Raw genomic sequence first — 56,984 nt, forward strand, 5'->3', positions numbered from 1 at the left:
TCGCTTTATTGGTATCGATTTTAAGGACTAGGTGATAGTGATTATTCATCACCGCATAGGCGCATACATCGATACAAAATATGGCAGAAAGCGCTTTGACTTTATCGACAATCCAGCAGCGTCTATGCTCATAGCTTTTACCTGTGAGGTTATCCTCCCCGCAGAGGTAGGCTCTTCTTACACAACGATTTATTATGTGATAAAACGGCGTCGACTCAGCATCAATAAGGGTTCTTCGAGCAGAAGTCATAATAACCATCCTATACAACACTATGTTGAGATAACTAAAAGCCTAGTTAAGAAAATACTAAAGTACAAAAGATATGGCTGTCCTGTCTCTTTGTTTACCTACAACGGATGGTTGGAACTATCTTGTCCGCATGTATGAACCTCAATCTGAAATTATCAATGGAGAGTGGCGATTCCCAGAGCTAACTCAGAAATAACGGTCGTTATAGACTTTATCAAAGCCAACTGATTATTCAGTTGGCTTTTTTCATGGGCCGAACTCAGCATATTTGTTCCACATCATTACTACATAGCGTTCAATACAGCTACAATACAATGTCGATATTTCACTTATCAGGGAAGTTTAATGGACAAAGCACTGACCGAAATGGATTTGAACTTACTCAGAATGTTGAAAGTGCTGGTTGAAACTCGGAATACCTACAAAACTGCTGAAATATTGGGTATTTCACAAACCAGTGTGAGTCGTGGTGTGGCAAAGCTTAAAGAAACGTTTGGAGACCACCTATTTCTAAGAAAAGCGCACGGCATCGAACCCTCTGAATTAGCAATCCAGCTTTCCGAAGCTACCGTAGAAATGCTCAACCCTGTCGCAAAAGTTATTGATTCATTTAGTAACTTCGAACCATTTCAGTTTCGTGGCACCGTGTCGATCTCCGTTAATACTTACATATTAGAAGTGTTCGGAGAACGGTTAATAAAACTGCTTTTTTCTAAGCTTCCAAATGCGAAAGTCGAATTAGACTTTTGGCAGAATCAGTCTTTAAGAGATATGTTAAATGGAAAAATTGATTATGCTTTACAAATTTCAAACTTTCCATTCCCTCAAGATATTTACAGCCACCATGTAAAAACCGTGACTTCAGGAATTCTTGCTAGAAAGAATCATCCAGTTTTAAAAGAAGGGAATGAGTGGGAAAGAATTCATGAATTACCTATTGTTCAACTCTATTTAGCAGGTGTCAACTACGACAAAAGCGCGCTACACGACATCTACCAATTAAAAGGGTATCAAGCTAATGTAGTACTGAAAACACACAGTCTCAAAGCGGCGTTGCATACCGTAAAAACAACCGACGCGATTTGTTTTTCCAGCAGTTATGTAGCCGAATTGGGAGAAGATTTAGACGTTCATCCGCTACCACTAGTTGCGGATGAACATAAACGGTTTGATATTATTGGTGGGTATCTGCAAACACGTAGGAGCTATCCTTTAAATCAATACTTACATCAAACCCTGCAAGATTTTTTTAACTCTGTTGAACAGCCCTAACGCTAAACAACATTTTCTTTTATCGCTAAAAAACGCCCAGTCAGGGCGTTTTAAGTTTTACATGATCAAGCCAATATATTGTTCATTGTTACAAACGAGTGTCGGATACCCATTTAGGCGTTAGCCCTTCCGTGGGTTTTTCATCAAATGTCACTTCACCAGGCTCAGATGGTGCAGACCAACTCAACAAATCTGTTCGTGCCATTCTAGTGACAATTTGCTCTTTAGTTACATTAATAACCATAAGATCTTGAGCAATAGCAACTGGGCCACCATATGACTCGACAAGTCCTTTAAAGGCCCTATCAATCGTATCTTCATTAGTGAAGAAATGCGTTCCTACCCCTAAACCAGGCTTAGAAATTGTAAATATTTCTCCAAGCTCACTTGCTGAAGTATGTTTATGCACAATATTCTCAGCGACTTCTATAGGCATATTGTTTTTGTCTGAAAATGTTGGAGCATCAATAAACAGCTCGTGGATGAACACATCTACACCTTTCGCCATTTCAGCTTCATGTGTTGTAGGCTCACTATCGCCAGTAAATGCCATTGATAACCCATTCCACTCTAGTCGATAACCCACTGAACCAACCAGAATATGATCAACCGGGAACGCATATATTTTCACATCGTTTTCTGAATATACTAACTGTTTCGGCGTTTCGGGGCTAAATTTCGAGTAATCAAATTCATGGGCTTGGATTTGCATGCCTTCATTTGCGGCGATCCCGGTTTTACTAAGTACATGCCAAGCCGCCGCCTTTTCAACATGCTCGACAAAGCTTGCAACTCCCAGCTCAGGAGTATGACCAGAAGATCCATACACATTTAAAGGTGCATTGCGCCCCCAGCCCATTGAATCCCATAAATTAAATATTCCGCCAACGTGGTCTAAGTGTAAGTGAGTGACGAAGACTTTATCCAATGAATCGTGAGGTAAACCAAGACTCCAGAGATTTGGTACTGTTCCACCCCCTACATCAAAGATGAAATTATCACCATTTCCAAGTTCTACTAACCAACTTGTGGATGCTTGTCCCATACGTACAGGTGGGTTACCAGAGCCGATTGTCGTTATTCGCATTTCATCAAGCTCGATTGATTCTTGCCCTGCTATAAAGTGCTCTGAATATTGACGATGCTCGCCGTCAGTTTTTGAAATAACATTGTGTTTAGTTAATGGTTGTCCACATAAGGGGACTGGATACCCTGCCTCTGTTAATCGGCATTCTCGCGGGAATTGGAAATCTAGTGGTGATTCTGCCAACGCAGGAAGCGTGAAAGAAGTGCACAGCACGTAAGTTAATAATTTGGGGATCGATTTCATAGGTACTCCGATAAAAAACTAGGTACTGAATAAGTTAGTGCAAGCAGATTATCTATGATTGAATACGATAAGAATATGAATTACAGAGACCCGAATTTGGTTAAGACGGGGAAATTTTCAACAATCAAAGAATTCTTATGGCCGACGGTATAGTAGTCTGGTTGAGCACATGCATTATTTTTTTTTGGGGGGGGGAGGTGTAGTGGATTAGCTAATTTGGCCATAGAGTTAGAGCCCTGGGCATGAGGGAAAGTAAGTCAAACAGCAGATGTTTGAAACTAGGGTCAATCCCGTCCTGACACACTTTGGGGCATAACTGAGTCAGTATCATTCTACCAACTCGCGTTTATACCGATAAAAGTGACAATCTTATTGTCTGCCGACATGATTGATCTTGTAAGCACGCATTGGGAGTAAAAAAAGTTAACGAAGCTATTTGGATATAATTCATTGTGTCAGTAAGAGATCCTGGCACAATGATTAACTGAATCAAATAAGCTCGAAAAATCTAAGTAATGGGATAGTTTCGTTAGTTTGATTCTACTGTAACTTTGACTTCTGCCGGAGGCATTGCTTTCATCATTTCAAGATTGTTATCCATTGCTTTTTCCATGGCACGATTCATATTCATGATAAGGTCGCCATATTCGGTTACTTTTCCATCAACAACAACGACCATAACTCTATCGTCTGCCATCATTTCATTATCAAAAGTGCTAAATCCAATAGATTTTTCTGACCAATAAGACATTTCTTCAACTACTGAATCATTTCGCTTTCTTAATGAAGTTTTTTAGGCGTTCCAAGTAACGATATAACCGCTTGTTTAGTCATCCCTAACTCAATTTTTGATGCTTCTTGAGCATAATTAATCTTAGTCGATGCACATGCTGCTAATAGAGTAATGGTTAATATAATTATGAGATTTTTCATGGAATGAAAATGTCCTTATTTTTGGTTTTAAATCAAGCAACTATAGTCGTTTAACTAAAAATATACAATTATGACTCTATAATAATCAATGGCTTATTAAAAATCCCTGAAAATTATTATACCGAAAGCCTGTTAAGTATCACTTTGCGACTAAACCACGCTCTTAGAAGCCTTTTCCCTAAAGTTATTTGGATAACTTTTTCTATTGCACATTAAGCTGAGTTAGATATAGATTTGTTTTCGTAGAAAGTGATAATGGGGCAAAATGGCTTAGTTCGATCACGCTAAGCCATCAATACTTAGATACCAATGATAGCCGCAAGCATTAATCATCAGCTATTTGAGCGCTCGTACTAATGCTTGTGCACCATCTACTATCTGATCTAACGGATTTTTCTGGCAATAATTATCAATCCATACACTAAACGCATTTACATCACTTTTCTTTAATTCATTAGTCTCATAAAAACCCGAAGCGGTTATGTACCCAAGAATCCAATATTCCATGTCTTTATATCCGTTTTGTTCACGTTCCTTAATCCATGTTCCGCATGTGGCTGTACCTTGTCCGTAAACGGTATAGGCATTTGCTTGAGAGGCAACTCCTAACCAGAATAATGCTACTATAACTCCCGTATTTACGCTCTTCATCGTTTATCCTTGAAGCCTTAGTCAAGTGTGCTGTAGATGTCACCTTGCCCCTAAATAGCACTCAACTTATTTAGGGATACAATACTCACCATTTAGTGTCAGATATAGGTTATTTACCCTGAAGCAATAGTCGTTTGTTTGCTATTTTACTTAGGCTTCACTATCACTCTGTTGCAGTTTTCTATACTTCGAGCGCAAGTATGCTTTTAAAAAACCGCTAAGCACTAATCTAACAACAAAGCCAATAAAGATGTAAATTGCTATACCGCTAAATGCCTTGTTATCGAAAAGTAAACCATATAGCCCAGAAAGCAAAACCCCCATAAACAAAAAGTTAATTACTATTGATACTGGGTGTATTCGGCTTACCATATTCACAGTTAAATCTAATTGTTCATCGTCCATGTAATCCCCCACTTATAAATTCTGACCAGCTCCCCACGTTTGAGTCCATTGAAAAATGAGGAATTTTAATCAACCAGATACATATTGATACATCAGAAAAACTAGGTCAAATGGCAAACTTAAAAAGTGTTAAGAGCAATTACTCTAAGTGATTTTGGGGCAAAAGCGAGTTAGAAACTCGGCCTAAAGTTACTCACAAAACCTTAATCGAAGAGAAAAATGACCAAGTGTAGGTGCGGCTGCGAGCTTCGATGACACGGATGTCATCGTAGAGCCCACAGGGATGCGTTTACGGCGTTTCGCAGAAGCACCTGCACATAAGCTCACCGCAGGTGATAGATAACAATACAGCTATGCCATACAGTAGACTTTCCAGTTCAATTTTAACTAAATGAAGACACAAAAAAGCCACCCGTTAAAAGAGTGGCTATGATGCTGCCGAGCTACGAGCTACGAGCTACGAGCTACGAGCTACGAGCTACGAGCTACGAGCTACGAGCTACGAGCTACGAGCTACGAGCTACGAGCTACGAGCTACGAGCTACGAGCTACGAGCTACGAGCTACGAGCTACGAGCTACGAGCTACGAGCTACGTGCAAAGTAGCAATAAAACGGTCTACTTAACCGTTTTAACTCCCTCTGGGGTACCGACTAATAGCACATCTGCGCCGCGCTTAGCGAACAAGCCGTTTGTCACTACGCCAACGATCTGGTTGATCTGCTCTTCAAGCTCTTTTGGCTTCATGATCTTCATGTTGTACACATCTAAGATGATGTTACCGTTATCTGTGATGCAGCCTTCACGGTATACAGGATCTCCGCCAAGCTTAACCAGTTCGCGTGCAACATATGAACGCGCCATTGGGATGACTTCAACAGGCAGTGGAAACTCACCTAAGATATCTACCTGCTTAGTGTTATCTACGATACAGATAAACTTATCGGCAACAGCTGCGACAATTTTCTCGCGTGTCAGAGCGGCACCGCCGCCTTTGATCATGTCCATTTGGCCATTAATCTCATCGGCACCATCGACATAGACAGATAGCTCATTGACTGAGTTAAGATCATAAACTGGAATACCTAACGCTTTCATCTTTTCTGTTGAAGCTTCAGAGCTAGACACTGCACCATCGATATCGGCCTTCATTGTCGCTAGAGCGTCGATAAAATGGTTAACGGTAGAGCCTGTGCCCACACCTACAATGCTATCTTTTTCAACATATTGTAGAGCGGCCCAACCAGCGGCTTTTTTCATCTCATCTTGTGTCATGGTCGTTTCCTGTAAGGGGTATTTAAAATTCTGCCGCCATTATACCCAAGCCAGATAAAAATGCTCGATCTGCAGCGACCCACAAAGAGCGGAAGTTATCACTTTTCCTATTTTTATTTGGCGACTTTGCAGCCTATTTGGTTTAAGTCAGGCTCCAATCAAGTGTGTATCTAACGTATTAATTAAGACTCGTTAATCTCATATTACTAGCTTAAATCATGGGCTAAGAGTAAGTTTGCATTATGTAATTAAGTTTGGCTTAAGCTTTTGATACCGGTTTGATTAGCGCTTGGGGTCATCAAAGATATTGGTCAGTGCAATAAAAAAGTAAGGAAACACTATGGCTGGAGTTAGCCTATTAACATTATTAGATGATATTGCCGCTATCTTGGATGATGTGGCCTTGATGAGTAAAGTTGCCGCTAAAAAGACCGCGGGTGTTTTAGGCGATGATTTAGCACTCAATGCACAGCAGGTTTCAGGTGTGAATGCCGATAGAGAGCTTCCTGTGGTGTGGGCTGTGGCTATGGGCTCGTTTCGTAATAAGTGCATCTTGGTACCTGCAGCGCTGCTAATTAGTGCATTTATCCCTTGGGCTGTGACCCCTTTGTTGATGTTTGGTGGGCTTTTTCTCTGCTTCGAAGGTTTTGAGAAGTTGCATCACACCTATGAAAAGCGAAAAGCCAAACAAGCTCAACTCAATAATGGCAAAGAAGTTATTGCCGACGATGACGTGCCTGAAATTGATGACCTGCAAGCTTTTGAGTTGCAAAAAATCAAAGGCGCAATTCGCACTGATTTTGTACTTTCAGCTGAGATTATCGCGATAACGTTAGGCGTAGTTGCCGAGAGTAGCTTTTTAACTCAAGTTGTCACCCTCTCTGTTATCGCCTTGCTGATGACTATCGGTGTATACGGTTTAGTCGCAGGTATTGTTAAACTTGACGATGCTGGGCTTTATTTGAGTAAGCGGGAAGGTGAGGGACTCGTGACACGTTTCGGGCGTTGGTTCGGTGTCAAACTGGTTAATGCTGCACCTCACTTGATGCGCGGGCTCACCGTTGTCGGCACGATTGCCATGTTTATGGTCGGTGGGGGGATTTTGACCCATGGATTACATTGGATAAGCGCACAGTTTTCAGCTGTAGCACTTTGGCTTGAACCCATCGCAGTAATTGGCCCTTTGCTCTCATTCATTACGCCTAGCTTACTTAACACTATCTTTGGTGTAATTGCAGGAGCCGTTGCTTTGCTGTTACTGACTAGCGTGCAACAACTCAAAGCCGCTTAAATGTTTTAGTTTGTATCTAAGCTTGTTTATTTTGTTGTATCCGTTGCTACAAGTTTGTAACATCGCTTCGGTCTAAGCAGTCATTGTCCGGACTAAATACCCGACTAATACCCATACGTATTAAATATCAGGTATTAAATAATAGAGATCTAATAAAAATAACAAGCCGGCCAGCAGTCGATAGGGATATAAATGAAAAAATTTGCATTGAGTTTAGCGTCAAGTCTAGTTGTAGCCTCTTTACTAACAGCCTGTGGCGGTGGGAGCGATTCTGATGACTCAGGTGTGACTCCAACGCCGCCTCCAACGCCAACCCCTCCGCCAACGATGTCTCAGGATTACTGCTATACAATGAGCACGAGCATGGGAGAGATTAGTTTAGCGATTGATACGACGAACACACCTATTACTGGTGAGAACTTCAAACAGTATGTTGATTCAGGCTTTTATGATGGCTTGATATTTCACCGTGTGATCCATCAGTTTATGGTACAGACTGGCGGCTTTAAGCCTGGTTTGGTTGGAAAGGATGGTAATTCTTCTATCGAGAACGAAGCGAGTGTCGGCTTTAGTAATCTGCGTGGAACTTTAGCGATGGCTAGAACCAGTGATCCAGATTCAGCAACATCGCAATTTTTTATCAATTCAATTGATAATGAGTTTTTAGATAAAGCGAATGCATCAGACGGTCATGGTTATGCTGTTTTTGGTCAAGTTATCGAAGGCATAGAAGTTGTTGATCAAATGGATATCGTTGATACCGCAAATGCTGTTTCGAGCAGCGGGGGGATCTATCAAGATGTGCCTGTTGAAGATATTGTGATTAACTCAATTGCTGAAATGAGCTGCCCCTCAGCATAAGTTCCTGCTTTGCGTTAAGTATAAAAGCCCTGTCTTATATCGGCAGGGCTTTTTAGTTTGAGCGATTCTATTTGAACTACTGAGTGACTATAGCTTTAGTAGCTTGGCACAGAGTTTCACAAAGTCTGATGAGGTGACTATACCTTGTACGTGTCCAGAGGCGTCTATCACAGGCAAGCAGCCAAGCTTATTCTCGATAAAATACTCAACAACTATCGATAGTGGCTCATCAGCGGTGAGGTGCTGGTAGTCCTTATCCATAATGGTGGCAACAGTTTGGGCTCGCTCCTTTCTATCTAAGGCATCGCTACCGTACTTAGTGACTAAAGACATCACAGTCGAGACCATTTTTTTGTGGGTCAAGATGCCAACCAAGCGTGAGTCTTGCTCTGAGATAACGGGAAGGTGTCTGACATTTCTACTTTTCATAAGAGAGTGGGCATCTTTTAGATTCGCCTCATCGCTGATACACACCACTTGGGTTGTCATTATCTCTCGTACGTTCATTTTCTTCTCCCTTTACCTGTTTTTCTGATTGGCCAGTGGCTCTCGTAAATCAATAGGCTAAGCAATCAATATACCTCATTTAAAGCAAAAGCTCTTAAAATAGACATCTTGTAGCAAAAATGTAATGTTAAGGTTGCATGATACTTGTTAGACCTCTTACCACTTCATGTTTTACAAGGATAATAATAATGAAACGGAGCTTTACTCGACGGGACTTCCTAGAGATGTCTGCAAAAGGCGTTGGTGCAGCCGTGGTGTCATACGGCTTGATGGGTTGTAGTGACAGTGACAATAGCAGCACAACAGATGATGCAGGCACTGCTGAATTTTTACATGGCGTGGCCAGTGGTGACCCAAGTCACGATGCTGTCATTCTATGGACTCGAGTGACCCCCGAAACCGATGGTGAAATTACTGTGGGTTGGGAAGTTGCTAGTGACACAGAGTTTAAAAATCTAGTCACTAATGGAGAGATGATCACCAGCGCTGAGCGAGATTATACCGTCAAGATTGATGCTACTGGGCTTGAGGCTGGTACTCAGTATTTTTATCGCTTTAAGCAGGGCGATATTAGCTCTGAAGTAGGCAGTGCCATTACGCTCCCACAAGGGGCGATCGAGCAAGTTAAATTTGCGGTGCTCTCCTGTGCAAACTTTCCAGCTGGCCACTTTAATGTATACGCCTTAGCGGCTCAGCAAGAGGAGCTAGACGCGGTTATTCATCTCGGTGACTATATCTATGAGTATGCTAGAGGTGAGTATGCCAGTGAAAATGCTGCCGAACTGGGTCGCGAAGTTCTGCCTGAAGGCGAGTTATTGACTCTCTCTGATTATCGAACTCGATATGCTCAATATCGTAGCGATTCGAGTTTAGCGGGTCTTCACGCCAAAGTGCCATTTATCACAGTATGGGATGACCATGAGGTTGCTAATGATACTTGGCAGCATGGTGCAGAGAACCATAATGAAGATGACGGCGATTTCGATGCAAGAAAGCAGGCTGCGCTACAAGCATATTTTGAATGGTTACCTATTCGTCCTTGGCGAGAGGGCAATCATGAAGAGATCTACCGTTCATTCAGTTTTGGTGATCTCGTTGATCTGCATATGCTTGATACTCGAGTCTTAGCTCGAGATAAGCCGCTAGATTATGCTGACTATATCGATCCGGTCACGCAAGCAATGGATAGTCAGAAGTTTATGGCTGAAGTCACGGGTGCTGAGCGTACTTTACTGGGAGCGGAGCAGTTGCAATGGCTACAAGCAAACTTGTTAACGGCAACGGGGAAGTGGCAAGTTCTTGGGCAACAAGTATTGATGGGCAGCATGATGCTACCGGCAGCTATTGCAATGCAAAAGCTCAGTGTTACTGAGTTTGGCGAGTTAGCTGCACTGGCGCAGATAGCGGCGCGCTGGGAAGCAAAAGACCCGACTATTACCACTTTTGAATATACCTTTTTAATCGAAAACCAGCATAGGTTAACACCTGAAGCGATGGCGTTACTGCAGATGCCTGCAGTGCCTTATAATTTAGATGCGTGGGATGGCTATGCTTATGAGCGTGAAGTCGTGCTAGCCACAGCTAAATCTAATGGCTGTAACTTAGTCGTGCTAGCGGGTGATACCCATAATGCTTGGGCAAATGAGCTCACAGATAGTCATGGTGACAAGGTTGGGGTTGAGTTTGCAACTAGCTCCGTTTCCTCACCAGGACTTGAGTATTATTTAGGGATCCCTGAAGATCAACAAGCACAAGTCGAAGCGGGTATTTTAGAGATGGTTTCGGGTCTCAAATACACCAACCTGAGAAACCGTGGTTTTATGGTGCTGACATTTACTAAAGAGCAAGTTCGTAGTGATTGGCATTATGTCGATACCATTCTATCTGAGCAATACAGTGAAGATATGAGCAAAAAGCATAGTGCCGTTTGTATGATGGGAAGTGCTATGGTGGCTGATATTGGCTAACTGTTAACGAGTATTCGTTTATCTTTTAGCAGGAATGACTTAGACCTATGGTGTGGCTCATTTCTGCTAACCTCTGCTTTCTAAACCTCTTACTGCTTCGTAATTGAGATATTTGTCAAAAAATTTGGTTAGGTGTCTAAGTTTTTATTTTATATGAGGCATCACATCGCATTTTAGTATAAAATTCGCTCCCAAAATCTGGTAGGTGCCTACACTTTAACCTGTGATGTGATCACAGGGGAAAATAGCGCGCATTCCGTCTTTGGGATGATCGTTTCACCTACCATGTTGACCAAATTAAATAACAAGATGGGGACGGTCGAATGTCAGATAAGCACTTTATTACAGCAAAGGAGTTGCTTGAAGATTCATTTCGCTTAGCGGCGCAGGTTTACGAAAGCGGTTTTCGCCCGCAGTTTATTGTCGGGATCTGGCGTGGTGGAGCACCAATCGGTATTGCTGTTCAGGAATATTTCGATTTTAAGGAAGTAGAGACAGATCATATTGCTGTTCGTACCTCCTCTTACTACGGCATCGGCACAGATAAGCAGAGTAAAAAAATTAAAGTGCATGGTCTGCATTATATTGTTGAGAACGCCAACGCTGATGATGGACTTTTGATTGTCGATGATGTGTTTGATTCTGGCCGTAGCATACATGCCCTTAAAGATAAGCTTAGTGAGCTTATGCGCCTGAATATGCCAAAGGATGTACGTATTGCGTGCCCTTACTACAAGCCTAAAAATACCTCTGTACCATTAAAGCCGGACTACTTTATCCATGAGTCCGAAGAGTGGCTTGTGTTCCCACATGAAGTTTCAGGTTTATCACCTGAGGAGATTGCCGAAGGTAAAGGCGATCTGGCTAATATCAAAGAGCTATTTGTTTAATACAGATAACTGATTAGCAATAATAAAACCAGTGCATAGTATTATGCGCTGGTTTTTTTGTTTTAATTACGCCTGACTTTGGGTTTAGCGCTTCATATGCTGATTGGTATTACTATAACTTGTTGATCTGTTCACCCAGCTGGTATGACTTATCGGTGACTATGACCTCAAGCGTAGCGACGCGATCTTGCAGCTTGACGAGTTCCGCCTTAAGCGCATCGACTTCACTGTTATCGACGCTGGTCTTTCTGTGGTTATATTCTTTAAATGCCTTTACGCCAAACACTGCGATTATGGCAACGGTCATCACTTCAAATGGTCCCATGTGTCTAATTCCCTCTATCTGTTCTTTTTAAATTGGGTTAACGCGTCAATATGGTGCTGCATATATTTCGATGATACTTATGCATTTTGTATCGATGAGCAATCTCTGTTTATATCTTATGAATAAGCAATGGCTGTGCCAAGACACAGAACCTTAAAGATCAATGGGTTAGCAGTTTGGCTATATTGTTGCTGCTCAAAATTACCAACCAGAGGCTCATTTCACTAATGAGTTATCATACAAGCCAGTTTGACAAAGATCACCAAGGGCAAGTTTGAGAGGCTACTTCAGGAGCTGCTCCTTGATGGTTACGCACCTGAGCTCATTGTGATGAAGCTTAATTAGCTCTCTTTGTGTGGTCACAGACAAACCTTGGGTTTGACTCATTAGCTTTTCAAGCGTTGCAATGCCTGCATAGTTACACTGCGTGGGGATCAAGTAACGGCTGTATACTGCCATAAACTCATGGCTCTTATGACTATCGAGTAGCGCTAACGACTCTATTCTTAGCTCTGAACTCGCCGCGCTCAGTCTTTGCTGCTCCTTAGGGTAAAGGTTGCTCATGGCAATATTTAATCTTGATGATGCGAGTTGAGTATCATGCTGAATATGCGTTAGCCAATAGCGTTTAATGCCAGCTTCTGGTCTAGATACTTCTGCTGTGAGTGCTGCATCTTGGCCTGAGTTGCTTTTATCTTGCTTGAGCTCTTTCGCTATTAATGCTCGACTGCCTAGATAATCGTATCGGTTGAGTTGTTTAATAATATTCCAGCGGCTTACCTGATCGAGCGATATGCCTTTAATACTGGCACGCTCGTCGAGTAACTTAGCTAAGTGACGTTTAGCTTGCGGGCTTTGCGCTAGCCCTATATAGGCATTTAGCCAGACTGATTGGACTTGTTGGTTAGCGCTATTAACCATCGCCTTTCTCAGGCTCATCTGCTCTAAGCCTTTCAGCGCACTTTGAATATAACTGCTATGGCTAGGCAACATCTGCTCAAGAAGCGTTTTACTCTGATAAAGTGTCTCTATGACTTGAGCTAATAGTTGTGGATCTTTCTCTTGAGGAAGGTTGATAAACACAATACCTAAATATTCATTTAAGGCTAAATTTCCTGCCGATACATTTTCCCACAATGTTTGCCATAACATAGAGCGAAGTTGGTTATCTTTAAGCTGATTTAATCCGAGCTTTACTGTCGCTAATGAGCGTTTATCTAAGCTGACTTTCACATAACCTAAATCAAGATAGTTTGGGTAGACAAGATCGGGGCAGCGGCCCCCTATAAGCCGTGTCACATCGGTACGTTTTCCTCGGTAATCAATGTCAATACTACGCACTTGATGGAGTTGATTTCTTCCCTTTGTGTACAAGGCTACAGCGACCTTTTGTTCCCTTAGAGTTGGCACTTGCTTACTCGCAGGAGATTGAAGTATCGCAAATTCGGTGATGCGATTATCTTCACAACTAAATTCAGCTTCTATGGTGTTGACCCCAGGAGTATAAAGCCAATCTTGCTGCCATTGAGTTAGTGAGCGCTTAGCTGTGATGCTTTGGCTAGCAAAGAAGTCAGCTGGGCTAGCATTTTGATATTGATATCGTTTTAGGTAATCTTGCACACCCGATTTGAAATCTTTGTCCCCAATTAGATGTGCCAACCTGATAAGCGTTGTCTTGCCTTTATGAGGCCCGATGTTTGTTAAGCTTGTGCCTGAAGCATAACTTGCGAGCAAGGTATCTTCTTCATAGGCTTGGGCTTTACTTGCGTCGTAGTAGTTAGCCTGCATCTGCGAGGTATGCCCAATTTCGGCAAGTACCCTATCAGTGATGAGTTCACCTAAACTCCGATTGAGCCAGCTTTCGTCCCACCAGTTTTCGGTGACCATAGCGCCAAACCATTGCGCTGCTAGGTCATCGGCAATGGCTTTAATTAGCTGCTTTCTCTCATCAGGTGTGAGCTCGTGTGTATATAGCCGCTGGGTAGTTACCTGAGCGAATGTTGCTTGCTCAATGGTATTTTGCTCAGATGGCCTTATATTTGACGTTGCGCTCTGAGTCGCAGGTAAGACTAGATCGAATTTAGCAAAAGGGTAGGAAGTGCCTAGGTAGGCTTCGAACTCAGTGATAAGTGCTGAGATATCATTAAATAGGGCTGAGTTTTCAACCTCTAGGTTTAATGATTTTCTGCTGATTAGCCTAAGTGGATATTGAGTATCATTACTTTGCAAAACACTAAATGGGCCTGCACTGATTGAGTAACTATGTGGGCTAAGCTTTGGTGTAGCAGAGAAGTGCCAATGGTTGAATTGACCCTGTTCAGTGACACTTGTTTCTTTGACTGGACTGAGTACCACCCACTCTTTGGGGGTGATAACATCTAAGTTATAGCTTGCTTTTAAACTGGGTTGGTCAAATGTGGGGAATACGTTTTTGGCCCAATGAGCCGATGGGCTTGAGCTAATATAGACACTGTTATCAAGCGGGTCTATTGAGCGAGTTAAGCCCACTCGCTGATCGTTTGCGTAGTTGAGTGAGTAGCTGACTTCGACGCTATTATTACCCGATAGCAGTAAGTTGGGGCTTAGGGTAAATGTTGAGCTATCATATCGAGGGTAGATCTTGTGGCCATTGATGATAAAGCGCGTGATATTAGCTTGCTCAAGATCTAAGGTCAGCTCATCTTCTGGATTACTCAGGTTAAATGTCACTATGCTGGTGGCTTGGAAGCCGCCTGCTTGACTCAGATCTAAGCTTAATTGATAACTGATATCCGAGAGACGTTCACTCCTCGTTTTAGCTTGCTGACGCTCAGCTTTTGAAAATGGCTTATTGGTTATGGTGGAGGCGTTATCTTTGCTATCAGGCTGTTTTTGAGTGGTGCTCTTGCATGATATCAGCAGTAATGAGCAGAAGATAAGAAGACTGACACGCAATACATTCACAACAGGGTACCTGACTAAATAATGATTTTATTTTTATGGCTGAAACACTAACCGATTTTAGTCACAAGCGCGATAACAATAACTGACACAGGCTAAATTGGCTGTAGATACAAAAATGCCAGTCAAAATTCTTGACTGGCATTGAGTTAATAGGCTTGTTTATAGCCCTAGGAAAGACTTAGATTTTACCTTGCGGATCTCTTTTTCATCAGACCATTCGATCAAGCCTGTTTCTAGATCCATTAGACGCATAGTCATTTTGTAATAGACATCTTTAGTGCTGCCTTCTTGCTTCACTATGCTAGAAAGGTTGCCGTAAAGCATGTACTGAGCACCAATTTGACGACCGAAGCTGATCGCTGTAGATGGGTCAACCATGCCAGCGTTGTTTTGGTAATCAAGTTGTTTACGCACAGCATCCACTTTAGTCATGTCGATGAAGCGAAACTTTCCTGAGCGTAGCAATTTGTTGCTGATTGAGTCAGTCACTGATTCTGTATCGATATGCTCTGAGGTCTTGTTTTTAATCTTATCGACAAACATGATAGGGCGATCATTTGCAGTCATGGCCACGATAGGTGGGAAGGTCAACATGCTGTCGACCATTTTAGCGGCAATAGCTTGCAGATCTGCAGAACCAAAGTTTTCATTCACAGTTTCCACTTCAGTGGCGTCACCGTATTCTACTTTTGATTGACAACCAGCAAGCCCAACCGCGACAGCTAGCATAAAAATGAGTTTAAAGTTTTTCATAGTGGCTTCCATTAAGTGTGTATTAGATGATTATTGAATAAAAACGTGTGTAATTTCCAGTATCTATTGCCCAAACGAGTGTCGTTCGACCACTCTGCACCTTTATCTCTTTCGCTGGCGCATTATCGAGTTTTACAGAGTAGCTACCACTTTTAAGATAAGTTCTGGCTATCTGTGCCTGCTTAGGCAATGTGAGCCAGCTACGCCTATCAGCTTGCTCGGTAACTACATTAAATATCTGCATTGCAATGGCTGCAAAATCTGTTTCATTGTGCCGCTTTTTACTGTCACTCTCTACGCTTCTCGCCATCTCTGACTTGGCATAAACCCTTGCGGCCTGCCTAACAAGTGCAGCAGGAAGTTCCTCTTTTAATGCCGTAATGGCGAGGGCATCTAAGTTTGCAATAGGCGCTGCGATTAAGGGGGAGCCTAGACCGTTTATCTTGCCACTTTTAACGGCCGCTGAATTTGAAGTATAGGTGGCTAATGAAGCCGTTTGCCAGTTTCCATGGATAGTGAAAGGCACTGTTAAGCTTTGCTTTTCAGGTACAAAGCCGCGCTCAAGTAATACGATGACTTGCCCTTGTCCCTCTTTTTGGAAGGTGGCTTTTCCCCAACGACGTTCAAACTCCTCTTGCTGAGGCATAGAGAGTTGTGTGGCTAACCTGACAAGATCCTGCTGCAGGTACGGGTTATTTGGGGTTATTTGAGCCGCTTTTCGGTAGTCAATAAACGCATCATTGGGCTCACCTAATATTTCGTGTAATAAGCCAGTAGTGTAATAACTATAAGCATTGAGAAAGGAGCTAGTGACAGTACCAGCCGCTTTGCCGAGCTTATTCACTTCAGCATCAATAGTGCCATTAGCCATAGCTTGTACAGACTTTTGTGACTTTTGATACCTAGCCTGCTCTGAACTCTGAAGCTGATTGCTGCGGCGTACTTCGACTAGAGCTCCTTGCTGATCACCACTAAATAAATAGTTAAGCGCTTGATACTGATGCAGCATGACTCGCTCATAGCCAGGGCCTCGATAGGGAATGACATTATCATTGATAAATAGGCTACTTGCTGTCGCCCCCATGTCACTAGCGCTTATCGTCGCTTTATCATCAAACTTGCTGTAGGCAGAGACCGCATCTTGATAGAATTTTTTACTGGACGTAAAGTCGCCACTTATCTGAGCCACGCGACCAGCTTCTTGCGCATAGAGAAGCCCATCGGCCCCAGAGATATTTGCGGCAACGTCATTAAGTTGCTTCATCGGCTCGTGAGTATTGAGCTGCGCTTTTACTGGGGCAATTTGTGATGGGTAGTTGATAAAAACACTATTAAAAGCACAACCCGATAGACTAAAAGTGAGTAAAGGTAGATAAATCCAGATCTTTTTACTCCGTAGAGCCTTTATTACTCCCTTCATTGTACCGCTCCATTAAGGCTACTCTGAGTTTGCATGTCGTACTTTTCGAATAAGGTGATCCCTTGAAGGTGGTCATATTCATGTTGGAATATGCGCGCAAGAAATCCTGATAATGTTTGATGATATGCTTGGCCACTAAGGTCTTGAAATCTGACCTCTATCCACTCATGCCGTAAGATATTGAACCGTCGCGTAGAGATAGATAAACAGCCCTCTTCACCGGAGACCTTTGCAACTGAACGGTCCACGATTTGCGGGTTAATCACTACACTTGGTTCTATCAAGGGAGCATCAGGGTAACGTGCATTAGGTCTTGAAGCTATGATAAACATAGCGAGACTTTGATGAACTTGTGGCGCAGCAATGCCCACTCCATCAGCTTGGAGCATAGTGTCGAGCATCTCTTTAGCAAGCTGAGAGAGTGTTGAATCAAATTCAGTCACCTGCAGCGCCTGCTGTTTGAGAACGGGTTCACCGGCTTGCGCTATGGCTAGCATCTTGTCTCTTCACGCTTGCCAGTGTTTATCTGAGCGACTCTATTCATCTCATTGCACTCTCTGTCGTCTCTTGCTGAACTGATACTACTGATTAAAACTATTTATTAGTACTATCGACACAGACTAATAATGCGGCGGAGGCGTCTCTTCTGACGGACTGGCCATATTACTCGGTTCTACAGTCTGCAACTTAGTGACAAGTAGACGTATGGCTTGCTGCTGATCTGAAAGTAGATCGTTGAGCTTGATAACCTGTAAATTAAGATCTTCAATTGTTCCCTCTTGAAATGCTAATTTCATTTCAAGATCTTCTACTCTCTGTTCTAAATGTTCCATCTTTACCTCTAATGGACAGGCATAGGCCAAGTTTCAACTAAGCCATTACTGCTGATTGTACGGATCTGATTTTGATCTGTGTTTGCGACAGAGTATACAACGGCTCCTTTAATTTGGGCATGTTTGGTGCGCTGAACTTGCCAAGTGGCGAGAGATTGACCTGTTTTGACATCCCAAACAGCCACTTCTCTTGCTGGAGTGCCTGTAAGTAGGTAGCTATCGTCATTTGAAAAGCGAGCACTCGAAAAGTTCATTTTTCTTCGGGTGATATTTAACTGACTCACCTTAGAGCCAGTTTGGTTATCCATGACTTTGGCAATATTGGTGCTGTCACCGATAAAGGTAAGGCTGCCATCTGTGTTTAAGTTAACCTTTATAACCCTATTATCAAACTTCCAACTATGGATAGGCTGGCCTGAATGAGCATTCCATAAAATAGCTTGTTTATCATTTGAGCCTGATAGTGCTAACTCTCCGTTGGATGATAAGGCGACACTATTTACTTTTTCCGAATGTCCAAGAAACTTTATTAACGGTGCGCGCTTATTTGATGAGGTCGATTTTAAAGACATCACGCTGCCATCAGTCAGCCCGATGAGCAATGCGCCATTATCGGATACAGCGACACTTTGTCCGGTTGATGGCAGAGACCACCATCCTAATGATTCACCATCAGCAACACGCCAAAGTGCCACTGAGTCTCTGCTTAAGGAGGCTGCAAATGCTTGATTTGATGAGAATGCAATATCAAAAGCGGTATTATCGCTCTCGCCATGAAGCAGGGTGAGCAGCTGCTTTTGATGGTTGAGATCCCAGAGCTGAATCCCACTGTTTGCGGTACTGACTAACGCCAGATCGCCCTTTTGGGATAGGGCGGCGTCATAACTTGGTTCATTGACCAACAGGCTAGTTTGCAGCGGTTTTGGTTGGCAAGCTGTGAGTATGAGTGCACAAAAAACAGCCGAAAAGAAACTTTTCATGAACTTGCTCCCCATACTGTTGTCTTTAGCTCAAGTGAGTCTGTATTTACATCTAATGATTAAACATCAGTAATGTAGTTGGAATAACATATTTAACTAGTATAAAGTGGATCGCCTTATAAGATAAGGTTATTGTCACGACTAGAAGATCCTGAGGAAGCTTTTTAATGAAATCTATTTATAAATTATCACTGGTTGCGTTGGCTGTTGTTGGCCTGTCAGCTTGTAATCAAGAGCAAAAAACAACTGAAGCTGCAGCCAATGTTGAATTGAAAACAGAAGCACAAAAAGAAGCTTATAGTGTTGGTGCATCTATCGGTAAGTACATGTCTGGTCATATTAAAGAGCAAGAAGAGCTTGGTATGGCAGTCGATCGTAACCTAATTATCTCTGGTTTCAGCAATGGTCTTAATGACGAGCTTAAGCTGACTGAAGAGGAGATGCAGACCGTTCTTCAAGGACTTGATGAAAAGTTAAATGAGAAGCGTCAAGCTCAAGCGACTGCACTTGCTGAAAAGGCACTTGCTGATAGCTCTGCATTCCTAGAAGCTAACAAGGCAAAAGAGGGTGTTGTAACGACTGAATCTGGTCTTCAGTATGAAGTGTTGACTCCAGGTACTGGTGATAAGCCTGTTGCTGAAGATACTGTTGAAGTACATTATGTCGGTACGCTGACTGACGGTACTGAGTTTGATAGTTCAGTTGCCCGTGGTGAGCCAGCTAAGTTCCCACTAAATCGCGTTATTCCTGGTTGGACTGAAGGTGTTCAACTAATGCCTGTTGGTGCTAAGTACAAGTTCGTTATCCCTGCAGAGCTTGCATATGGCGATCGTGATACAGGTACTATTCCAGCAAACTCAACACTCGTATTTGAAGTTGAGTTACTTTCTATCGAGAAAGCAGCTGCGCCTACAGCAGAAGCTGAAACAGCAGATCATGGTCACGCTCACTAATTATCGCTGATAGAGCGAATAAAGAGTGATGATAGAAAAGGACGCCTAGGCGTCCTTTTTGTTATCTGATTTTTAGCGTTTTAGAATACTCACTCTTAGAACGAATAACGCACAGTAAACCCTGCATAATCCATTGCTAAGCTATTAACAAGCTCATTTGTATCAACTTTTTGCTTAAAGTGACCAGCAGTCAAAGAGGTTGCCCAGCGCTCACTTAATTGATAATCCAAGCTGACCCAATACTCTTGCGAGTTAACCTTTTTAGAGGCCGTGGCATGTAAGCCAACATTCGCAGACAGCTTAGGCGTAAATTGATAGCCAAGTTCAGCCACTGCAGAAGGGGATAACAGCCACTGAGCTTGCTCGCTGAGGTTATTGCCTTTGGCGTTGTCTAACCTAACGGATAGCTGCTTAACACTAATACCTGCACCGATATCGAGTTTCCAGTCACTGTTTGGCAGCAACTCAAACATATAATCAGTGTTTACCCCCCATAAACGGTAGGCTGAGATAACCTCTTTTCCTGCCTGATAGTGCTTACCACCAAAGTTGATGTCTTGATCTATTACACTTGTGCTTCTGGATTCAAAAGGGGTTAAATTGATAGAGAGGTATTGGCCATTATCGAGCCCCCATTTGATTCTTGCTGAAGCGTAGGTATTAGGCTCATTTTCTCTACCAAAGTCTTTGAGATCGAACATGGCGTTATTGCCATTTTGTACTTGGTTATGCTGTGTTGATGCTCCGCCGACAAATAACTCATAGCTATGTTGATAAGTCGCTTGCGGGTTACGTCCCCAATCATCATAGGAGTTAGAGGCAAACTGCGCTGTCTTTTTTCCTCTTCCTGGCGTGTAATTAACCATTAAGCCAACACTGTCTGACCCTAAAGAGGGCGTGATCATAAGATCGGATTGATTGTAAGGATCTGTCCAATAGAGACTAGACATGACTGCGATGGACGCGCCCGCCATCACATCATCTAAATAATGTTTATTAGCCCATACTCGGCTAGCTCCAACTAAGCTTGCAAGCCCGTAAGCTGGTATTCCCCAGCTATTACCATATCTATGGTGTATGTATGCCGCTCCGGAAAATGCCGCAGAGGTGTGACCTGAAGGGAATGAGTTGTATGAGCTGCCATCTGGCCTTAAACGAGCAAAACCAAATTTCAGGCCATGAGTGATAACACCTGTGGTGACCATGCCTTTAGAGAGTTGCCAGGCCCCTTCTGAGTCACCTATCGCCATACTGCCAGCTAATGCACCAGCAGGGAGCAATATCTGCATCATATCGCCAAAATCGGAAAAACTGCCAGATTGAGTGGCGTATATTTCACTTTCCGCCAACGCTGAATTGCTTAAGCCCAGTAAAGCTGAGCTGGCAAGCAAACTTGAGGCTAGATATTGACGTTTGTTCATCATTAGGACTCTTTATAGGTTTACTAGGCTTAATCGAAGCCGTTGAAGTTGGTAGAGATCTTATTCCTTTGTTGGTTTTGAGGGATCACCAAGAGTTTTGGTGGGGCTTAGTGGACAGGTGCGGCGCATTAATTTCTGCTTTAGGGTAAAATTGGGTGAGAGATATCGTTTGATGAGTTGTAGGTTTTATATGGAATATGAATTTCGGCGAAATACCATGACAGGTACTGTGATTGCGAATTTCAGTATGGATCATGAGATATTAGGTTTTTGGCTTGTAGAGGAGCTGGGTGAGCAGAGAGACAAGTACAATGAGGTTTGCCAGATCATTGAACGATTACAAGTGGGCTCGCTGTCTCAATGGCGCTTGGTGGGTAGGGGATTATCATTAGAGCTAGATAATGATAGTGCGAGAGTGTTTGCCAATGAGTTAGAAGAAGACGCAGAGTATGAGTTTGAAGAGTCTATGTCTCTGTATGAAGGGGAATCAGAAGCATTTTGCGGTCTAGAGGACTTTCAGGCTGCTTTATTGAGTTGGCGAGAATTTCTCGATGAGTCTTAATAGTTTTATCAGTCTTTAAGTAATAAAGGCAGCCAGTAGGCTGCCTTTATTGAAAGAACTGGGAAGTATTTTCGCCTATTGATTTAGGTATCTAACCGCCATCTCAGTTCTTGATTTTGCATTGGCTTTTCTCAGTAGGTTCTTAACGTGTACTTTGACCGTCCCCTCACTGATATGTAACTGCTCTGAAATAACGCGGTTACTCTTGCCTTCAGCGACAAGCTGTAATATTTGCAGCTCTCTTGGTGTTAGGTTGTTTAACCATTCTTGCTCGTCTGCCGCATCTTTAAGTTCATAAAGGAACTCTTCGACAGATTCACTGATCACCCTATGGCCTTGCATGGCATTTTTTAACTTTTCCAATAAAAGATCTGGCTCTGTATCTTTTAATAGGTAGCCGTCAGCACCAGCTCTTACTAGGCGGATAACATCTTGTTTAGCATCAGATACGGTAAGGATAACGATGCGAGAGGTGACTCCCTCTTGACGTAAACCGTTGAGTGTATCTAATCCTGTCATCCCTTTCATATTAAGATCTAGTAATACGATATCGGGCTCATTCTCTTCAATAGCCGCTAGTGCATCTAAACCACTTCCCGCTTCACCAAAAAGGGTGAAATCTGAGTCAGAGGTGATTAATTGACAGATACCGCGGCGTAGCAGCGGGTGATCATCGACAACGAGCACAGAGTAAGGTTTACCCATTTTATGTAGCGCCTCCTGCAAGGGTGTAGTCTTAAGTCTTGTATTGTATACAAAGAAAAACGTTTATTTAAATCATTTGTCTAGGCTGGTTCCTGCTGAGGTGGAAAGGTCAGTTTCACTCTAGTTCCACCCTCGGGATTGCCACTGAACTCTACTATACCTGATAAGCGGCTTGCGCGCTCATGCATAATACCTATGCCGAAGTGCTGATCACGCTTTTTAACTTGGTCAATACCCACGCCATTATCACTAATAGTGATAGTGACGTCAGTGTCTGAATCCTTAAAGCACCTGATATCTATTTGATCTGCTTCAGCATGTTTAATCGCATTTAGGGTTGCTTCTCTGGTTAACTGCAACACATGTATATGTTGATGAGCACCCAGCATTTGCATAGGTAATTTATAGTCCAAAGTGATGTTAGCATTGGACTGACAGCGCAGTTGTTCTAGCATCGCTTCAATAGCATGATGTAAATTTGGATCTTTGATGGTCAACCTAAAGGTCGATAGCAGCTCTCTTAACTGAACGTAAGCTGTGTTAACCCCCTCGTTAATCTCAGTTATCTGTTGCTCAACCTGAGGATTGCGGCAGCTACTATCTAGCCCTTTTGATAGCAGGCTAACTTGAATTTTTAAGAAGGAGAGGATCTGCCCCAGTGAGTCATGCAACTCTCTGGCAATAACGCCACGCTCCTCCATGAGGGCGAGTTGTTGCCTCTGCTCACCCGCGTTATAGATCACAATAGAGCGAGCCAGCATGATGGCAAAGTTTTCAAAAAGTTGATGATTAGGTTTTTTACTTGAGTTCGCCTCTAAGTAACCTAGCTCATTGTTCTCAAATTTAAGTGGGAAGTGGGTTTGGTTATTCGCTTCGCTTGGCCAGCCTCCATCAGCTTCAATGACTAGCTCCTCCTCATTATCCTGCACTATGACTAATCGAAGGAAGGTTTCAGGCTCATGGGCGCGAAGCTGATTCAGAGCCTTTTTTAAACTGCTAATTTCTAATTGACCTGAGTGCAACATCACTAAGTTATCGTAAAGCAGCGTTAGTTCATTATTACTGCGAGTGAGTGCTAAGGTTTTCTCTTTTACCTGTGACTCTAAGCCTTGATATAAGGTCGAGAGCTCTTTCGCTGTAGATTCGAATGCATTGCTTAATGCACTTAACTCTACATACTCCGTTTTAGGCATCTCTACATTAAAGTTCCCTTTGGAGATAGTGTTTGCTGACTCCATTAATTGATGCAGCGGCTTGACGACTTTTCTTTTGGTAAAGCGTACTGCAAGAAAAGCGATAAACAGCATTAAACCCAGCCCGATAATTTGACTGGCTGCCAATAGCTTTAATTTAAATGCGGCATAATGCTCAGTCTCAAGTACGAGCAGGTCGATAGTGTCGACAAAGTCTTTAAGCGCAGCGGCATAGAGCCGTGAATTCTCATCCTCTATATAGGATCTCATCACCTTCCATTTATGAATAACTAACAGGTATTGTGCTTCGAGTTCGTCTGGGGTTTTCCAGTCGAGAGAGCGCTTGAGGGCATCTGAATATAGTGTATTTTCAAACTCCTCTATCTTTTCTTGGGCGTCTTTGCTGCCAGAGTTTGCATAAAACATGAGTCGATAACTCTGCATACGCAGTGAGCCTGAAGCATTAATAGCTCTTGCATCACCTAAGCTATAAGCAAGGTTAACTATTGCGAAAGTTGCTAAACCACTGGACAAAAGAATTAAGGTCAACATGAGCCCTAAAATGGTTGAGGTTAAACTGCCTTTTTTCATTATATAAAAACTCGCTAAATTACGCTGATTGGGCTATCACTTATTAGGGCGCTAAATTAGTTACTTCTTAACCGCTTTAACAAAACAGCAAAAGTGTGAGCAACAACACGTTTACATTTTGATCTACCGCATACTTTGCTCAGGATACCCCCTTAGGGGTATGTTTTAATTCTTGATAAGCGTCTAACTTTGGCCTTGGAGATGATGTGGTTATTAAGACTACTATAAAAGTAACACGGAGATGAGATGGTGAGAACATTAACTAAAAAATCCTTTGCACTAAGTGCACTGGTCGCTGCGAGTTTAATGACTTCAGGCGTAATGGCTGGTGATAAAACTGAGCCTAGAAACGAAGTATATAAAGATAAGTTCTCTAAGCAGTACAACAGCTGGCATGACACTTCTGAAAGTGTTGAGATCACTGATGCATTAGAGCAAGATCCTAACCTAGTTATTTTATGGGCAGGTTACGGCTTTGCTAAAGATTATAACAAAGCACGTGGTCATATGTACGCGGTAACTGATGTACGTAACACATTACGTACTGGCGCTCCTAAGTCAGATGCTGATGGCCCAATGCCTATGGCATGTTGGTCTTGTAAGAGCCCTGATGTACCTCGTATGATCGAAGAGCAAGGTGAAGATGGTTACTTCACTGGTAAGTGGTACAAAGGTGGTGCTGAAATCGTTAATACTATCGGTTGTTCAGACTGTCACGTAAGCGGTAAGTCTAAGCTACGTATCTCTCGTCCATTCGCTGAGCGCGGTATGGAGGCTATCGGCACACCATTTGATAAAGCTTCTCGTAAAGATAAGCAGTCTATGGTTTGTGGTCAGTGTCACGTAGAGTACTACTTCGAAAAGACTGCTGATAAGAAAGGTTTTGTTAAGTTCCCTTGGGACAAAGGCACGACAGTCGAAGATATGGAAGCATACTACGACGCTATCGAGTTTAAAGATTGGACTCACGCCGTTTCTAAGACGCCAATGCTTAAAGCTCAGCACCCAGGTTATGAAACTTGGCAGCTAGGTATGCACGGTAAGAACAACGTAAGTTGTACTGACTGTCATATGCCTAAGGTTAAAAATGCTGAAGGCCGTAAGTTCACCGATCACAAAGTGGGTAACCCATTCGATCGTTTCGAAGAAACTTGTGGTACTTGTCATGACCAGAGCAAAGAGTTCATGGTTAACCTAGACAAAGAGCGTAAAGCTAAGGTTAAAGAAGTACAGCTTAAAGCTGAAAACCAGCTAGTTAAAGCTCACTTCGAAGCTGGTGCAGCTTGGAAAGCCGGTGCTACTGAAGCTGAAATGAAGCCAATTCTAACTGATATCCGTCACGCTCAATGGCGTTGGGATTATGCAATCGCTTCTCACGGTGTTGCATCTCACGCTCCAGATGAAGCGCTACGTGTTCTTGGCAGCGCAGTAGATAAAGCAGCTGATGCTCGTATTAAGCTAGCTCATTTACTTGCTAACAAAGGTGTTAAGCAACCTATCGCATACCCAGACACTTCTACTAAAGCTAAGGCACAAGCTGCTTTAGGTATGGACATGAAGAAGATGAATGCTGATAAAGCTGAGTTCAAGAAAACTGAACTACCTAAGTGGGATGCGGAAGCTGCTAAGCGCGAAGCAACTTACTAAATAAATTGGTCAGCTAGTACTTCACTAGCCAACTAATCTAAAAGCCCCGATTATTCGGGGCTTTTTTATGCCTGTAAGTCCTAGTTATCGAGTTTAAAGTGAAGCTTGAACACAATTGAATGAGGTTCTAACTGACTAGGTTTTGGTTTTGAGGGTTGCTGATATGTTGTTGATTTGACCTAGTACTATTTAAGGGTATGAGTCACTCATATAAAGCTTACTCTCCCTTATTTACTATGTCCTCGCTGACTTGCTTGGTGTACCACTCGACATTCTCTGAGGCGACCGTTATTTTATAATTTTGATTAATTGCCTGAAGCATTCACCAACCGCCTCATGTTGAAGCTCAAATAGTAAAGACTCCATATTGGTGATTTGTGCCCCTTTAGCTTGCATCATAGCGATCCCCAGCGCTTTATTTTCTACCGTTCTGGAGGAGAGGGCATCGACCACGAGATGCACATTAAAACCATTGTCTAGCAGATCGATGCAGGTTTGATAAACGCATACATGAGCTTCGATGCCTACTAAGATGACCTCTTTCTTGTGAGCGCCGATAAGTTGGCTGCGAAACTCATCGCAATGCCAACCGCTGAAGTGTTGTTTGCTGATTGGCTTAGTGCATTTAATTAATTCATCGTGAACAGCTGGGCTAGTATGGCCGAGTTTCTCAGGTAGCTGCTCAAGCCAAAGCATGGGAAGTTCAAATAGCTGTAACCCCTTTATCAGCTTAGTGATGCAAAGCTGCAACTCATCGCTCATATTGACCACTTGTGCTAGTTTTCCCTGAACATCGACCACTACTAATACCGCTTCTTGAGGCTTTAACATATCTTTGCTCCCTTTAAGGTGACTGCTCGCTACACTCTTCGTTCATATCTACATCTTGGTTCATATCTACATCTTGGTTCATATCTACATCGCTCATGTTTACAAGGCGTGCCAACTCCCCTGAGCATCGACCACTATCAATATCTAATACTGCTTATTGAGGCTTTAATATATCTTTGTTCCCTTTAAGGTGACTGCTCGTTACACTTTTCGTTCATGCCTACATCGTTCATATCTACATCTTCGTTCATGACTACATCGCTCATGTTTACAAGGTGAGCCAATTTCCCCTGAGCATCGACCACTATCAATATCTAATACTGCTTTTTGAGGCTTTAATATATCTTTGAGCTCTTTAAGGTCACTGCTCGCTACACTATTGCTTTTCTGCTCTCATATTCCCATACACTTTTAGTCTAATTAGCGTCAGTGACTGGATAGCTTTGACTGAAAGTCGGTCAACGAAAACCTTGCGCTACATTTGTGCGAACTATGAATAGTTGCACTCGTTTGGTGCATTTATATTCGTGCATAATTTAGGTGTGTGACATAAGTGTTTAAAATATATTGTTTTATTTAGTTGGCCTAATGATTGAATAGTTAAAGTTAGGATAAAAAAGCATTTATATTTTTGGAGGTCAGAATGAAACTGGTCAGCGCTATCATTAAACCGTTCAAGTTGGACGATGTCCGCGAAGCCATTGCCGGAGTGGGTATAGAGGGAATGACGGTCACCGAAGTGAAAGGTTTCGGTCGTCAAAAAGGACACACTGAGCTTTATCGAGGCGCAGAGTATCAGGTGGATTTTCTTCCAAAAGTAAAATTAGAGATTGCAACCAAAGCTGAAAACCTTGAGTTGCTGATCGAGTCAATTACCAATGCAGCACGTACAGGCAAGATTGGTGATGGCAAAATTTTTGTAACTGACCTCGATCAGGCTATTCGTATTCGTACGGGTGAGTCAGACAGCGAAGCACTTTAAGGGAGAGCAATGATGGATGATTTAGCTAATTTAGGCGCTACGGTATCTGAACTCAGGTTTGCGCTAGATACATTTTACTTTTTAATCTCGGGCGCACTGGTTATGTGGATGGCTGCAGGTTTTGCCATGTTAGAAGCAGGCTTGGTCCGCTCTAAGAACACCACTGAAATATTAACTAAAAACGTGTGTCTCTACTCTATCTCCTGTGTGATGTTTCTGATTGTGGGTTACAACATCATGTATGTTGATAATGGCGAAGGAGGCTGGTTACCTTCTATTAGTACCTTAATTGGTAGCCAGGCTGAAGGGGCTGATCATGCGCTTGAATCTGATTTCTTTTTCCAAGTTGTTTTTGTTGCAACGGCAATGTCTATTGTTTCAGGCGCCGTTGCTGAGCGTATGAAACTTTGGGCTTTTCTCGCATTTTCTGTTGTGATGACAGGGTTTATTTATCCAGTTGAAGGGTATTGGACATGGGGCGGTGGTTTCCTGTCTGAGGCTGGATTTGTTGATTTCGCCGGTAGTGGTATCGTTCATATGGCTGGTGCGGCTGCAGCGATTGCCGGCGTCCTTTTACTTGGGGCTCGTAAAGGTAAGTATGGCCCTAATGGACAAGTTAATCCCATTCCTGGTTCAAACTTACCTATGGCTACACTCGGTATGTTTATTTTATGGATGGGCTGGTTTGGCTTTAATGGTGGCTCTCAGTTATTGGTGTCAGACGCTGAAAATGCGACTGCAGTGGCTAAAATCTTTCTCAATACCAATTCAGCAGCAGCATTTGGTGCAGTATCAGCATTGATTGTATGCAAAATGGTGTGGGGCAAGGCGGATTTAACTATGATCCTTAATGGAGCATTGGCGGGCCTAGTGGCTATCACTGCGGATCCTTTATCGCCATCAATCGCTTTTGCTGGTGTGATAGGACTGCTCTCTGGCGGCCTAGTTATATTCTCAATTGTAGCATTGGATAGATTTAAGATTGATGATCCAGTAGGTGCAATCTCTGTTCATGGTGTAGCTGGTTTCTTCGGTTTGATGTTAGTACCGCTGTCGAATGCTGACGCGACAGTGTTAGGCCAACTTTATGGTGCTGGAGTGATATTTGCTTGGGTCTTTGCTGCATCATTTGCCACTTGGTATGCCTTGAAGTTAACTATGGGGATCCGTGTTACCGAAGAGGAAGAGTACAAGGGGATGGATGCATCAGATTGTGGTATCGATGCATACCCAGAGTTTGTCTCCATTAAGAGCGCTCGATAAACCTCTTTTATTGCTGAATAAACAAACAGGGCATTATGCCCTGTTTTTTTGTATTATAAGTACAATAGCAAGTATAGGGGGCTGTCATGGGGTATGTAATTAAGCGAATCAAAGCCTGCTTGGCCATCGTTATAGCCGCTTTGCTAGTACTGCCTATCACTGCAAATGCAGGAAAGATTGTGGTACGTAAATCCAGCGAGCCATTTGATGCTTTTGCCGTTAGAGATCAGGTACTACGTGAACATGAGTGGCAAGAAGCCTTAAGAATGCAGCAGCAGATCCAGATATTACAGGCTTTGCCCATTGGTTGTATCTTAGTGCCTAGACCTTATGCTTATTACTCTTGTCAGGGAGCGTTCTATCGTCCTTATCAATATCAGAATCAAGATGTGTATATTCGTGTCGATGCAGTGGGCGAGCAGTCTGAGCTTAATGATGAGTGATTTGTGATATTTTTACAGAGTGTCGTTAACGGTGCTCTTGTTAACTTTTTGTAACTTTTGTTTGCTACACATCTAAGCCCTATGGCGTAAGCTACACTTTAGGATATCGAAACTTGAGGGTTGAGACCTATGGTGAAAATTCCATTTTTAGTAGGGGCTTTTTTACTCTTGTTACTTCAGGGCTGCAGCGCAACCCCTGAGCAGCAACAGCTGAAGAACATCGAGCAATACTTCTTTGATGAACACTTCGAAGCCGTCGATAACTTACCGCCTGCCGACACGCTATTATCACTTCCCAATACCGCAAAGAAAGAGATCGTTCAGCAATTTAGGCATGACACTGTACTTAGCAGTAATCGCATCTTACCTCATGAGTGGTTAGCGAATTATATTGATGCTGAGAATGGTGGCTTTGAATACCAAGATAATGTCACAAGAACTGCAGCACAAACTTATGGCGATCGAGCCGGAAACTGCATGTCATTAGTGTTACTTACTGCGGCAATAGCTCGTGAGGTTGGGGTCGATGTGGAGTTTCAGGATATTGAGGTGCCGCCAGTATGGGATAAGCAGGGCAATTTTTATCTGATTAACGGTCATGTGAACTTGAGATTATTACCAAGGAGCAGTACAGACACTGTTTTTATTACTAAAAAAGCCATTCAGGTTGATTTCATGCCTGAAAGAGCAGTTCGAGCTTACCGTAAAATCAAGGTAGATAAAGACACTGTATTGGCGATGTATTATAACAATGTCGCTGCCGAGTCTTTAGTCATTGGTGAGTATGATAAAGCGTATGCTTTGCTTAAATTAGGGATTAAGCAGAAAGCTAATTATGTACCAGCTTTAAATACTTTAGCTGTTCTTTATCGCTATAAGGGCTTAGATGATCAAGCTGAGCTTCTTTATAAATTGGCACTAGATATGAGTGCGGATAATATGAACGCATTATATAACTATGCCATTTTATTGGGATCGCAAGACAGGCTAGATGAGTGGGCTGAGGTACATAAAGTGCTTGAGTTAGAACGTATTAATAATCCCTACTATTACTTTGATATGGCACAGCAGGCCTATTTTGACAGAGAGTACCAAGATGCATTGCTTTGGTATAAACGGGCGGTGGATAAAGCGGATTATCGTCATGAGTTTTACTTTGGTCTCTCAAGAGCATATTGGGCAACGGGTGATGAACGTAGAGCGAAGAAAAACATGCAAAAGGCATTAAGCCTGACGCGTGACGATGATAATAAAGTCCGGTATCAGGCTAAGTTAAACGCGATGAAAACCCACTAGCCCTTAAGGTGAGTATTGGTCTTATAATAAAAAAGCACTCCTAGAGTGCTTTTTTATTTTCTGCCCTAAACCACCTACTTCAGTAAGTGGTTATCATCCATAGGCTTTGCCTGAAGTCGTTAATAGAGCCTTTTTATGCCGAACTTTGTGCAGAGGTTTAGTGAATAGTGCAGTGCAAGCTTCTAAATCAGTGCTGGAACTGTTCCATACATTTACCTGCATTCCCTGCCATCCATAGCGGTCAGTGATTTAGTAGAGCCTATAGGGATATATCAACGGCGACTTGCAGATGCTCAGTAACTAAAGCTCCCTTATAGGGAATCATTTTAAAGCCACCTTCTTCAGAAGGTGGATTACTTACTTTTTGGCAATGAAACCCATATTATTTATTTAAAATCAGTGCCTCTTGCTGATAACTAAGCCTTGCCATCTGCCCCTGATCTTTGAGTTCTAAGCCTTTTACTTTAAAAGGCGCACCTACGCCCGAGGCTAATATTAATTGGGGATCGAGCTTTAAAATTATGCTGGTGTTTTCAGGAGTCAGCCAGTCCGCAGATTCTGACTTTAGGATAATTTGATCATTACCAGCGCTGTCTGTTCCTGTTAGGTATCCTGATATGGCGAAGCGCCCAGGTTCTTCGATAGCTAAGTCAAAGGTGATATATGTAGGTACGTCCTCTTGCCACCCTGTGTTAGCGAGTGGCTGAATTTTAGCTGATGGAGCATATTGCTTAAACACAGTTTTGACGGTTCTCTTTACCTCGAACCCATTGACCTTAGACTTCATATCTATCTGGATTTCTGTTAAGCCTGAGTTAGTTGCAGGCATAGAGGAGGCCTCTGGTAGTTGTGCTATCCATCGACCGTTCATCGCGCTGATTTTTAATGGCTGATAGTGGCCATTTTCATGTTTTAGACTCGCCTGCGGGGTAAAGCTTGTGTTAGATCCAGAGAGTTGTAGATCGAGCTCAAGGGAGTTGGCAGAGTGAGGCAGTCTAGCTTGGCTACTGACTTTCAGTTTATAAGGAGATTGATTCTCTTTTACGTTGACTAGATAACTTGAGTTAACCGAAAGTGGTTGGCTGACTTTAAGTTGATATTGTCCTGGCTTGGCAGAAGCTGACATAGTTAATGCGCTTGAGTCATCATCGAGTCCAGCGGTTGCTAAGGCTTCAGGATCTGCCATTGAATGTATATAGGATGATGACTTGTTGACACTAGACTTATTATCAATCTTGAAAAGCTGAATCTTGTCAGGTGTTATAGCCTTGCTGTGCTGTAACGCGCCAGTGCTAAAGTCGGCTCTTGGCGAGATCCGTATAACACTGGAACCTTGGCTAATGGCAAGGTTTACTCCGTTATTTAACTGGGCGCCTGAGACTGTTGTCCAGTATTCGTCACTACTGCTTGAGTGTTGGTTGACTGGGGCGGTTAATTTGAATGATGCAGAAGGCGTACTGATAAAGCTCAGCGCCTCTGTGTTGCTGTTTATGGGGGGAAGCTGAGGAGCTTCAATTTCATCAACACCATAGTCATCAGGTTGCGGCGTTGATAACGAGGCTTGAGTAAAGCTTTGAATCTCGCTGTCCGGCGTGGTTGTCGTCTCTTCACCTTGGCAGCCGACTAGAATCTGGGAGAGTGATAATGTTGCGAGTATCAATGTTAGGTTCTTCATTGCTGACTCCTATTAAATATGGTTGCGGATCAAGCTATCGAGGTTAAAACAAGCTCGTCTGCTTTGTTGATGACTAAGTGGTTCTTTACCTGCTGTTTTCTGTTTATCTGTGAACCAAACTGTGCCTGCTGCACTTTGTGAACTGCACTCTAGAAAACCATCTGAACAGTCATCTAACCAATTCTGCGTGGTTTCAAGCGCCACCTGATATTGGTAGCCCGCACAGTAACTGTCACCATCCCAAATTGCTGAATCAACATCTGAGCCAACAACGACTTCAAAAGGCTTGCCCAGTGATGGCCGGCTTTGTGTACCATTAAGCCAAGTGTCATTGTAGTAACTCATCCAGCCCACTTGCTGTTGTTTTACTGCATCACTGCCGTAGCCTAATATCCAACCTAATGTTGTTTCAAAAACACTGCCTTGATTAACTGCGTCGGCCAAAGGTGTCCCGCCACTCGAGGGGGCAAGGGCGATCACCCGACTAGTCGCATTAATGATATCGATATAACGGCTATCCCAAGTTGGGTTGGATAGTATCCACCTGACAACATTGCCACCGTTTGAGTGGGTGAGTAGCAGGAGGTTGTCGATATTTTTTGCTTGAATAAAGCTATGAAGTTGTGAGCTCAAGCAACCCGCAGCTGCTTCGTCCCACATATATTGGTCGAAATCACAATTTATCACTTGAAAGTTAGCTGGCGTGGAGATGCCTTGTCTAACTGAGTCGACAAATTCTCGAGTCCAGTAATCGGATGTTGCGTCGGTTTGATTTCCAGTGCCGTGAATAAAGGCTATGCCAGTTGTTGAGTAGGCTAATGGGCTGAATATAAACATGCCCAAGAGTATTAACGTGTAATATGTCTTCATTGGGTTATCTCTTATTTAATTTATGTTAATCAGGTAAGAGGTCTGATGTCAGACCTCTTTGCCCAACTTAGCGACTAGTAATTGAGCAATCAAGGTTAATTAGCACTGGTTAATGTACGTGGCGAGGTGTGATGTTTTAAACAAAAGCTGGGGTGTTGATGGTAGGGTGCTGTGGTACGCCTTGTTAATTTTTCGTGTTTAAAAATTAATTTGATAAAAGTGATATTTTCTCATCTAATTTACTCTTTATCTTTCATTCGGTGGGTTTTGCAGCGTAAATGTCTATGGATTTTCCACTTTGTAGTTTTTTGAATTGCACGTTTTAGCGCGTAAAGTATGCAGATGACGGCATGCATTAAGCTGGTTTTTAAGCGAGAATTAACGCCAAAGTGAAGTGCGATGAGCGTTATTGCCTCAAATATAAGAGATGTGTGCTTCTACATTTAGAGCGGGCAAGTTCTGTATTAGGGAGTAGGTTAAAGCTGGGTTAAATAGCAGGGGGTTAAGCGACCCTATAGGCTAACTATCTGTGTGCGGTATTGAAGAAACTAGGCTCGATAATTTAATTCAGTAGCGAGTCATTGAGTAGACCAGTCCTAACACCTGCTCGTTTTGAGATAATATATGTGAGTCACTTTGGCGGGGATACCCATCAATCGAAATAGAACTCGTTTACCTTGTTAGTATATAAAATTAGTGTTTTATTCGTGTTTTTTTTGTTAAAGCGATAAAAGATACGCTCTGGTTTAAGTTAACTCCGCAGTTTAAACCCGCAAACTCTCATTATAATTTAAAAAAACAAATTATTAATTTCATAAAAAACAAACAATTAAATAATATTTGTTGTTGTGGCTTATATCTTGTTGCAATCTTTACTAATACTGGATAAATTGAACTCAGTAGCGCAATAGAGAGAAATCTGTTTCAACGATAGCCGGAGTGAGCTAAATACCATGTATTACAAAAATGATGATGTTCGAATTAATAAAATCAAAGAGTTACTGCCACCAATCGCAATTCTTGAGCGATTTCCGGCGACTGAGAACGCATCGGCTACCGTTTTTAATGCGCGAGAGAGCATTCACCAGATAATGAAGAAAAATGATGACCGCTTACTGGTTGTCATTGGTCCATGTTCAATCCATGATCCTAAAGCCGCTTTAGAGTATGGCCAGCGATTGGTTGCTTTACGTGAGCAATATAAAGATCAATTAGAGATTGTTATGCGGGTTTATTTTGAAAAACCTCGTACAACAGTAGGTTGGAAGGGATTGATTAATGATCCCTACATGGATAATAGCTTTAAGCTAAATGATGGTTTGAGAACCGCGCGTAAACTTCTGCTCGATCTTAATGATTTGGGCATTCCTACAGCAGGTGAATTCCTTGATATGATCACGCCGCAGTATGTGGCCGATCTGATGTGTTGGGGCGCGATAGGCGCAAGAACGACTGAGTCTCAAGTACATAGAGAGCTTGCATCGGGTTTATCATCTCCCGTCGGATTTAAAAACGGAACCGACGGTACAATCAAAGTAGCCATTGATGCTATTGGCGCCGCGAGTGCTCCCCATCACTTCTTGTCTGTGACTAAGTTTGGTCATTCTGCGATTGTAGAGACAAAAGGGAATACTGATTGCCATATCATTTTACGTGGTGGCAAAGAGCCAAACTATAGTGCTGAGCATGTTGATGCGATCAGTCAGCAGCTTGATAAAGCTGGTTTAGAGCAAAACATCATGATCGATTTCAGCCATGCAAATAGCTCAAAGCAGTTCAAGCGTCAGATGCTAGTTGGTGAAGATGTTGCTGCTCAAGTGTCTAATGGAAACCTTGGTATTTTCGGCGTAATGATTGAAAGTAATTTAATCGAAGGCCGTCAAGATTACGTTGAAGATCAGCCCTTATGTTATGGTCAAAGTATTACCGATGCATGTATTGGCTGGGACGATACAGAGTCTATCTTAGCGACTCTTAATGAAAGCGTAAAAGTACGCCGTAGCATTGTAAAATAGTTGAGTAACACCAGATATTAAAAAAGGAGACCTAGGTCTCCTTTTTTAATATCTATTTGATAGACAGTAGCTATTAGAACTAACCTTACAGCTACTTAAATTAATTCTGGTTGTGATTCACCAGATATTCATTAGCTTTTGCTAAGCTTCCAAAAGAGGCTATTAAGTTATTTTGGCCCTTTTGTTGAATATCTGCATCACCGGATTGGGTCATCATCCATATCCAAGTTTGGATAAGTGGTAATGGCGGATATTGTTTTTTTGATGAATCCAGCATGTGTATTTCCTTTAAAATCGCTAATAAGGGCTGGTCTTGTCCCTTACTTGGTCTGCGTAAAAAAAGAGTACCAAATTATTTTATGCTGTTTAACAAGAATTACTCCCATTTAACGCTTTTATAAAAATAATTGGAATTTATAGTGCTTTGGTATAGTTATAATTGACGATTTGTCAGTCTAACGTATTAGCTTGTTGTGGCAAAGAGCCTGTACCGTTTAAAGGTGCTTTTTTCTGCCAGCTTTTAATATTTGCTAAAAAGCACTGAAATTCGTCAAATTAAGTGATACGGCACTTAGTCTAACCTCCTCGTCTCACAGTCATGCTATGTAGCTGTACAGTGAAGCTTTGGGCTAAATAATGGAATGATATGCGACCTTCACTCTACTTCGATGGGCCAATTGATAAGCTTAACTGGCATGTATTAAAACTGATCTGGCCATACCTTTTTGAATTCAAAGCCAGAGTAGGTTTAGCCTTGCTCTGTTTAGTTATTGCTAAAATTGCCAGTGTTTCTCTCCCCTTCATTTTAAAGTCCTTAGTCGATGGATTAAGTAATGCTTCGCCAGAGCAGATCATTAGCGTACCTATTGCTCTGGTGGTTGCTTATGGAAGTTTAAGGCTGCTTAACACCATTATTTCAGAGGTGAGAGACACCCTGTTTGGGCGAGTAACAGAACGAGCAATAAGAAGGCTTGGCCTTAATGTGTTTCAGCATCTGCATCGACTCGATCTCGAGTTTCATTTAGAGAGGAGAACTGGTGGGTTATCGAGGGATATTGAGAGGGGCACGAGTGGCATCAACTTCTTGATGCGCTTTATGGTTTTTAATATCGTGCCAACGATATTGGAGATAGCGCTGGTCGTTGGCATTCTATTTTATAACTACGGAGTGATGTTTGCGGCTATAACGTTAGGCTCTGTATTGGCTTATGGCCTTTTTTCAGTTTTTGCTACAGAGTGGCGAACAGAATTTGTTAGAGAAGCTGCCAAGGCTGACTCTCAATCTAGTACTCGGGCTGTAGACAGCCTACTTAATTATGAAACGGTTAAGTATTTCAATAATGAGGACTATGAAGCTAAGCGTTATGATTCGGCGCTTGAAGAGTGGGAGATCGCAAAACGGAAAAATCGCTTATCACTGTTTGCGCTCAATGCAGGACAAGCATTGATTATCTCTGTCGCAATGACCTTAATGTTGGCTCTGGCTGCGAGTCATGTGGTTGATGGCACTATGACCATTGGTGATTTTGTTTTGGTTAATGCCTTTATGATGCAGCTATTTATTCCGCTTAACTTCCTTGGTTTTGTGTATCGAGAGATCCGCGGTGCATTGGCTAATATTGAAAGAATGTTTGGGTTATTAGATAGAACGCCACTTATTCAAGATAAGCCTGGAGCAAAAGAGTTGGAACTTGCAGTTGGCGAGCTCAAATTTGATGCTGTCAGCTTTAGCTACGATAGCCGTAAAATTTTAAATGATATCAGCTTCACCGTTTTACCTGGACAGAAAGTGGCCATAGTAGGAGACAGCGGCGCTGGGAAGTCGACGATTGTTAAGCTGTTATTTCGCTTTTATGATGTAGCTAAGGGCAGTATTAGCCTAGATGGGATTAATATTAATGGGCTGACACAAAGTGCATTAAGGCAGTCAATTGCCATAGTGCCTCAGGATACAGTGCTATTTAATGATTCCTTACTCGAAAATATTCGCTATGGCCGGCCTACAGCCTCAGATGAGGAGATCGCCACAGCCATTAAGATGTCGCACCTGAGCGAGTTTATCGAGGCACTTCCTGATGGTTGGAATACCACAGTTGGAGAGCGGGGGTTAAAGCTATCTGGTGGTGAAAAGCAACGCGTTGCAATTGCTAGAGCCATTTTAAAAGGCTCGCAGATATTGGTATTTGATGAAGCGACCTCTTCTTTAGACAGTCAATCTGAGCAGGCGATTTTAACGGCGTTAAAAGAGATGGCTAAGGGTCATACGAGTTTAGTTATTGCCCATCGATTATCAACGGTTGTCGATGCAGACCTTATCATAGTGTTAAGTAAGGGAAAGATAGTAGAACGAGGCGATCATCAAACTTTATTAGCAGCAAAAGGCTTGTATTCGAAACTGTGGAATATTCAAAATTAGCTGAAAGTGAATATCCATTCAGGTATGCTCAATAGTTCAGCATGAGTTCAGGTTCAGTGGTTATAATGGCAACATATATTGAAAGCAATGACGGTGAGATGATAACTATGAAGAACATTCCTTTACAGGTAAACATTGAAGGTCAGACAAGTTTCGTCGATACAGATTGGCTAGCTATTATGGCGACGCTAAAAAAACGTGGACTTGAGCAAGATGAACTGATGTGTGTTTATCTGGAGCTAACCTCAGGTATGCGAGTGACGACACGAGGCTTGAGCTTAGCTAAGCAGAGTCAGAGCATGGAACTACAGGGCTTAATTCGTGAGCCTAAGTTTTCGGCCCGTGATTATGCAGGTATGATTAGCGCGTAATAATGTTATTTGCTTTTCGCTGTGTAACTCGCACTCCAATTTGTGCAGGTGAGGTTTACTGAGCTAAAACTCGTGGCTTGACTTAGGTCGCTAATGCTTATTATTTCACCTGCTTTAAAACAGACTGCTTCTCCCTCTATCCAAGTTAGACGATCGCAACTTTTGCAACTTAATGAGTGCTCTGTGGTTGTTTCATTTTGTTCTACATACTTAAACTTCAATATTAACTCCTTTAATATTGCTTATTTATTCACTAGATAGTTTTACTATCATACCAGTTAACGCTAGTTTTAAGTACTTATAAACCCATACCCAATCTACTAAGTTACCCTATAAATATTAATTTTAAGTGAATTCGACTTCTTATTGTTTTTACACTTTTGGTTTTACTCTTTAGCTGAGCTCACGCCGTAATGAGCGTGTTGAACTAGCACCTTATTTTTTTCATCAATAGTAAGATAATAAATATTTGAGTAATCAGTCTCTGCAATAGCTTCGACTTCCGGGGCACCTAGGGCGCTTATGATCATAGGGATAGTATTGGAGTGACCAGCAACAAGCACATTTCCTTGGTGAGAGTTAATCATTTCAAGGTGCATGTTCACATGTGCCTCGAGGCCTTCACTTAAACCAATTGTGGTGATCGGCATGTTTCTCTCTTGCGCTATAGGCTGTAATGTTTCTTGAGTTCTGTTTAATGGAGAGGCAATGAGTAACGTTAGTGGGGTATTTTTTAATAGTGCTGCAAGTTGCTTCGCCCTTTCTGCGCCTTTTGGGCTTAAGTTTGGATCTTTTGACCCCTTGAGTTTCTCTGCATGCCTAACCAATACTATGGTCTTTGTCGCACCCTTTATGTTTGTTGGGTTATCTTGTGCTTCAACTGCCATAGAAAAGCTCAGTACTAAGCTTAAGCTCGTAACTAACAATATCAATCTAGACATAAGTCATTCTCTCTATTTTTTATCAAGATAGCGAAATACTAATGATTATAAAAGTTGGAGTGTTAATATTTGCTAAAGTTGTTTAAAAAGTAGTCGATAATAGTTAGGTAGAGGTTTCACTTAAAGAGGCTGTTATGGAAATTCGGAACCATGGCGCAGAGGTGTCAAATGTTGCCCGTAATAAAACGGACGGGGAAGCTAATCATGGTAAATTAGTATCAGAAGTCGCGAGTAGTAAATCAGCCTCAGCAACGAGCAAGCAGCTGATGAACAAGGCGATTATAGCTGCGCAGCAGGAGGTTAACCTAAGTTCTGCTGATGAACCTATGATCTTGTTATATCGAGCTGCTATTGAAGCGATCAATGAAGAGCTTGCCCCTACTATGGGTGAGAATGCGCTACAAACTGCTTACGATAATGGGGTCGACACCTCACCCGAAGCCACTGCCGATAGGATAGTGAGCTTTGCGACGCAGTTTTTTAGTCTCTATCAAGAGCAAAACTCTAACATGGAGTTTGACGAGCAGCTGTCTTCGTTCATGGGTATTATCGGTGGTGCAATCGATCAGGGGTTTAATGAAGCTAAAGATATATTGGAGGGCCTGCAGGTACTTGAGGGGGATATCGCTGATGGTGTTGAGCAGACATATTCTCTAGTTCAAGAAGGGCTCCAGCTATTTAGAGATAGCTTTTATGAGCAGAGTGAAGATCCTGAAGCGTAATGTTCAGTAAAATTATGCCTTCTATTGCCTCTAATATTTAGAGGCTTTTTTTATTCTTATTAGATAATGCCACTGCTTTATGCTAAAGATCAGTTAGTTGAATTTTTCGATGGAGCTATGAATGTGGATTGAAGGAAAAGTCATAGAACGTATTGATTGGAATGAAAAGCTATTCTCTTTAAAGATAGAAGCCGACATACAGCCCTTTATAGCGGGTCAATTTATTAAGCTTAGTCAGGTCATCGACGATAAACGAATTGGCAGGGCATACTCCATTGTTAATGCTCCGGGTTCAGGTTTTATTGAAGTGTTAGCCGTCTCGGTTGCTGATGGCCAATTATCCCCGAATCTTCAGCAATTAAACATTGGTGACGTTATTGATGTATCACCAAAAGCGTCAGGCTTTATGACATTGGATGAGATACCTAAAGTGGCCCAAGATGGGAGTCAGTTATGGATGATATCCACTGGGACTGCCGTTGGTCCTTTTATCTCCATGCTAGAGACCGATGAGCCCTGGTTACGGTTTGAAAAAGTTATTTTGGTCTATGGCGTAAGGATGATTGAGGATCTCGCTTATAGAGAGCGCTTGCTTACACTTAAGGACACCTATCCAGATAAGTTAGAGCTTGTACTATCAGTCACTAGAGAGAGTCTCCCAGGTGCATTATCTTGCCGGATATCAGACGGTCTGACGTCTGGAGCCGTTGAAACGCTTGCTGGGGTAAAAATTACAGCTACAAACTCCCAAGTGATGTTATGTGGCAATCCAGAGATGATAGCGGATACTAATAAAATATTGCTTGATAAGGGGCTGTCGAAAAACTTGCGCAGAGCGCCTGGGCAGATAACTACAGAAAAATATTGGTGATATTTTCACGTTACTTCAAAGGAATTGAACATGAAACTTTTCTACTCCGATGCTTCCCCCTATGCACGTTGTGTTAGGGTCATTATTCGATATTTTGAGATCTCGACAATAAGTGAAGTTCAAATCAATCCATTGGAAAATAGTGAGCAACTGCTCAATGCTAACCCTTTAGCAAAAATCCCCTGCTTACAACTTAGTGATGGCTCCTCGTTATTTGATAGCGAAGTGATTTTACGTTTTCTCGATCATGAGTTTGGTGATGACTACTTTTTTGGTAAGCGGGAGACTAACTGGAGCAGTGAAACTCAGTTCTCTTTAATTAAAGGCATGCTAGATAGCGCTGTGGCGCTAAGGCAGGAGCAAATGAGAGAGGAGGAGGGTAATCGCTCGCCTTTTTGGTGTGCAAGGTTAGAGCAAGCAATATATAGAGGACTGAGCGCTATTGAGCATAGTGGTATCACTACAGAATCGTACCTGACAATACATCAGATAATGTTAGCTTGTTTATTGGAGTATCTAGATTTTAGACATGAGGATATGGAGTGGAGAAAGCTTGCTCCTGCAACCAGTATTTGGCTAGATAGTTTTGAGAATTTACAAGTGTTTAAGTCGACGCGACCTATTTAGTTATCTGGTCGGTGAGTTATTTATGACTTGTTCATATTGATTATGTGATCTAAATGTTGTTTTTGTTGGCTTTATCTCATAAAGCTTGCTCATCAGGATTAGATTCTTTATCCTCACTGCGATTGATAATAATTATCATTAAATAAATCTTAGCATATTGATGTTGCAGAGGGAGTTTTTGAAATGAAAATTGCAAGTAGTCTAGCCATTTTAGGCTTAGTTGGCTTCGCTTCGGTTGCGAATGCGGCAGAGAAGTTGACAGTATACTCATATCGACAAGCTTTTTTGGTTGAGCCTATTCTAGAGAACTTCACCAAAGAGACTGGCATTGATGTTGATGTCGTATTCTCAAAGAAAGGTATTGCCGAGCGCATGATGCGTGAGGGGCGACTCTCTCCTGCTGACATCGTATTAACCTCTGACTTTTCGCGCTTGATGGACTTGGTTGATAAAAAACTGGTCTCAGCTGTAGACAGTGACGTACTTGCGAACAATATCCCTCAGAAATACCGTTCACCAGAAAATGATTGGTATTCACTCACGATGAGAGTGCGTAATGTTTACTCATCAAAAGATAGAATGGGTAAGCTAGATCTTGATTACGAAGATCTTGCAGACCCTAAATATAAAGGCAAAATTTGTACTCGTAGTGGTAAGCACCCATACAATATCTCATTGGTTGCCTCTATGATCGCTCATCACGGTGAAGCTGATGCAAAAACTTGGTTAGAAGGCCTAAAGGCTAATTTAGCCCGTAAGCCACAAGGTAATGACCGTGCACAAGTTAAAGCAGTTAAAGAGGGTTTATGTGATATTGCCATCGGTAACAGCTATTACTTAGGCAAGATGTTACAAGATCCTAAGCAGGTGCCATGGGCAGAGGCTGTTGAGATCAACTTCCCTAACCAAGCAAACCGTGGCTCTCACATCAATGTATCGGGAATGGCGTTAGCTAAGCACTCTAAAAATAGAGACAATGCAGTTAAGTTAATGGAGTATCTATCGGGTAATGATGCACAGAAGGCTTATGCTGAAGTGAACTTTGAATACCCTGTAAAAGCGGATGTTAAGCCATCAGAGCTTGTCTCTTCATGGGGAGAGTTCAAGGCTGATGAGTTACCTATCTTCAAGTTAGCTGAATACCATAATGCTGCAGTAAAATTATTGGACGAAGTTAAGTTCGACCTATAAGCCACAACTTGCACAAGCGCAAATAGCCTTCATTTGAAGGCTATTTTTGATCTGAACGAATACAGAACTCTTTTTTGTAAGTTATAATCGTTTTTATTTAAGCTTAGGTTTAGGTTTGTAGTGGATAATACCAAGACAAATCACAGTGGATTTTTTAATGATTTTAGGTTTATCAAGAAGCTGGTCTGTTAGTGGTTACCTCATCGCCGCTATCATCATTCTTCCTCTTCTGGCAATAATCGGCCAAGCTTTAGTCCCCGATGAAGCTGTATTCGACCACCTTCTCGATACTGTGCTTCCAACGTATATACAAAACACGATAATACTGATGCTTGGCGTCTGTTTTGGCGCCTTAGTTATCGCAACGCCAGCCGCATGGCTAGTGGCTCGATGTCACTTTCCTGTACGTAGGGTGTTTCAGTGGGCGCTTCTATTGCCGCTAGCAATGCCGGCCTATGTTGTTGCTTATGTATATACCGACCTACTCGATTACTCGGGGCCAGTCCAGCGTGCCTTAAGGGGCTTTTTTAACTGGCAATCTCCCAGTGATTACTACTTTCCTGATGTGAGAACGTTAGCGGGCGCATCCATCATGCTGGCATTGGTATTGTTTCCCTACATATACCTGTTGGCGCGAACCGCGTTTATGGAGCAGTCAGCGAGCCTTCAGCATGCCTCAAGGGTGATGGGGAAGGGGCCTTGGCAAAGCTTTTGGCGTTTAAGCTTACCAATGGCAAGACCTGCATTAGCTGTAGGTGCCTCATTAGTTGCTATGGAAACAGCAGCTGATTTTGCAACAGTGAGTTACTTTGCCGTACCGACGTTAACCACTGCTGTTTACGATACCTGGCTTGGATATGGCAGTTTATCTGCAGCGGCAAAGCTATCGGCAATAATGCTATTAGTGGTGTTTTCTATGATAGGCTTTGAGCGATTTGCCCGTAGAAAGCAACAGTTGTTTCAAAAGCAGTCTGGCGGCAATGAACAGGAGCTATATAAACTGACTGGTATCAAGGCTGCGATGGCGTTTTCCTATTGTGGTTTACTACTTTTCTTCTCATTTATTTTACCTTTTTTGATTTTACTTCAGTACGCCTGGCACTACTTTGATGAGAGCTGGAACAGTGCGTTTTGGGAGTACAGTTTAAACAGTTTCTATATCGCCGCTATTGTCAGTGTTATCTGTGTTGCTATTGGCACACTGTTGATGTTTATACGAAGAATTAGCCCTAGAGGTGCCGATCTACTTCCTTCACGCTTGTCTTCTACCGGTTATGCATTACCCGGCACTGTGTTAGCGATAGGCATTTTAGTGCCTTTTACTTACCTCGACTTTGCTGTAAATGATATATACGAGTACCTAGGTTTTCCTGGGCCTGGGCTATTATTTACCGGTAGTGTTTTTATTCTTATTTTTGCTTTTTGCATTCGCTTTGCTGCCATTGCGATTGGTAGTGTAGAGAATAGTTATAAGCGGATATCACCATCTTTAGATATGGCCGCAATTACAATGGGATTAACACCTAAGGCTTTATTATGGCGAGTGCATATTCCTTTATTGAGAAGGGGGATTTTTGCAGGTCTTTTATTGGTGTTTATTGAGTGTATGAAAGAGCTACCAGCTGCACTCTTGCTTCGCCCTGTAGGTTTTGAGAATTTAGCCACCTATGTGTTTCAGTTCGTCTCTGATGAACAACTTGAGCATGGAGCATTAGCTGCTATTGTCATTGTTGTCGTTGGTCTCGTCCCCTTGATATACCTTAATCGTTCTTTAGAGGACAGATGATCGTGTTTAATTGTTTTATTTCAGTCGGAGCAAGGCCAGTATGTCGACATTAAGTATTCAGAGTGTACATAGCGATTATCAAGGTCAGCAAGTACTTAAAGGACTTGATTTAAACCTTGAGAAGGGGGAAATAGTCGCTCTATTAGGGCCCAGTGGCTGTGGTAAGACAACCTTGCTTAGAGCGGTCGCAGGCCTTCAGTCTATAAGCCAAGGCCAGATCTGCATCAATGGCGAGGTGCTCTCTAGTACAGATAAGTTTGTACCCAGTGAGCGCAGAGGGGTTGGCATGATATTTCAAGATTATGCCTTGTTTCCGCACCTAACCGTTGCTGACAATGTACTTTTTGGACTAAAGGAAGGCAGTAAAGCACAGAAAGCGACTCGACTTAAAGAGATGCTAGAGCTAGTTAAACTTGATGATCTCCAAGAGCGTTACCCTCATGAACTCTCTGGTGGACAGCAGCAACGTGTTTCTATCGCAAGAGCATTAGCTTATGAGCCTGAGATTTTATTACTTGATGAGCCTTTTTCTAATATCGACGCCAAAGTTCGCGGTGAGATGATGTTAGAGATTAGATCTATCTTAAAAGAGCGAAATGTCAGTGCTGTTTTTGTTACTCACAGTAAAGATGAGGCGTTTGTTTTTGCTGATAAGTTAGCCTTGTTCAAAGATGGCTATATCGTGCAGTTCGGTACAGCAGAAGAGCTTTATACCTCTCCAAAGGATCGTTATGTTGCTGACTTTTTAGGTAGCGGCAACTATATCCCTGTATCAGTGACAGATAGTTTTAATGTCGATACTCCTATAGGCACTCTCACCAGTACTTCTGAGCTTGCCCACCCAATTCGTTATCAAGGAGAGATTTTACTGAGGCCTCAGCAAATAGAGATCACAGCGGATGATGAAGGGTTAGGGGTTATTACAGAGAGGCGTTTCTTAGGTAATATTTGTCATTATCAAGTGCAAGTTGCTCAACAGTTTTATGATGTTAAAAGTCAACTAAGCCAATTTATGCCAGGGCAGAAGGTTCACCTTCAAGCGCAAGCGCATTCTTTAGTGGTATTCTAGCGTATTATCCGTTTACCTATGCTAACTTGCTTCTATATAGTACAGGGTTCGATTAAATGGACGCTAAGTTTAATCTCTACTTAAAGATTATTTGGTATTAATTGTGCGTTAGTTAATACCATTGTGATCTAAAGTTTTAGATAATGGTGCCGAAAATTAATCAGTGCAGAAGGTAATTAGAGAGATGGATAATCAGGTTATGCCTCGTGAACAGTTAGGTGTGTGTGCAGAGGGAAATCTGCACAGCGTATATTTGATGTTAAATGCCAATGAAGGTGTAGAGTCACAATTGCGCCCTTGTGTTGCAAATGTCGCTCAATATATCTATGAGTTGGCTGATCAGTATGCCGATAGTGCATTTAATGGCTTTTTAGCTATTGGTGCCAACTACTGGGATAACCTTTACCCTTCAGCGCGCCCTGCAGAGTTAAAGCCTTTTCCGACCATGAGCGCCGAAAACCGAGATGCGCCTGCACTTGAATATGATCTGTTTGTACATATACGCTGTGACCGTTTCGATATATTACACCTAGTTGCAAATGAAGTTTGTCAGATGTTTGAAGGTCTGGTTGAACTTGTAGACGAAGAGCGTGGATTCCGCTTTATGGATAACCGCGACCTTACCGGTTTTGTTGATGGCACAGAGAACCCTAAAGGACGCAGTCGTCAAGAGGTTGCTTTAATTGGTGAAGAAGATGGAGCTTTTAAAGGCGGAAGCTATATCCATGTGCAAAAATTTGCGCATAATTTAAGTAAGTGGAATAGGCTGCCACAAAAGAAACAGGAAGATATTGTTGGCAGAACTAAGGTCGATAATATCGAATATGCTTCAGAAGATAAGCCATTAACGAGTCATATCAAGCGTGTAAACTTGAAAGATGCCGATGGTAAGTCGATGGAGATTTTAAGGCAGAGCATGCCTTATGGCTCAGTTAAAGAGCAAGGTTTGATGTTCGTTTCAACCTGTCGTAACTCGGTTAACTTTGAGAAGATGCTTGAGAGCATGGTTCACGGTGATGACAAGGGCAACCATGATCACCTGTTACATTTCACCCAGGCGTTGACGGGGTCTTCATTCTTTGCAGCTTCACTCGATTTCCTAGAAAGCGAAGCTAATCGCTAGGTCAGTGCATCAATATCGGGTGATACTCTGCTGCTAGCAATGATCAAAACGCACCTTAATTGGTGCGTTTTTGTTTTCAGCCTGAAACCTGCTACTTGAGTAGGCGGCTTCTCTACATTTGATGATTATACCAATCAGCATAAGAAAGTGATCTACTCAGAGTATTTTTTGGCAACTAATTCAAGGCGAATAGCTGATGGAATGGTTATTCCCTTGTGAAGCTATTCAACGAGGAAGTAGGCAGCCAAAAACACTCCTGAAAGGCGAGTTTTAGCGCTTCATATGCTGTGTTAACGAGCTAGAACGTAGAATAACTATGCCCTTCACTCGTTGCCTTGCCTCTGAAGCGCTAATATCTCGCTGAGCGATCACATCTTTATGCTGATTGGTATTACTTACCTGTATCAGGGTCCCAGTAATTGGTGGGTCTTTTAGCGTAAATCTCATCAACGGCTCTAACTAAGACTTTATTATTTTCTGGATAGACAACAACATCATGTTTATCACGATTACCCATAACGAGAAATAAAAACTCTTTATCTGAGTCATTTCTTAATGTGTGGGATATGGCTGTAGCAGCATTGAAGCAGATATAGTCTCCCTTAGAAAAAGGGTGCTCTTTACCATCAATGAGTAGAGTTGCCTCTCCCTCAAGCGCGTATAGATGTTCCTCTTCTTTAGTATGATAATGGGCAACAGTGGATAACTTGCCAGGTGCTAGCCTCTCCATGGTCACACCTATTTTTTCACAACCAGCAGCGTCTCCAATGTGTTTTTGTTGACTGGTATATTCTTCTGAATGTTGCCAAGACTCCCAGCAAACATCATCGACTTTAATTATTTTTGTTGTTGTCATTGTAAATCCTTAGCCCGAAAGTACTGCTTTTGTAATACTAATCTCGCATGAATCAAACTGTGATTCAATATGTTGTATGCAATCTGTCATGAGTTTTATGCCAAAAAAAAAGACGCCGGAGCGTCTTTTAGGGGAGGGGTAACAATAGCGACTTGTTGCTAAGTAGCTAATACTATAGTGATAATCATTAAGGTTCTTATTGGATAGACTTAGTCAGTATAGTTGAATAGTGATTTAACAGTTTGTAAGGTGTTATCGATCTCTTGGATGTTAGCCGGAGTGATAAAAATAGTGTCATCACCCGCAATGGTGCCTAAAATCCCCTCGGGCTTACCTATTGAGTCGAGTAAGCGAGCGATTAACTGAGCGGCTCCAGGACTTGTCCTAACAACGATCATAGCTTGGTTATGGTCAACATCGAGTACTAAGTTTTTTAGCGGGCTACCAGCCGTAGGAACACCTAGTTCAGCCGGAAGGCAGTACACCATCTCTTGCTTAGCATTTCTGGTTCTAACAGCCCCAAACTTACTCAGCATTCTAGAAACTTTAGATTGATTGATATTGCCATATCCTTCAGCTTGAAGGGCTACAACAATTTCACTCTGGGAACCAAAGCGTTCCTCTTTCAAAATCGACTTAAAGGTCTTAACAAGTTCGTCTTGATTTTTATTTGCTTGCATAGTTTTTGTATTCTTTTATTCAAAAATCCAGAGTATTTTGAATATCTGACGCTTATTTGTCAACAAATACTCGACTTTAATGAATAAAAATTCAGGTTGCAATCAGGTTTTTATTGTTATGTAAGATTGGAACACTGCTTGGTGCAGCCCTTTTAGGGAGAAAGCTAGCATATATAGAGGAGGGTTTATTGGGAAATCAAAGCGATTTTATTAAAGAAGCCCAGCTCCTTTAGAAGAATTATTGATATTAATCAAAAATTAAATCTAATCAAGACTAAGGGATAATTGAAATTTATTCATTATTCCAGTAATGTTGCGGCATCTGGAAAAGATAGATCTATATCACAAATATCCAAGAATTGACGGAGATAACTATGAAAGTTGCTGTACTTGGTGCCGCTGGTGGTATTGGCCAGGCTCTTGCCCTACTATTAAAAACTCAATTGCCAGCCGGTTCGAAACTATCCCTTTATGATATTGCTCCTGTAACACCTGGTGTTGCCGTTGACCTAAGTCATATCCCTACTGCTGTGGAAGTAAAAGGCTTTGCTGGACAAGATCCATCAGACGCTCTTGAAGGTGCCGATGTGGTACTTATTTCTGCTGGTGTTGCACGTAAGCCAGGTATGGATCGCTCTGATCTGTTTAACATCAACGCGGGTATTGTTAGAAACCTAGTTGAAAAATGTGCTGCAACTTGTCCAAAAGCACTTATTGGAATTATTACAAACCCTGTTAATACTACAGTGGCAATTGCCGCAGAAGTACTTAAAGCTGCGGGTGTTTATGATAAAAACCGTCTATTCGGTGTAACGACTCTTGATGTTATCCGCTCTGAGACCTTCATTGCTGAAGCAAAAGGTTTAAATGTTGAAGACGTTAAGCTTAACGTGATCGGCGGACATAGCGGTGTAACGATTCTACCATTACTGTCTCAGGTTGAAGGCGTAAGCTTCACTGACGAAGAAGTGGCTGCAATGACAACTCGCATTCAGAATGCTGGTACTGAAGTTGTTGAAGCTAAAGCCGGTGGCGGCAGCGCAACATTATCTATGGGTCAGGCGGCTTGTCGCTTTGGTCTATCACTTGTTCGCGGTCTTCAAGGCGAAGAGAATGTTGTTGAATGTGCATATGTCGATGGTGGCAGTGAGCATGCAGAATTCTTCGCTCAGCCTGTTGTGCTTGGCAAAAATGGCGTAGAGAAAGTGCTAGCTTATGGCGATGTTAGCGAGTTCGAAGCTAATGCTCGTGATGCTATGTTAGACACATTAAAAGCTGATATTAAACTAGGCGTTGAATTCGTTAAATAATCACACTTGTGATTTGATTTCACCCTAACAAAAAGGAGCCTATTGGCTCCTTTTTTGATCGTTAACTAGGTTAGCAATAAAAGCTAATGATTAGTGGCTTCTCGCTACCGCTATCTTAGCCAACGAAACCAAGGCTTGCTTGTATTCACTATCAGGGATGATAGATAAGGCGGCTATTGCCTTTTCAGACTCTTCCATCGCGCGCTGCTCGGTATATTTCAGGGCGCCGCAGTTATGAAGTGCATTGAGTATTGTTTCAATGTGCTCCGTACCATCGCCTTTCTCAATAGCTTCACGGATGAGCACTTGTTCTGCTTCCGTACCATTCGCTATCGCGTAGATGAGTGGCAAGGTAGGCTTACCCTCTGCAAGGTCATCACCTATATTCTTGCCTAGCTCTTCTGTTTCAGCAGTGTAATCCAATAGATCATCGGTCAACTGGAATGCCGTACCTAGGTACTTACCGTAATCGGCCAGCGCAGTTTGAACTTCGACAGGACTATCGTTAAGTACTCCGGCCAAACGTGTCGCCGCTTCAAACAACTTAGCTGTTTTACAGTAGATGACACGCATGTAGCTCTCTTCAGTGGTATCGGGGTCGTTACAGTTCATCAACTGTAGTACTTCACCCTCTGCGAGAACGTTTGTGGCATCAGCGAGCATCTCAAGCACTTGCATGCTGCTGAGCTCTGTCATCATCTGAAATGAACGAGTATATAGAAAGTCGCCAACTAATACACTCGCACTATTGCCAAAAAGTGCGTTGGCCGTCTCTCTGCCTCTGCGAAGCAGTGACTCATCAACGACATCATCATGCAGTAACGATGCTGTATGGATGAACTCAATTATCGCAGCAAGCTTAAGATGAGCATCACCTTGGTAGTTGATTGCTCTAGCCGCCAAAATAGAGAGCAGGGGACGCATTCTTTTGCCGCCACCATTAATGATGTAGAAGCCTAACTGGTTGATCAGGGCTACATCAGATTCAAGTTGTTTATAAATTAGCTTGTTAACATCTTGCATGTCATTTTCAGCTAACTGGCGGATGGCATTCAAATCCATAAATAGACTCTGATTTGTGGGGCTGAATTAACTACAACCCAAATTAAGGCTTATACCTAAACATCGAACAAAAGTCGCAAGCGTGACAATTGATGAAAGCTGCTTGGGCATATAATGTTATAATTATGAGATTCTACCTAAAAAAGCGCGGTAAGACAGCACTAGAGAGGAATTGTGGGAGTAATTCCGATCTTTTTTTATTCTTTCTCAATTAGGGCTTGTCAGGTTACGGTTCTTAGCGTAAACTCCGCGACCATTGTCATTAAAGCTTTTATAGCACCCCTGCCTCAACATATTGAGCCGGCGTGTTAGAATACCGGAGTAAAATAGCTATGTACGCTGTTTTTCAAAGTGGCGGTAAGCAACATCGTGTTGCTGAAGGCCATACATTACGTTTAGAAAAAATTGAAGTTGCTACAGGTGAAACTGTTGAATTTGACCAAGTTCTTTTGGTTGCAGACGGCGAAACTGTACACGTAGGTGCCCCTCTAGTATCAGGTGGCGTGGTTAAAGCTGAAGTTATCAGTCACGGTCGTGGCGAGAAGGTAATCATTCAGAAGTTTAACCGTCGTAAGCACCACGAAAAGAAGATGGGCCATCGTCAATGGTTCACCGAAGTTAAAATTACAGCTATTAGCGCTTAATTAGGAGTCTAACTCATGGCACATAAAAAAGCTGGCGGTTCGACTCGTAACGGCCGCGATTCAGAAAGCAAACGTCTTGGTGTAAAGCGTTTCGGTGGTGAGTCAGTTCTTGCTGGTAACATCATCGTTCGTCAACGTGGTACTAAATTCCACGCTGGTGTTAACGTAGGTATTGGTCGTGACCATACTCTATTCGCTTTGACTGACGGTAAAGTTAAGTTCGAAGTTAAAGGTCCTAAGAACCGTAAGTTCATTAGCATCGAAGGCTAATCTTTAGCTCACGCTAAGATTGCTTATTAAAGCCCCGCCTTTGGTGGGGCTTTATTGTTTTAGTTATTTATAAATTGTTTTTTGGCGACCTTATCCAGAAAGAAGTATAATTCTTTTAGTCTGTGGTGCCAGGAGTAGATATGAAGTTTGTCGATGAAGCTGTGATCAGAGTTGAAGCTGGTGATGGTGGTAGTGGTTGCGTTAGTTTCCGACGTGAAAAATATGTACCCGATGGCGGCCCAGATGGCGGCGATGGTGGAGATGGTGGTGATGTTTATCTGCAAGCAGATGAAAGCTTCAACACATTAATCGATTTCCAATTCGAACGTTTTCACCGTGCAGAACGTGGTAAGAATGGTCGTGGCAGAGATTGTACTGGTCATGGCGGCGAAGATTTAATTCTTAAAGTGCCTGTTGGAACTCGTGCTATCGATGAAGACACTCAAGAGTCCCTTGGCGATTTGACGACCCATGGTCAGAAAATGCTAGTGGCTAAAGGTGGTTTTCACGGCCTAGGTAATACGCGTTTTAAGAGTAGTACTAACCGTGCTCCTAGACAAAAAACATTAGGTACACCTGGTGAGGTTCGCAGCTTAAAGCTTGAACTTATGCTGCTTGCTGATGTGGGTCTACTTGGGATGCCAAATGCGGGTAAATCTACCTTCATTCGTTCAGTCTCTCGTGCTAAGCCAAAAGTTGCTGATTATCCGTTTACGACTTTAGTTCCTAACCTAGGTGTTGTAACACCAAGACATGGACAAAGCTTTGTTATCGCAGATATCCCAGGTCTAATTGAAGGGGCTGCTGACGGCGCTGGTTTAGGAGTTCGATTCCTAAAGCACCTTGAGAGATGTCGTGTATTGCTGCACCTTATCGATATAGAACCTATCGATGGCAGCGATCCGGTTGAGTCTGCACGTGCAATTGTTGGAGAGCTTGAGAAGCATTCACCAAAGCTTGCAGGTAAGCCAAGATGGCTTGTGATTAACAAGACCGACCTTTTACTCGAAGATGAGCTTAAAGAGCGCGTTGATCATATTGTCAAAGAGCTAGAGTGGGAAGGTGAAGTTTACACCATCTCAGCCTATAACCGCGATGGAACCGAAGACCTAAGTATTAAGCTTGTTGACTTTATTGATGCACTTCCTGAGGAGGAGGAGATTGATAAGGATGAAGAAGTTGAATTTAAGTGGGATAACTATCATAAGGATAGCGATTCACTGAATGAAGCATACGAAGGCTTAGATGACGATGACTTAGATGACGATGATTTTGATGATGACGATTACGATGTTAAAGTGATCTATCAAAGATAATCAATCTAAGTTCGTTTTCCTTTAGGGAGACGTTATCTAGATATACAGTACTATTGGAGTCTTTTTTGAGTTTTTATTCTTCGGGATTGATGTGTACGCAGATACTCAAAACGATATAACTCGGCAAGTCGTCCGAGTTGCTCAACTCCTATTAGCCTATGGCGCTGACTCTGAACTTGTTGAAGAGATCAGTCAGCGCTTAGGTTATGCACTGGGATTAGCCAGTGTAGAAATTTCCATCTCCTCAAATTCCCTCGTGTTAACCAGCCTAGTTCATGGTAGATGTATTACCACTACCCGACGTTTGCGAGAGCATGGCATCAATATGACTATTATCTGTGAACTGCAAAGGATCTGTTTACTGACAGAACAGGGCCTTTATGGGTTAAATGAGGTCAGGAAACGTGTCTCGCGTATTGAGCCAAGGACTTACCCTAAGCGCTACCTCGTCCCTATGATTGGTTTATCTTGCGCCAGCTTTTGCCATCTGTTTGGTGGTGATTTAGCGGCAAGTTTGCTGACCTTTATTGCTTCATCTATTGGCATGTTTGTCAGGGTATCAATCGCAAAGCATCATTTTAACTTGCTAATCAACTTTGCGGTGACAGCGTTTGTGACTACGCTCATTGCTCAGCTTGGTTACCATTTACCGTTTACAGAGACTCCTAAACTTCCGATGGCTGCTAGTGTGCTTATGTTAGTGCCAGGTTTCCCTATGATTAATGCTATCTCTGATATGGTGAAAGGCCACCTTAATGTTGGGATATCTCGATGGGGGCATGCGACACTCTTAACGGTTTCCTCTGTGATCGGCATTACAATTGCCATGCAAATCGGCGGGCTCTTTTTATAATGCGCCTACTCGTCTCATCTCCAAGGCTTATTCATTTAAATAGAATTTCTATGGCTATAAATATATGTGAGGAGCCTTCAGCATGAATTTAATACTCTCACTGCTTAATGATGCGCTTTTCTCTGCTATTCCTGCCGTGGGCTTTGCTATGGTATTTAACGTACCTAAACGTTTTTTACCTTACTGTGCCTTAGCGGGGGCTCTTGGCCATAGTTGTCGTACGTTACTGCTGCATGTTGGCTTGCCAATAGAATGGGCGACATTTGTTGCTGCTGCGCTGGTAGGGCTAATCACGATAGGGTTTGCTAAGCGCCACTTAGCGCCTCCTTTAATGTATGCTGTTGCTGCTATCATTCCTATGATCCCAGGTACCTACGCATTCAATACTGTTATTGCTTTAGTTCAGCTAACAGCACAATCAGAAGTAAGCCCAGAATTAACTTCTGCTGTGATAACGAATGGCCTGAAAACTGTATTTATTCTAGGTGCTCTATCGGTGGGGTTAGCAATGCCAAGTCTGCTCTACTTTAGAACAAGAGCTGTTATTTAGTCTTGTCAGTTGCTACTGGCTAGCACTTACATCTAATTCGCATTATTACTTATACACTCCGGAGTTATAAATGAAAATTGCTATGATTGCAGCGATGGCTAACAATCGTGTTATCGGCAAAGATAACCAGATGCCATGGCACCTTCCTGAAGATCTTAAACATTTTAAAGCGATGACCTTAGGTAAGCCGATAGTGATGGGGCGTAAGACTTTCGAGTCTATTGGCCGTCCGTTACCTGGAAGGCTAAATATTGTAGTGAGCCGACAAGAAGGCCTTATTATCGATGGGGTAACTTGTGTGACCTCTTTCGAATCAGCTGTTAGTTTTGTAGGGACTGATTGCGAGGAGCTAGTCGTTATCGGCGGTGGGCAACTTTATGCTTCCTTACTGCCAAAGGCCGATATTCTTTATTTGACTCATATTGAGCTTGATGTTGAAGGTGACACCTACTTCCCAGACTGGAATGATGGATCTTGGCAACAAATTAGCCAAGAGATGTCAAAAAATGATAAAGGTTTGGAATATAGCTTTATCAAATTGGTGAAAAAATGTTAAATTGTCTCCGTTGTTATGTTTCAGATTCTGGGTGGGGCATATAAAGTATTCTGTTTGATGCTCTACAGTATAAAAATAAATAATAAGAAAGGAGTATCAGATGCGTCTGTTACCTACGACTATTGCTGCCATTCTCGCAGCGTCGGCTTTTTCACTGCCTGTACAAGCTAATTCGGATCAACTTGCTGCGAACATCTGTAACTATGTACAGACAGATGATAAAAACCGCTTACGTAAAAAATTAAAAGAGAACCGAGTTAAACTTCGTAATATCTATTCTGGTGTCACTTGCGGTGGTGATAGTTTACTTCGCACAGCAATGAAGAGCGGTTCAGATAAAGTCGGTACTTTTGTCGCTAAACGCCTATCTGTCGCCGATCTAAGTGCCTCAGAAGCAGATGGTAAGACAATTGTCGAGTGGGCCGATGGAAATGGCCATGGTGGAAGTGCTATAACCTCTGCAATTAAAGAGCGTATTGCTGGCGGTTAATAGGCTTATAAAATTGAGATAATAAAAATGCCGGACATCTGTCCGGCATTTTTGTTTTCAACTTTAAACTATCTTCTCTGAAGGTCGTTATTACTTGTGCATTTACAGAAAACTATTACATAAAAAAGCCAGAGCGAATGCTCTGGCTTTTTTAGAGAACGTGAGTTTTATCCTTATAGGAGTAGCCTATTCAGTTTAGACTCTAAACTCTTTAACAGATGCTTGTAGCTCTTCTGCAAGCTGGGCCACCTGATGACTTGATTGAGCCGTTTGATCTGCTCCCGTCGAGGTTTCCTCAGAAATTGCAGCGATGTGCTCTAACTTTTCAGAAACCTGCTGGCTGACAAGATTTTGCTCTTGGGCCGCATGAGCGATATGTGTGCCTGAGTCATGGGCTTTATGTACGGCTTCACTGATACTCTCTAGTGCTAAGTTAGCTTGCTCTGTTTTCTCAACACATGAGCTAGCTTGTGTTCTACCAAGCTCCATCACTGAAACGGCTTCCTTAGCCCCTTGCTGCAATACTTCAATCATCTGCTGGATCTCTTGTGTTGAGTCCTGTGTGCGAGATGCTAGGCTGCGTACTTCATCTGCAACGACTGCAAAGCCTCGGCCTTGCTCACCAGCTCTAGCAGCTTCAATGGCGGCATTAAGTGCGAGTAAGTTAGTCTGCTCAGCAATACCACGAATAACATCGAGAATAGAGCCTATAGAAGCACTGTCTGAGTGTAGTTTATTAATCACTACACCCGCTTTAGCTACTTCGTCCGCAAGTTGAAGAATTGTCTGCTTATTTTCATCAGCAATTGAACGCATATGCAGAGCTTCATCATCGGCTTGTTTAATTTGAATCAGCGCATCGTCTGCACTTGTAGTGACCTGTTCTGCACTCGAGCTTAACTCAGTCGTCGCCGTAGCAACCTGATCAACTTGGCTTTTCTGCTCTTGAATCCCGGCGGTTGTTTGAGCTGTAATTGCTGATGTCTCTTCTGCTGCAGCTGCTAGCTGATTAGAGCGGTCTAAAATCCCTTGAATAAGTTCTCTTAAACTATCAACGAGTCGGTTACAGTTACGAGAGAGCTCGGCAAACTCATCATGACCAGAGTCATCGAGTTTATGGGTTAGGTTACCGGACGCTAAGATATTGAGGGCGTTGTTGACCTTATCGAGAGAGCGCTTCAGTGGGGTGATCACTGCGATACTGATAGCAATAGCAACCGCAATTGCAATAATGATAAGAATAAAGGTATTTACGCTGGCTGAATCAATGTCATCGATAGCACTTTGACTTACCACTCGAGAGACTGCTTCAACTTTAGCGGTTAAGGCTTGCATGCTCTCATTGACATGCAGTGCATCCCTGTCGACCTGAGTTAACATGCTTGTGGCTGAAGTCATAAAGTTAAGCTGACGGCCTTTCATTGCTTGTAGAGAGCTACTTCCCTCTAGTAGTTTGAATACTTTGCTGGCTTCAAGGTTAATATCGTTCAATAGCCCTTCGTCAATAACACCATCCCAGTGGCGAGAAACGAATTCAAGTTTATTTCTAGCTTCACTTACAATGAAATCTAACTCTTTCGCGATAGTTTCTTGCTGTTGTTTACTCTCACTATTGACTAGGTCATAACTAGTGCTAACGATGCCGCTGAAGCTGTTATCAATATTACCAGCTGTTGCAGCGATCTCTTGTTCTGTTGGATCTTCACTCATCTCAAGATCAATAAGATCCAATAGCAGAGATGCAGTATCATCCGCAGCTAACTCAAGATCCTCTAATTTTATCGATAACTTCTCTTGAGTAACTAGCGCATTCTCGCGGGTTTTGATCATCTTCTCGCCATTAGAGGAGAAAACTTGGTAGCTTTGGCGAAGATTTGAAACTGCTGTTGAGAACTCTGCTTGTTTCTGTGCACTAATTATCTGCGCGAGCTCAGTCAGCTCGCTACTG

56 protein-coding genes and 1 pseudogene (1 of these 57 running past the window's edge) are annotated in these 56,984 nt (G+C 42.4%); 31 read left to right on the forward strand and 26 right to left on the reverse strand.

The features are described from left to right. Positions 1–250 (reverse strand): annotated as a pseudogene (locus BM736_RS00005) (alpha-amylase family glycosyl hydrolase); the annotation flags it as partial. A 73-nt stretch (positions 251–323) separates the two neighbouring features. Here BM736_RS00005 and BM736_RS25345 point away from each other — a divergent pair. Together BM736_RS25345 and BM736_RS00010 are read left to right on the forward strand one after the other, a co-directional pair. Beyond that, complete coding sequence (locus tag BM736_RS25345) at positions 324–446, forward strand: hypothetical protein (protein ID WP_256717639.1); 123 nt, start codon at positions 324–326, stop codon at positions 444–446. Between the two features lie 149 nt (positions 447–595). Then, on the forward strand, positions 596–1,522 hold the full coding sequence (locus tag BM736_RS00010) for a LysR family transcriptional regulator (RefSeq protein ID WP_028763928.1): 927 nt from the start codon (positions 596–598) through the stop codon (positions 1,520–1,522). Positions 1,523–1,610: 88 nt separating this feature from the next. Here BM736_RS00010 and gntH read toward each other — a convergent pair whose 3' ends face one another. From gntH to rpiA, 5 genes are all read right to left on the reverse strand, one after another. Continuing rightward, a complete protein-coding gene (gene gntH / locus BM736_RS00015; RefSeq protein ID WP_076407391.1) occupies positions 1,611–2,852 on the reverse strand; it encodes a guanitoxin biosynthesis MBL fold metallo-hydrolase GntH in 1,242 nt (413 codons plus the stop codon). Positions 2,853–3,381: 529 nt separating this feature from the next. Beyond that, on the reverse strand, positions 3,382–3,603 hold the full coding sequence (locus BM736_RS00020; RefSeq protein WP_076407392.1) for a hypothetical protein: 222 nt from the start codon (positions 3,601–3,603) through the stop codon (positions 3,382–3,384). A gap of 518 nt (positions 3,604–4,121) precedes the next feature. After that, positions 4,122–4,436, reverse strand: coding sequence for a hypothetical protein (locus BM736_RS00025; RefSeq protein WP_076407393.1), 315 nt, complete (start codon positions 4,434–4,436; stop codon positions 4,122–4,124). Between the two features lie 150 nt (positions 4,437–4,586). Further along, positions 4,587–4,841, reverse strand: a complete 255-nt coding sequence (locus tag BM736_RS00030; RefSeq protein WP_076407394.1) for a hypothetical protein — start codon at positions 4,839–4,841, stop codon at positions 4,587–4,589. A gap of 617 nt (positions 4,842–5,458) precedes the next feature. Next, a complete protein-coding gene (gene rpiA, locus BM736_RS00040; protein WP_076407395.1) occupies positions 5,459–6,115 on the reverse strand; it encodes a ribose-5-phosphate isomerase RpiA in 657 nt (218 codons plus the stop codon). A gap of 340 nt (positions 6,116–6,455) precedes the next feature. On the opposite strand from rpiA, the gene BM736_RS00045 reads away from it, so the two are divergent. Both BM736_RS00045 and BM736_RS00050 read left to right on the forward strand, forming a co-directional pair. Beyond that, positions 6,456–7,406, forward strand: coding sequence for a DUF808 domain-containing protein (locus BM736_RS00045; RefSeq protein WP_076407396.1), 951 nt, complete (start codon positions 6,456–6,458; stop codon positions 7,404–7,406). Positions 7,407–7,598: 192 nt separating this feature from the next. Beyond that, complete coding sequence (locus tag BM736_RS00050; RefSeq protein ID WP_076407397.1) at positions 7,599–8,267, forward strand: peptidylprolyl isomerase; 669 nt, start codon at positions 7,599–7,601, stop codon at positions 8,265–8,267. A gap of 87 nt (positions 8,268–8,354) precedes the next feature. Here BM736_RS00050 and BM736_RS00055 read toward each other — a convergent pair whose 3' ends face one another. Continuing rightward, on the reverse strand, positions 8,355–8,774 hold the full coding sequence (locus BM736_RS00055) for an HPP family protein (RefSeq protein WP_076407398.1): 420 nt from the start codon (positions 8,772–8,774) through the stop codon (positions 8,355–8,357). 188 nt (positions 8,775–8,962) lie between these two features. On the opposite strand from BM736_RS00055, the gene BM736_RS00060 reads away from it, so the two are divergent. Beyond that, on the forward strand, positions 8,963–10,741 hold the full coding sequence (locus BM736_RS00060; RefSeq protein ID WP_076407399.1) for an alkaline phosphatase: 1,779 nt from the start codon (positions 8,963–8,965) through the stop codon (positions 10,739–10,741). Between the two features lie 323 nt (positions 10,742–11,064). Next, on the forward strand, positions 11,065–11,631 hold the full coding sequence (locus BM736_RS00065; RefSeq protein WP_076407400.1) for a phosphoribosyltransferase: 567 nt from the start codon (positions 11,065–11,067) through the stop codon (positions 11,629–11,631). A 112-nt stretch (positions 11,632–11,743) separates the two neighbouring features. Here BM736_RS00065 and BM736_RS00070 read toward each other — a convergent pair whose 3' ends face one another. The 7 genes from BM736_RS00070 to BM736_RS00100 all read right to left on the reverse strand — a co-directional run bounded on the left by BM736_RS00070 (position 11,744) and on the right by BM736_RS00100 (position 18,885). After that, a complete protein-coding gene (locus BM736_RS00070; RefSeq protein WP_076407401.1) occupies positions 11,744–11,956 on the reverse strand; it encodes a hypothetical protein in 213 nt (70 codons plus the stop codon). Between the two features lie 282 nt (positions 11,957–12,238). Next, positions 12,239–14,899: an ERAP1-like C-terminal domain-containing protein gene (locus tag BM736_RS00075; RefSeq protein ID WP_076407402.1), complete on the reverse strand. Its 2,661-nt coding sequence runs from the start codon at positions 14,897–14,899 to the stop codon at positions 12,239–12,241. Between the two features lie 159 nt (positions 14,900–15,058). Further along, on the reverse strand, positions 15,059–15,652 hold the full coding sequence (lpoB, locus tag BM736_RS00080; protein ID WP_179078995.1) for a penicillin-binding protein activator LpoB: 594 nt from the start codon (positions 15,650–15,652) through the stop codon (positions 15,059–15,061). 22 nt (positions 15,653–15,674) lie between these two features. Then, the gene (locus BM736_RS00085; RefSeq protein ID WP_143562278.1) at positions 15,675–17,072 is read right to left on the reverse strand and encodes a COG3014 family protein; all 1,398 of its coding nucleotides are present in this window, start codon (positions 17,070–17,072) and stop codon (positions 15,675–15,677) included. Further along, positions 17,069–17,569: a peptide deformylase gene (def, locus tag BM736_RS00090; protein ID WP_076407404.1), complete on the reverse strand. Its 501-nt coding sequence runs from the start codon at positions 17,567–17,569 to the stop codon at positions 17,069–17,071. The genes BM736_RS00085 and def overlap by 4 nt, the downstream gene beginning before the upstream one ends. Before the next feature lie 123 nt (positions 17,570–17,692). Then, on the reverse strand, positions 17,693–17,905 hold the full coding sequence (locus BM736_RS00095; protein ID WP_076407405.1) for a SlyX family protein: 213 nt from the start codon (positions 17,903–17,905) through the stop codon (positions 17,693–17,695). 8 nt (positions 17,906–17,913) lie between these two features. Then, positions 17,914–18,885, reverse strand: a complete 972-nt coding sequence (locus BM736_RS00100; RefSeq protein ID WP_076407406.1) for a WD40 repeat domain-containing protein — start codon at positions 18,883–18,885, stop codon at positions 17,914–17,916. A gap of 167 nt (positions 18,886–19,052) precedes the next feature. Between BM736_RS00100 and fkpA the strand changes: the two genes are divergently transcribed. Beyond that, positions 19,053–19,838 (forward strand): FKBP-type peptidyl-prolyl cis-trans isomerase, encoded by a 786-nt coding sequence (fkpA, locus tag BM736_RS00105; RefSeq protein ID WP_076407407.1) that lies wholly within the window; start codon positions 19,053–19,055, stop codon positions 19,836–19,838. 95 nt (positions 19,839–19,933) lie between these two features. Here the strand turns inward: fkpA and BM736_RS00110 are convergent, their stop codons facing one another. Beyond that, positions 19,934–21,262 (reverse strand): phosphatase PAP2 family protein, encoded by a 1,329-nt coding sequence (locus BM736_RS00110; protein ID WP_076407408.1) that lies wholly within the window; start codon positions 21,260–21,262, stop codon positions 19,934–19,936. Between the two features lie 187 nt (positions 21,263–21,449). Between BM736_RS00110 and BM736_RS00115 the strand changes: the two genes are divergently transcribed. Then, positions 21,450–21,821, forward strand: coding sequence for a YacL family protein (locus BM736_RS00115; protein WP_076407409.1), 372 nt, complete (start codon positions 21,450–21,452; stop codon positions 21,819–21,821). 75 nt (positions 21,822–21,896) lie between these two features. Here BM736_RS00115 and BM736_RS00120 read toward each other — a convergent pair whose 3' ends face one another. Continuing rightward, on the reverse strand, positions 21,897–22,526 hold the full coding sequence (locus BM736_RS00120; protein WP_076407410.1) for a response regulator: 630 nt from the start codon (positions 22,524–22,526) through the stop codon (positions 21,897–21,899). Between the two features lie 80 nt (positions 22,527–22,606). After that, entirely contained in the window at positions 22,607–24,310 is a 1,704-nt protein-coding gene (gene narQ, locus BM736_RS00125) for a nitrate/nitrite two-component system sensor histidine kinase NarQ (protein ID WP_076407411.1), read from the reverse strand. Between the two features lie 246 nt (positions 24,311–24,556). Between narQ and nrfA the strand changes: the two genes are divergently transcribed. Continuing rightward, positions 24,557–25,957 carry an ammonia-forming nitrite reductase cytochrome c552 subunit gene (gene nrfA, locus BM736_RS00130; RefSeq protein ID WP_076407412.1) on the forward strand — a complete coding sequence of 467 codons (1,401 nt, stop codon included), beginning with the start codon at positions 24,557–24,559 and terminating at the stop codon, positions 25,955–25,957. Positions 25,958–26,245: 288 nt separating this feature from the next. Here nrfA and BM736_RS00135 read toward each other — a convergent pair whose 3' ends face one another. After that, positions 26,246–26,788, reverse strand: coding sequence for an isochorismatase family protein (locus tag BM736_RS00135; RefSeq protein ID WP_076407413.1), 543 nt, complete (start codon positions 26,786–26,788; stop codon positions 26,246–26,248). 643 nt (positions 26,789–27,431) lie between these two features. On the opposite strand from BM736_RS00135, the gene BM736_RS00140 reads away from it, so the two are divergent. The 4 genes from BM736_RS00140 to BM736_RS00155 all read left to right on the forward strand — a co-directional run bounded on the left by BM736_RS00140 (position 27,432) and on the right by BM736_RS00155 (position 30,772). Then, entirely contained in the window at positions 27,432–27,770 is a 339-nt protein-coding gene (locus tag BM736_RS00140; RefSeq protein ID WP_076407414.1) for a P-II family nitrogen regulator, read from the forward strand. Between the two features lie 12 nt (positions 27,771–27,782). Then, positions 27,783–29,033: an ammonium transporter gene (locus BM736_RS00145; protein ID WP_076407415.1), complete on the forward strand. Its 1,251-nt coding sequence runs from the start codon at positions 27,783–27,785 to the stop codon at positions 29,031–29,033. A gap of 86 nt (positions 29,034–29,119) precedes the next feature. Continuing rightward, positions 29,120–29,476 carry a hypothetical protein gene (locus tag BM736_RS00150; RefSeq protein ID WP_076407416.1) on the forward strand — a complete coding sequence of 119 codons (357 nt, stop codon included), beginning with the start codon at positions 29,120–29,122 and terminating at the stop codon, positions 29,474–29,476. A 129-nt stretch (positions 29,477–29,605) separates the two neighbouring features. Continuing rightward, a complete protein-coding gene (locus BM736_RS00155) occupies positions 29,606–30,772 on the forward strand; it encodes a lipopolysaccharide assembly protein LapB (RefSeq protein WP_076407417.1) in 1,167 nt (388 codons plus the stop codon). A gap of 382 nt (positions 30,773–31,154) precedes the next feature. Here the strand turns inward: BM736_RS00155 and BM736_RS00160 are convergent, their stop codons facing one another. Both BM736_RS00160 and BM736_RS00165 read right to left on the reverse strand, forming a co-directional pair. Then, a complete protein-coding gene (locus BM736_RS00160) occupies positions 31,155–32,447 on the reverse strand; it encodes a DUF4785 domain-containing protein (protein ID WP_076407418.1) in 1,293 nt (430 codons plus the stop codon). 12 nt (positions 32,448–32,459) lie between these two features. Next, the gene (locus BM736_RS00165; protein WP_076407419.1) at positions 32,460–33,317 is read right to left on the reverse strand and encodes a hypothetical protein; all 858 of its coding nucleotides are present in this window, start codon (positions 33,315–33,317) and stop codon (positions 32,460–32,462) included. A gap of 953 nt (positions 33,318–34,270) precedes the next feature. Between BM736_RS00165 and aroG the strand changes: the two genes are divergently transcribed. Next, a complete protein-coding gene (gene aroG / locus BM736_RS00170; protein ID WP_076407420.1) occupies positions 34,271–35,332 on the forward strand; it encodes a 3-deoxy-7-phosphoheptulonate synthase AroG in 1,062 nt (353 codons plus the stop codon). Positions 35,333–35,432: 100 nt separating this feature from the next. Here aroG and BM736_RS24910 read toward each other — a convergent pair whose 3' ends face one another. Continuing rightward, a complete protein-coding gene (locus tag BM736_RS24910) occupies positions 35,433–35,609 on the reverse strand; it encodes a hypothetical protein (protein ID WP_143562280.1) in 177 nt (58 codons plus the stop codon). A gap of 369 nt (positions 35,610–35,978) precedes the next feature. Between BM736_RS24910 and BM736_RS00175 the strand changes: the two genes are divergently transcribed. Next, positions 35,979–37,748 (forward strand): ABC transporter ATP-binding protein/permease, encoded by a 1,770-nt coding sequence (locus BM736_RS00175; protein WP_076407421.1) that lies wholly within the window; start codon positions 35,979–35,981, stop codon positions 37,746–37,748. A gap of 107 nt (positions 37,749–37,855) precedes the next feature. Continuing rightward, positions 37,856–38,119: a hypothetical protein gene (locus BM736_RS00180; RefSeq protein ID WP_076409747.1), complete on the forward strand. Its 264-nt coding sequence runs from the start codon at positions 37,856–37,858 to the stop codon at positions 38,117–38,119. Positions 38,120–38,505: 386 nt separating this feature from the next. Here the strand turns inward: BM736_RS00180 and BM736_RS00190 are convergent, their stop codons facing one another. After that, positions 38,506–39,060 carry a histidine phosphatase family protein gene (locus tag BM736_RS00190; RefSeq protein ID WP_083699761.1) on the reverse strand — a complete coding sequence of 185 codons (555 nt, stop codon included), beginning with the start codon at positions 39,058–39,060 and terminating at the stop codon, positions 38,506–38,508. Positions 39,061–39,194: 134 nt separating this feature from the next. On the opposite strand from BM736_RS00190, the gene BM736_RS00195 reads away from it, so the two are divergent. From BM736_RS00195 to BM736_RS00225, 7 genes are all read left to right on the forward strand, one after another. Beyond that, the gene (locus BM736_RS00195; RefSeq protein WP_143562282.1) at positions 39,195–39,782 is read left to right on the forward strand and encodes a DUF5610 domain-containing protein; all 588 of its coding nucleotides are present in this window, start codon (positions 39,195–39,197) and stop codon (positions 39,780–39,782) included. 121 nt (positions 39,783–39,903) lie between these two features. Next, positions 39,904–40,653 (forward strand): ferredoxin--NADP reductase, encoded by a 750-nt coding sequence (locus BM736_RS00200; RefSeq protein ID WP_076407423.1) that lies wholly within the window; start codon positions 39,904–39,906, stop codon positions 40,651–40,653. A gap of 30 nt (positions 40,654–40,683) precedes the next feature. Continuing rightward, entirely contained in the window at positions 40,684–41,280 is a 597-nt protein-coding gene (locus BM736_RS00205; protein WP_076407424.1) for a glutathione S-transferase N-terminal domain-containing protein, read from the forward strand. A 183-nt stretch (positions 41,281–41,463) separates the two neighbouring features. Next, a complete protein-coding gene (locus BM736_RS00210; RefSeq protein ID WP_076407425.1) occupies positions 41,464–42,471 on the forward strand; it encodes an extracellular solute-binding protein in 1,008 nt (335 codons plus the stop codon). 157 nt (positions 42,472–42,628) lie between these two features. After that, on the forward strand, positions 42,629–44,257 hold the full coding sequence (locus BM736_RS00215; protein ID WP_076407426.1) for an iron ABC transporter permease: 1,629 nt from the start codon (positions 42,629–42,631) through the stop codon (positions 44,255–44,257). A gap of 40 nt (positions 44,258–44,297) precedes the next feature. Beyond that, complete coding sequence (locus BM736_RS00220) at positions 44,298–45,326, forward strand: ABC transporter ATP-binding protein (RefSeq protein WP_076407427.1); 1,029 nt, start codon at positions 44,298–44,300, stop codon at positions 45,324–45,326. Positions 45,327–45,510: 184 nt separating this feature from the next. After that, complete coding sequence (locus BM736_RS00225; protein ID WP_076407428.1) at positions 45,511–46,449, forward strand: Dyp-type peroxidase; 939 nt, start codon at positions 45,511–45,513, stop codon at positions 46,447–46,449. A gap of 391 nt (positions 46,450–46,840) precedes the next feature. Here BM736_RS00225 and BM736_RS00235 read toward each other — a convergent pair whose 3' ends face one another. After that, entirely contained in the window at positions 46,841–47,305 is a 465-nt protein-coding gene (locus tag BM736_RS00235; protein WP_076407429.1) for a cupin domain-containing protein, read from the reverse strand. A gap of 209 nt (positions 47,306–47,514) precedes the next feature. Further along, a complete protein-coding gene (gene argR, locus BM736_RS00240) occupies positions 47,515–47,985 on the reverse strand; it encodes a transcriptional regulator ArgR (RefSeq protein WP_076407430.1) in 471 nt (156 codons plus the stop codon). 374 nt (positions 47,986–48,359) lie between these two features. On the opposite strand from argR, the gene mdh reads away from it, so the two are divergent. Further along, positions 48,360–49,295: a malate dehydrogenase gene (gene mdh, locus BM736_RS00245; protein WP_076407431.1), complete on the forward strand. Its 936-nt coding sequence runs from the start codon at positions 48,360–48,362 to the stop codon at positions 49,293–49,295. A gap of 90 nt (positions 49,296–49,385) precedes the next feature. On the opposite strand, the gene ispB is transcribed toward mdh, so the two are convergent. Then, a complete protein-coding gene (gene ispB, locus BM736_RS00250) occupies positions 49,386–50,357 on the reverse strand; it encodes an octaprenyl diphosphate synthase (protein ID WP_076407432.1) in 972 nt (323 codons plus the stop codon). A gap of 332 nt (positions 50,358–50,689) precedes the next feature. Between ispB and rplU the strand changes: the two genes are divergently transcribed. From rplU to BM736_RS00285, 7 genes are all read left to right on the forward strand, one after another. Then, the gene (rplU, locus tag BM736_RS00255; RefSeq protein ID WP_076407433.1) at positions 50,690–51,001 is read left to right on the forward strand and encodes a 50S ribosomal protein L21; all 312 of its coding nucleotides are present in this window, start codon (positions 50,690–50,692) and stop codon (positions 50,999–51,001) included. Positions 51,002–51,016: 15 nt separating this feature from the next. After that, complete coding sequence (rpmA, locus tag BM736_RS00260) at positions 51,017–51,271, forward strand: 50S ribosomal protein L27 (RefSeq protein WP_012141302.1); 255 nt, start codon at positions 51,017–51,019, stop codon at positions 51,269–51,271. A gap of 140 nt (positions 51,272–51,411) precedes the next feature. Continuing rightward, positions 51,412–52,587, forward strand: a complete 1,176-nt coding sequence (cgtA, locus tag BM736_RS00265) for an Obg family GTPase CgtA (RefSeq protein ID WP_076407434.1) — start codon at positions 51,412–51,414, stop codon at positions 52,585–52,587. A 91-nt stretch (positions 52,588–52,678) separates the two neighbouring features. Then, entirely contained in the window at positions 52,679–53,440 is a 762-nt protein-coding gene (locus tag BM736_RS00270) for a threonine/serine exporter ThrE family protein (RefSeq protein WP_076407435.1), read from the forward strand. A gap of 82 nt (positions 53,441–53,522) precedes the next feature. Further along, positions 53,523–53,990: a threonine/serine exporter family protein gene (locus tag BM736_RS00275; RefSeq protein WP_076407436.1), complete on the forward strand. Its 468-nt coding sequence runs from the start codon at positions 53,523–53,525 to the stop codon at positions 53,988–53,990. A gap of 70 nt (positions 53,991–54,060) precedes the next feature. Beyond that, the gene (gene folA, locus BM736_RS00280) at positions 54,061–54,546 is read left to right on the forward strand and encodes a type 3 dihydrofolate reductase (RefSeq protein WP_076407437.1); all 486 of its coding nucleotides are present in this window, start codon (positions 54,061–54,063) and stop codon (positions 54,544–54,546) included. Positions 54,547–54,646: 100 nt separating this feature from the next. Next, positions 54,647–55,036 (forward strand): DUF3718 domain-containing protein, encoded by a 390-nt coding sequence (locus tag BM736_RS00285; protein WP_076407438.1) that lies wholly within the window; start codon positions 54,647–54,649, stop codon positions 55,034–55,036. A gap of 195 nt (positions 55,037–55,231) precedes the next feature. Here the strand turns inward: BM736_RS00285 and BM736_RS00290 are convergent, their stop codons facing one another. Continuing rightward, positions 55,232–56,984: the 3' portion of a methyl-accepting chemotaxis protein gene (locus BM736_RS00290; protein WP_076407439.1), read on the reverse strand. 275 nt of this gene lie beyond the right edge of the window; the window shows 1,753 of its 2,028 coding nt (coding positions 276–2,028); the start codon falls outside the window, past its right edge; the stop codon is at positions 55,232–55,234.

The sequence above is a fragment of the Shewanella sp. UCD-KL12 genome, assembly GCF_001957125.1.
Lineage (GTDB): Bacteria > Pseudomonadota > Gammaproteobacteria > Enterobacterales > Shewanellaceae > Shewanella.

What these genes read in the sequence shown, in the direction of transcription:
- BM736_RS25345 (WP_256717639.1), top strand. Translation starts at nt 324, where the DNA reads ATGGCTGTCCTGTCTCTTTGTTTACCTACAACGGATGGTTGGAACTAT.
- BM736_RS00010 (WP_028763928.1), top strand. Translation starts at nt 596, where the DNA reads ATGGACAAAGCACTGACCGAAATGGATTTGAACTTACTCAGAATGTTG.
- gntH (WP_076407391.1), bottom strand. Translation starts at nt 2,852, where the DNA reads ATGAAATCGATCCCCAAATTATTAACTTACGTGCTGTGCACTTCTTTC.
- BM736_RS00020 (WP_076407392.1), bottom strand. Translation starts at nt 3,603, where the DNA reads ATGTCTTATTGGTCAGAAAAATCTATTGGATTTAGCACTTTTGATAAT.
- BM736_RS00025 (WP_076407393.1), bottom strand. Translation starts at nt 4,436, where the DNA reads ATGAAGAGCGTAAATACGGGAGTTATAGTAGCATTATTCTGGTTAGGA.
- BM736_RS00030 (WP_076407394.1), bottom strand. Translation starts at nt 4,841, where the DNA reads ATGGACGATGAACAATTAGATTTAACTGTGAATATGGTAAGCCGAATA.
- rpiA (WP_076407395.1), bottom strand. Translation starts at nt 6,115, where the DNA reads ATGACACAAGATGAGATGAAAAAAGCCGCTGGTTGGGCCGCTCTACAA.
- BM736_RS00045 (WP_076407396.1), top strand. Translation starts at nt 6,456, where the DNA reads ATGGCTGGAGTTAGCCTATTAACATTATTAGATGATATTGCCGCTATC.
- BM736_RS00050 (WP_076407397.1), top strand. Translation starts at nt 7,599, where the DNA reads ATGAAAAAATTTGCATTGAGTTTAGCGTCAAGTCTAGTTGTAGCCTCT.
- BM736_RS00055 (WP_076407398.1), bottom strand. Translation starts at nt 8,774, where the DNA reads ATGAACGTACGAGAGATAATGACAACCCAAGTGGTGTGTATCAGCGAT.
- BM736_RS00060 (WP_076407399.1), top strand. Translation starts at nt 8,963, where the DNA reads ATGAAACGGAGCTTTACTCGACGGGACTTCCTAGAGATGTCTGCAAAA.
- BM736_RS00065 (WP_076407400.1), top strand. Translation starts at nt 11,065, where the DNA reads ATGTCAGATAAGCACTTTATTACAGCAAAGGAGTTGCTTGAAGATTCA.
- BM736_RS00070 (WP_076407401.1), bottom strand. Translation starts at nt 11,956, where the DNA reads ATGGGACCATTTGAAGTGATGACCGTTGCCATAATCGCAGTGTTTGGC.
- lpoB (WP_179078995.1), bottom strand. Translation starts at nt 15,652, where the DNA reads ATGAAAAACTTTAAACTCATTTTTATGCTAGCTGTCGCGGTTGGGCTT.
- BM736_RS00085 (WP_143562278.1), bottom strand. Translation starts at nt 17,072, where the DNA reads ATGAAGGGAGTAATAAAGGCTCTACGGAGTAAAAAGATCTGGATTTAT.
- def (WP_076407404.1), bottom strand. Translation starts at nt 17,569, where the DNA reads ATGCTAGCCATAGCGCAAGCCGGTGAACCCGTTCTCAAACAGCAGGCG.
- BM736_RS00095 (WP_076407405.1), bottom strand. Translation starts at nt 17,905, where the DNA reads ATGGAACATTTAGAACAGAGAGTAGAAGATCTTGAAATGAAATTAGCA.
- BM736_RS00100 (WP_076407406.1), bottom strand. Translation starts at nt 18,885, where the DNA reads ATGAAAAGTTTCTTTTCGGCTGTTTTTTGTGCACTCATACTCACAGCT.
- fkpA (WP_076407407.1), top strand. Translation starts at nt 19,053, where the DNA reads ATGAAATCTATTTATAAATTATCACTGGTTGCGTTGGCTGTTGTTGGC.
- BM736_RS00110 (WP_076407408.1), bottom strand. Translation starts at nt 21,262, where the DNA reads ATGATGAACAAACGTCAATATCTAGCCTCAAGTTTGCTTGCCAGCTCA.
- BM736_RS00115 (WP_076407409.1), top strand. Translation starts at nt 21,450, where the DNA reads ATGGAATATGAATTTCGGCGAAATACCATGACAGGTACTGTGATTGCG.
- BM736_RS00120 (WP_076407410.1), bottom strand. Translation starts at nt 22,526, where the DNA reads ATGGGTAAACCTTACTCTGTGCTCGTTGTCGATGATCACCCGCTGCTA.
- narQ (WP_076407411.1), bottom strand. Translation starts at nt 24,310, where the DNA reads ATGAAAAAAGGCAGTTTAACCTCAACCATTTTAGGGCTCATGTTGACC.
- nrfA (WP_076407412.1), top strand. Translation starts at nt 24,557, where the DNA reads ATGGTGAGAACATTAACTAAAAAATCCTTTGCACTAAGTGCACTGGTC.
- BM736_RS00135 (WP_076407413.1), bottom strand. Translation starts at nt 26,788, where the DNA reads ATGTTAAAGCCTCAAGAAGCGGTATTAGTAGTGGTCGATGTTCAGGGA.
- BM736_RS00140 (WP_076407414.1), top strand. Translation starts at nt 27,432, where the DNA reads ATGAAACTGGTCAGCGCTATCATTAAACCGTTCAAGTTGGACGATGTC.
- BM736_RS00145 (WP_076407415.1), top strand. Translation starts at nt 27,783, where the DNA reads ATGGATGATTTAGCTAATTTAGGCGCTACGGTATCTGAACTCAGGTTT.
- BM736_RS00150 (WP_076407416.1), top strand. Translation starts at nt 29,120, where the DNA reads ATGGGGTATGTAATTAAGCGAATCAAAGCCTGCTTGGCCATCGTTATA.
- BM736_RS00155 (WP_076407417.1), top strand. Translation starts at nt 29,606, where the DNA reads ATGGTGAAAATTCCATTTTTAGTAGGGGCTTTTTTACTCTTGTTACTT.
- BM736_RS00160 (WP_076407418.1), bottom strand. Translation starts at nt 32,447, where the DNA reads ATGAAGAACCTAACATTGATACTCGCAACATTATCACTCTCCCAGATT.
- BM736_RS00165 (WP_076407419.1), bottom strand. Translation starts at nt 33,317, where the DNA reads ATGAAGACATATTACACGTTAATACTCTTGGGCATGTTTATATTCAGC.
- aroG (WP_076407420.1), top strand. Translation starts at nt 34,271, where the DNA reads ATGTATTACAAAAATGATGATGTTCGAATTAATAAAATCAAAGAGTTA.
- BM736_RS24910 (WP_143562280.1), bottom strand. Translation starts at nt 35,609, where the DNA reads ATGCTGGATTCATCAAAAAAACAATATCCGCCATTACCACTTATCCAA.
- BM736_RS00175 (WP_076407421.1), top strand. Translation starts at nt 35,979, where the DNA reads ATGCGACCTTCACTCTACTTCGATGGGCCAATTGATAAGCTTAACTGG.
- BM736_RS00180 (WP_076409747.1), top strand. Translation starts at nt 37,856, where the DNA reads ATGAAGAACATTCCTTTACAGGTAAACATTGAAGGTCAGACAAGTTTC.
- BM736_RS00190 (WP_083699761.1), bottom strand. Translation starts at nt 39,060, where the DNA reads ATGTCTAGATTGATATTGTTAGTTACGAGCTTAAGCTTAGTACTGAGC.
- BM736_RS00195 (WP_143562282.1), top strand. Translation starts at nt 39,195, where the DNA reads ATGGAAATTCGGAACCATGGCGCAGAGGTGTCAAATGTTGCCCGTAAT.
- BM736_RS00200 (WP_076407423.1), top strand. Translation starts at nt 39,904, where the DNA reads ATGTGGATTGAAGGAAAAGTCATAGAACGTATTGATTGGAATGAAAAG.
- BM736_RS00205 (WP_076407424.1), top strand. Translation starts at nt 40,684, where the DNA reads ATGAAACTTTTCTACTCCGATGCTTCCCCCTATGCACGTTGTGTTAGG.
- BM736_RS00210 (WP_076407425.1), top strand. Translation starts at nt 41,464, where the DNA reads ATGAAAATTGCAAGTAGTCTAGCCATTTTAGGCTTAGTTGGCTTCGCT.
- BM736_RS00215 (WP_076407426.1), top strand. Translation starts at nt 42,629, where the DNA reads ATGATTTTAGGTTTATCAAGAAGCTGGTCTGTTAGTGGTTACCTCATC.
- BM736_RS00220 (WP_076407427.1), top strand. Translation starts at nt 44,298, where the DNA reads ATGTCGACATTAAGTATTCAGAGTGTACATAGCGATTATCAAGGTCAG.
- BM736_RS00225 (WP_076407428.1), top strand. Translation starts at nt 45,511, where the DNA reads ATGGATAATCAGGTTATGCCTCGTGAACAGTTAGGTGTGTGTGCAGAG.
- BM736_RS00235 (WP_076407429.1), bottom strand. Translation starts at nt 47,305, where the DNA reads ATGACAACAACAAAAATAATTAAAGTCGATGATGTTTGCTGGGAGTCT.
- argR (WP_076407430.1), bottom strand. Translation starts at nt 47,985, where the DNA reads ATGCAAGCAAATAAAAATCAAGACGAACTTGTTAAGACCTTTAAGTCG.
- mdh (WP_076407431.1), top strand. Translation starts at nt 48,360, where the DNA reads ATGAAAGTTGCTGTACTTGGTGCCGCTGGTGGTATTGGCCAGGCTCTT.
- ispB (WP_076407432.1), bottom strand. Translation starts at nt 50,357, where the DNA reads ATGGATTTGAATGCCATCCGCCAGTTAGCTGAAAATGACATGCAAGAT.
- rplU (WP_076407433.1), top strand. Translation starts at nt 50,690, where the DNA reads ATGTACGCTGTTTTTCAAAGTGGCGGTAAGCAACATCGTGTTGCTGAA.
- rpmA (WP_012141302.1), top strand. Translation starts at nt 51,017, where the DNA reads ATGGCACATAAAAAAGCTGGCGGTTCGACTCGTAACGGCCGCGATTCA.
- cgtA (WP_076407434.1), top strand. Translation starts at nt 51,412, where the DNA reads ATGAAGTTTGTCGATGAAGCTGTGATCAGAGTTGAAGCTGGTGATGGT.
- BM736_RS00275 (WP_076407436.1), top strand. Translation starts at nt 53,523, where the DNA reads ATGAATTTAATACTCTCACTGCTTAATGATGCGCTTTTCTCTGCTATT.
- folA (WP_076407437.1), top strand. Translation starts at nt 54,061, where the DNA reads ATGAAAATTGCTATGATTGCAGCGATGGCTAACAATCGTGTTATCGGC.
- BM736_RS00285 (WP_076407438.1), top strand. Translation starts at nt 54,647, where the DNA reads ATGCGTCTGTTACCTACGACTATTGCTGCCATTCTCGCAGCGTCGGCT.